Below are 57,671 nucleotides of genomic sequence, written 5' to 3'. Positions count from 1 at the left end.
TGCAATTAAGACTCAGTACCAAAATGCTAACCCAGGTGTCAACGTTGTTTATACATTTGGTGCTTCTGGTACCTTGCTCAAGCAAATACAAGCAGGAGCACGAGCAGATATTTTCATTTCTGCTGCCAACGACCAAATAAATGTTTTGCAGAATTCAACTCCAAGTAAATTGGTTGCAGGTAGTCGTAAAAACGTCGTCAAAAACAGTCTAGTTTTGATTGTTCCTACGACATTTCCGATTAGTGCTGGTAGTGCAGGTCTCACTAGCTTCAATGGGTTGACCAACGCCAACATTACTGGCATTGCTATAGGTGATTACAGAGGTACTCCCGCAGTTGTGCCAGCCGGAAATTATGCCAAACAAGTTCTGACTAAGCGAGGTCTTTTCACTACTCTAAGTCCTAAATTATACCTTGCTAGCAATGTGCGTAACGTTTTAACTGCTGTTGAAAATAAAACTCTTGTAGTTGGAGGTGTAGCTAAAACTATCAGCGCAGGTATTGTTTACAAAACCGATGCTGCCATTTCTAACAAGGTAAGAGTTGTAGACAGTGCGAGAGTAGCAGAGAGTGATACGATTATCTATCCACTGGGTATACTTACCAGAACTAAAGTTTTATCCACGGCACAAAGTTTTTCTAACTACTTAAGTGGTAGTACTGCCAAGAATATCTTCAAAAATAATTATGGCTTTGTCGTGCCTTAATGACTGCAAACTAAATCAATTAAGTACTCGTTGTCGTGAATTTTGAACTATTTGGAGTAATGTCTCGTGAAGTTCACTAAAAAACTCTCAATTATTGTTTGTAGTCTGAGCACTGCCTTGCTTCATACTGCTGTGATTACCAATACTTATAAGTCAGTAGCACAAGCGGAAGGAAAAGAGTTAGTTTATAACGGGGGATTTGAAATCGACCCTCTGGCAGATCCTAATAATCCTAACGGTGTAAATCCTAATGTTACTGGATGGCTTAAATCTGGCGCTCCAGGTACTACAATTAGCAACTTTCCTCACACTGGTAACCAAGGTTTATCGCTTGGTGCATTTTCAGGCATTAGCTACATATCACAGACTATCCCTACAGTTGTTGGTCGACACTACCAACTTACTTACTATTTTGCATCCATAGAGGAGCCACCTGACCTTGAGAATAAATTTCAGGTTTTTATAGGTGGAAAGAAGGTTTCTGTTAAAAAGGATACTGCTTTTCAACCTTATACGCGATACACCTTAGATTTTAGAGCAAAAAGAAGATCCACAGAGATAAAGTTTGGTTCCCTAGCAAAGTATGCGTTTTTATATTTGGATGATGTGAGTGTCAAATCTACACCTTAACAATCAAGGAGAAAACAATGGGGATAAATAAACCACAGATGACAAGCTAACCTTATTGTCTTAGAAGCCCAAGCAATGTCTGGCTCCATAGTGTCGAGAATACCACTGAAATTCATCTGATTAAAAAACTCCATTATGAGTTTATAGAGAGATTTACTTAAGTGGATGAATTATTATCCATATCAATAGCTAACTCTCAGAAACCAGAATAAAATGTTTAGTTTGATTGACACTACCTAGAGCCAGCATGGATATAACTATCAACTTGTTTTAATTGTCGGAATTTGGAATTATTTGGAGTCAAGTTTTATGAAGTTAACTAAAAAACTCTCAATTATTGCTTTTAGTTTTACTACTACCTTAATTAGCACTGCTGTGATTACTAATATTTATAATGCAGGAGCACAAGCAGCAGAACTTGTTAAAAACGGAAGCTTTGAACTCGACCAACTCGTAGATCCTAATGATCCTAACGTTACAAATCCTAATATTACAGACTGGACTAAGTCTGGTAATCCAATGGATATATCAGGGATAAGAATAAGCAATTTTCCTCAGCATGATAGTGGTAATCAGGGCTTATCACTTAGTGGATTTATAGACCTCAGCTACATATCACAGACTCTTTCTACACAACCTGGTCAGCAATACGAACTTAGTTACCATTTAGCATCTATAGATGAGGCCCCTAACCTTGATAATCAATTTCAGACATTTGTAGGTGGAAATAAGATTTTTGATCAAAAAGACATTTCTTTTCAACCATACACACAATATAATTTCAATTTCACAGCAGACACATCATCCACAGAGTTAAAGTTTGGAAATTGGGATAAAGATGGATTCTTATACTTGGATAATGTGAGTGTAAAACCTTTGACTGTGCCTGAGCCATCAACAATTGGAGGAGTAGCAGTTGCTGGTTTATTGGGAATATGGCTGAAGAAAAAGAAGGCAATTAGCTAGAAAGAATAGCCCTTTTTTGTTACTCTCGGAAAACAACAGAGCGAACTCTACACAACTTAACTGAAAAGGTGGATCACCGAATAGCCTGTCGTAGAGTTCGCCTTACTTTTTTGATAGCTGAATCAAGTTAAAATTTGATAATCTAACGCTAATATCGTCCTCCCACAGTTCGCCCATCTTCACCTGAGTTTTTTTGTCCCTGTGGATTTCTACGAATGCTCAAAACTTATCTCAGTCGGTGGTTTGGTGCCGATTGCCCCGATGCGCTCTGACTTTGGCATTTAAAGTCACCCGTTTCCCTCCGACGCTGAAACTATATATTGATAGTATTACGACTGATGTTGAAGAATTCACTGGCTTCGCAACGCTTCATCCCATTGAGTTTAATTGCCTCTCTCACTTTTCCTCACAGATCATAGCTGTAAGGGTTTGCCATAGAAATACGAAAATCAATTACTTCTTTATATGTCCTACATCTTAAGTTACGTAACAACTGATATAACTATAGAAATCCTATATTATTTATGAACAAAATTCCAAATTAATCCGTGATAATACGGGTTTTTCAGTCTTAGATTTTTGAAAAAAAAATAAAATCATAGTTCCATATAGCGGTTATCGATTGGATGAGAACATCAAAATCCCTGCTGTCAAATCATTTCAGCAAAGTTTTTGTATCTCACTCAACTGCACACTGCTATATCAACTTGTTTTAATTGTCGGAATTTGAAATTATTTGGAGTCAAGTTTTATGAAGTTAACTAAAAAACTCTCAATTATTGTTTTGAGTTTTACCACTACCTTAGCTAGCACTGCTGTGATTACTGGTTCTTATATTCCAGTAGCGCAAGCACAATATGATCCCAACTATGTTCTAGATCCTAGAGACCTTGTTTTTAACGGAGGATTTGAACTCGACCCTCTTGTAGATCCGAATGATCCTAGGACTACAAATCCTAATATTACAGGATGGACTAAGTTTGGCGATCCGTTCAATACATCAGGAACTAGAATTAGCAATTTTCCTCAAAGTGGTAATCAAGGCTTATCACTTGGCGGATTTTTAGACCTCAGCTATATATCGCAGACGCTTTCTACACAACCTGGTCAGCAATACGAACTTAGTTACTATTTAGCATCTATAGACGAGGCGCCTAACCTTGAGAATGAATTTTAGACATTTCTAGGTGGAAATAAGATTTTTGATCAAAAAAACATTTCTTTTCAACCATACACCCTATATAAGTTCAATTTCACGGCAGACGCATCATCTACAGAATTAAAGTTTGGGAATGTGGATAGATACGCATTTTTATACTTAGATAATGTGAGTGTAATACCTGTGCCTGAGCCATCAACTATTGGAGAAATAGCAATTGCTGGGTTGTTGGGAATATGGCTGAAGAAAAAGAAGGCAATTAGTTAGAAAGAATAACTCTCTCGGAAAATAACAGAGCGTAGACGCGCAGCAGCTTGTCGTTAGACATCACTATATAATCTCAATAGAAAAAGTGCGTCACTGATAGCGTAGCGTTAGCGTTAGCGAAGCGGTAGCGAGGAACGAGCGTCCGCAGGAGCGTCACAGCCTGTTGTAGACATCGGCTTACCCTTCTCATAGCTAAATTTTCAAATTTGATAGTCCAATGCAACTAGAACTTTGCCACAATGCTGATTTGCAGGTACAGCTTCCAGCATCTTTTTCGGTTGCGGTAAGTTGAGGTTCTTCATTAGTTCGATAAACTGGTTGCGGCTGCGTCCTGCAAACCGAGGATTCCAGCACTTTTCTTCACCAATGGTGGATACTGTCTGTCCTTGGTAGTCGTGACCAGGATATACCAAGGTGTCATCAGGTAATGTAAATAGCTTTTGAGTAATGGCATCATAGAGTGATCCAGCGTCGCCGCTTTGGAAGTCGGTACGACCGCAACCCCGGATGAACAGGGCATCTCCAGTTAATAGGTGAGTATTGTTGACTAAGTATGCCATGTGGCTATCAGTGTGACCAGGGGTAGCGATCGCCCGAATCTGCACGTTGCCTAATTCCAACATGTTTCCATCGGCAATGTAGTGGTCTGCACAGGTAGCCGCTGCATTCTCAGGTAGAATCCCCAAACAACCCGTAAGTGATCTGAGTCTGTCTGTCCCAGTAATATGGTCGGCGTGGATGTGGGTTTCCAGACAATAGCGTAGAGTCAGCCCCAATTGTCGCAATATCTGAAGATCACGTTCGACCTGCTCCAATACAGGATCAACTAAGATAGCTGTTTTACTTTCTGGGTCGGCAATTAGGTAAGTATAAGTACAAGATTCTTTATCGAATAGTTGACGAAATAACATAGCAGGTTTCTTTAACACGAAAGTAGTAGCATCAGGTTTTGGATTGAGGGATTTCAGTAATTCCTGTGCCAAACTTGCTGCTTGAACCCGAATTTCGGGAACAGCAGTGGTTTCCCAAAGATTGCCCTTGCGCGGTGTCCCCAAGGTGTACAGCATTTGAGATGCATTTCCATCTGCATCGATCAGCGCACCATTTCGGGTAGTATCAATTCCCATTGACAATCTGTTGGGACGGATTAATCGTTGTTCTTGGAGGCTAGCGACCAATGGGTGCTGCAATTTGAGGTAATCACAATTTGCGCCGGTGCAGTTGACAATCCGCTTAACTTGCAAAACGATATCCTTGTGCGTCTCCCGTTCGCAGATTTTCACATTCACTCCATTCTCAAACTCCTGACAACTTTGAATTCGACCTGCGTAATGGATCAGTTGACCAGACTCCATTGCAGCATCCAGTACTTCAGCAATTTCTTCAGCAATCCGATGCCGATGAACTTCCCAGTAAGCTTTGACATGGCGCAGAAATCGCTTCTGTTCCGGCAATGGCATTCCTTGCCAAAGTTCTGGAATAATTGGGCGGATGGCATCGATTACTGCCCGCCAATCTTGAGGCAGTTCGTTGCCGGGGTTCCCCCGGTTGTAGGAACTGGCGTGTCCTTGGGTAAGAGCCTCACGCAGTTCTTGACGTACCACATGCAGCAGTCCTCGCGCTGTTTTTGGCGCAGTTTCTACATCAATAAATGCTGGATAAGAAGTTGTTGATTTGTGGCTACAGGGCATCAATCCGTGCCGCGAGACGGTATGAATTTGTCCCTGGAACCCTTGGTGGTGCAAGGCAACAACCGCATCTACCATTGTTAACCCAGTGCCCACCAGCAGAATTGCATCCTCTGGATTTAGGTCAGCGATCGCATCAGCAGACCAGGCATCTTTAACATAGCGGTTGTCTAAAACGGCGAGCGGTGCAGGCAGAATTGCCGGGAAATTGCCCAACGCTAACACCGCCTTTTGCACATGCAAACACTGACCATTGCTCAGGTACACTATTGTGTTGTCAGATTTTGTTTCGATGGCGATCGCTTCATCCACAATCTTCTCTAGCTGCACATTAGCTGCTGCATTTACCTGTGCTGCTTTTAAAGTCGCCTGCACATAGTCCCCATAAACCCGACGCGAAACGAAGGTAGATGGAGTTACCTGTTCATGCCCGTTTTTGTGCAGCCAGTTCAGAAAGTGATTTGGTTGATCATCAAATGCGCTCATTTTATCCGCCGGCACATTCAGCAAGTGACAATCTACTGGTGTCCCGTAAGCAACTCCTCTACCCACTTCAGAATTACGTTCAATCAACTTGATGGACAGTGGTATAGTTGCGTTGCGTAAAAGATTAGCTGCAACCAGAGAACCGCTAAAGCCACCACCAATGATAGCGATCGCAACTGGAGAGACGGTTAGGTTAAAAATGCTGTTGTTCATAGGACGTGTGAGTTGCACTTGCTTTCTACTGATTAATTTACAGCCAATAAACTTAAATTTCCGCTTGTAGCAAGCTGTTAGGCGGATGAATTAACTCAAAAAACCACATAGGCACATGAATAAGTGGGAATTGCACTTGAGTGTCCAATTCCCCAAATTGAGAGAGTGGCGATCGTCAGATTACACAAACTCAAATCTAGACGAGACAAGGTTTTGGAACTATTTATCTAAAATTGATGTGTCTATTGCATCCAAATCCGATGCAAATAGTGTGGTTTTTAGTTAACATCAAAAAACCCTGCAAAAGCGAGAATTTTACCTCTACAATTGTCAATATTTTCTGACACTATTAGCATTCAACTTTCAGATAATGTTGGCTTAATGTCCTAACAGCAATATAGAAGTATTGACAAATACAGTAGCCCTAAATCGATTGTGAGAAAATAATAAAGTTGTGAATGTCACCAAGTATTTGGTGCAAAATGTGGAGGCGTTCGTTAACTGAATTGAACGAAGCCGATCAAAAACTTCGTGAAATCAAAAGCGCATTTACACACAAACTTATAAGGTAATTAAAATGACTTACGATTCTGAAGATGTGCAACAAATCCTTCAAATAGCACTCACTCGTAAACAGGAAGGTGAATTTTCACGAGAACAGCTTATAGAAATGGCATCTGAGTTAGGTATTTCTTCTAATACTTTAGAAACAACTGAACAAAAGTGGTTAGCTCAACAAGAAGAGGAACGTTTGCGACGCACATTTAATACTTTCCGCAACAGAGCCTTTTGGGGACACTTTATTTCCTTTCTAGCAGTGAATTTATTCCTCATTCTCATGAATTTAATAACTAGTCCTAGTTACTTTTGGGCTATCTTCCCAGTATTGGGATGGGGATTAGGATTATTTTTTCATTGGTGGAGTGTTTCTCAGACTAAAACAGAGGATTACGAGATAGCCTTTCAGAAATGGCGTAGACAAATTTAACTTCCGGGTAATTGAAAGTTTGAAATATTTAAAAACCCTTCATTTGTATGAAGGGTTAATAGCATCAGGACAAGGGAATTATTTCACACAATTTCTTAAACAAAAGGTTTACTACTTTACTCATCAGCTTTAGAAAGGATGTTTATACGAAAAACAGCTATTATATAAGCGATGTTTACGACGGGTTACGCCTATGCAAATTCCAATTGCAAATCTTTTTGCAAAGTCTTGTATAGCCGTAAGCAAAACAAAAACAATCCCAGATTAATCCCTAAGCAATTTTATATTGCCAGTTGATACTCCCTTTGGATGTACGTAGGCGTAGCCCGCACTTCTTTACGAGACGCTCTTGCTAGCTTACTTCCCCGTAGGGGTACAACAAACTCAGTGACCATCATAGAAATCGCATTAACTATATATACTCAATTTATCTTGCAGCTCTCCAAAATTAAGAATGTTAGTAAGGAAAGTTCATCCTCTTAATATCCAACACCAAAAACCAATGTTTTTTTATTCTCTAGCAATGACAATATCGTTAGACTTAATGACTGCATAAGCTTCTTTTCCCTCAGATAGTTCCAACTCTTCTGCAGAAGCTCTGGTGATAATTGAAGTTAACTCAACTTTGTGAATAATCTCCAGAGTAACCTCACTATTAACAGCTCCATAAACAACTCGTTTAACGATACCTTTAAGAATATTGCGAGAGCTAACTTTTAGTGATTTCTTTTGAATACTACTTTCTATTTCAGGCTTTTGAGTGTAGGTATATTCCTGTTTTTCCTGCTGAGTTGGTGGTAAAGAGTGCTGATTGAGACTACGCACGAGTTCCCGCAGAATCTCAGTCTTGGTGCGTTGAGACTGTTCGCAGAACTCCTCTAGAATCTTCCGCTCCTCCTCGGAAGTTTGAAATGTGACCCATCCTTGTTCTTTCCTTGGCATAATAATATTATCAATTTTGGTTATCTTGGTACGATTCTACCAAGTATCATTTCGATGTGTCGTTTTAGTAATAACATTTTTTTCTCAGAATTTTCGGCATTTTTAGCGAAAATTAATCAACTAATCTGTATTAGATAAGTACATAAATATTTTTTTGTAGGTGCAAAATATTTTGTTACTTGAAAATGTCTAACCTTACTCCATTTAATACCAACAAGGATGGTATAACATTGGACTATGGTATTTGTTGAGATAGCGATGACTAGGTTGGGCTACGCCTATGCAGGGGTAATCTGGCAGAAAAAACCGAAAGCAGCGATCGTGTGAGTGCTGTAGAATTATTTAACATGAGTTCACAGTAGGAGGATGAAACACCTAAAATCGCGTTCTCAAGACCTGCGGAGTTTATTTGAGAACAATATCACCATTGAATACGTGGCAGAACCCCTCAAAGCTATGCCAGCTGATGCGGAGTTGAAAAAAGTGCTGCATTGGATACAGGCACAAAATTTTGATGTTATCAGCGTTGAGATGGGAAATATTATTAGCGGTTATGTAGAACGCTCTAGTTTGATTCAAGGCAAAGAAGGCAAGTGTAGCGACTATCAACGGGTCTTTAATCCAAAACAACTAATATGCCATTTCCACTCCATTTATACTGTTAGTGCTCGTTGGCTTAGATTTATAGCGTACTTCTGAACCGAAGTCTGAAGATGCACCAAATAATTTTTACCAATCTGTTCCCGAAGACAACAGAGTTGAGGAGGATTTTGGTAACTTAGTTGTACCTAGCGTTTCCGACTGGCTAGATAAAAATCTGCTTCTCCAGTGGGGTGCGATCGCTGGTACATTAGCATTAGCGTTCTTAGCAGTTCAAGCATTCAAAAAGGAAGAATAAATAGACCTGCCCGAAAATTTGCAATCCAGTTTTTACAAGGATTTGAGAGAAATCCTTGTAGACTTTTTGGCAACGTAGTGATCAGGTTTTGAGATGGTTCTTAATAGTTTAGGGCAAAAAAATACATAACTATTGATTCAGGCGATGCCTTCTCTACGAGACGCTACCTGAACGGCGGGCTTCGCCTACGCTATTTTTTCTGAAATTGAATCAAGAAATACTCTAGGTAGTTTTTAAATGAGCAAATCGACATATGCAAGATACAGAAATCTGTTTGGATCATTTTTTCATCCTTTCTAATACTGGACTTATTGCTCTTTCATAGATGCTCCTTCCTTGATGTTGCAATCGCAGTTTGACAAGGAGTTCATATAGCCAGTGCTTCACACGACTTTTGATTGTATGGGGCTAATTACGCTCTTTTGAAAGAGTCAGATAATAATAGTATTTTTCAATACTTTATATTGTCATAATCTCAGTATATTTATACTAAATGTCATAGCAAAAATCTTGTAGAGCAGTAACTGATTTATGAAGTTATTTTTGAGGATGATTAATTGAGTAAATCTTAGCAGTCAAATTGTCTGACCCAGGAGCATTCCAGCCAATGAGAGACTATCAACGCACCCTACCACCTGTATGGATTGGGGAGGCGATCGCCTTCTATGCCTTTATTGCCATTGGCATTGCTGAAGCAGGATTAGGAGTTCTTCTGCCCTCGATTCTGTCTACCTATAACCTGACTCCAGCAACTGTCACTCTGCTGTTTGTCAGTCAAATTAGCGGCTACATTCTAGCAGCATTCACCAGCAGTCTTGTGAGTAGTCGGCTGGGGTTAGCCCGAATGCTGTTGATTGCTGCGGGTGCGCTGACGATGGCACTGATGATCTATGCCACCTCACCCTTCTGGTTTCTCATGGTTGCCGCTGGATCAGTGTTGGGATTGGGCATTGGGCTGATTGATGCAGGGATCAACACCTACATTGTGCAAGATTCCCGCAGTGCCAGTCTGATTGGTTTGCTCCATGCTTTCTATGGTATTGGCGCACTCTTAGGTCCGGCGATCGCTACTACTTTATTAGCAATTGGCATGAACTGGCGACAGGTTTATGGGGTATTAGCCGGGATTGTCAGCCTATTAATTGTGAGCGTGCTGGGCGTAATCATCTTCAACTACACACCAATGACACTACGGATATTGCCATCAAATACAACTGCGTTAGAAAATCTGGGTAGAGCGCTCCAAACTCCGATAGTACTGCTAACTGGGCTACTTTTGCTGGTTTATGTTGGCACTGAAGCTTGCATCGGTAACTGGGCATACACTGTGCAATCTGTCGCTCGTCACACTCCCACGCTCATTGCTGGTTATAGCGTTAGTGCCTACTGGCTGGGATTAACATTGGGACGTTTCATCTTAGGTTATTTCTTACAATGGCTTGGGGCAGTCCGCACAATCAGTATGTCGCTTAGTCTGGTGATCATTGGATTACTTGCTTGGTGGCAACTGCCAGATCAATGGATTAGCTTACCGTTGATTGGCTTTGGATTGGCAGCCATCTTTCCTGCGACCATTTGGTTAATCCCTCAACGATTGCCTGATCCCCATGTTCCTGCGGCTGTTAGCATCGCCACTAGTGCCGCTAGTTTGGGGGCAGCGATCATACCTACTGGAGCAGGCTGGGTTGCAAGTTGGACAAATTTAGAAATCATCCCAATGTTGATGCTGCCATTGGCGCTCTTAATGGTGGGCTTACATTGCTGGCTGGTGCAACATTCGGTAACAGGCAAGTAAGTTTTTGTACTGAATTGTACTAATGAAAGCTGAAACACTTGTGGTTTTTGCAATTGCTTGCTCCCATTCATGCCGGGGTTTATCATTAAGGGGTAAGCTTTTGGGCGGTGTTTTTGGACTCGTGCTTCACTTCTGGCAGGGTGATCGGTAGGGCGGCAGATCAAGCATTCAAAAAGGAAGGATAAATAGACCTGTCCGAAGATTTGCAATCAAGTTTTTACAAGGGTTTGAGAGAAATCCTTGTAGATTTTTTGGCAATATTTTTACAAGAGGTTCATCTAGCCAGTGCTTCATACGAATTTTGACCGTTTGGGGCTAATTACGCTCTTTTGAAAGAGTAAAATAATAATAGTATTTTAAAATACTTGATTTATCATAATCTCAGTAGATTTCTACTAAATATCATAGCAAAAATCTTGTAGAGCAGTAACTGGTTGTGGTAGTCCCTGCCTTAAAAGCGATTCCAAGTACTCTTCAGATGTCTTAGGGGGATTCTTAAGACTACTTCTGTGCCTCTTTACCACTTTGCAAATTTCTGTTGGGTTAAGGTTAATCAGATGCAGAATGAAATCATCTGGATGCTGGGACTCAACACCATATAGTGAAAGAGCTTGATCTGGAAAATCTTTAAGGTCAAAAGTGACTATAATACTTGCATTACAAGGAATCGCTGCTGCGAGGACATGGCGATCATCTGGATCTGGAAGTTGTAAACCTGCGATCAGTGCTTCATAACCTGTAACGAGACAATCTCGGACATGGCTATTCATCAGATTTTTAGTTCTGGTAAGCTTCTCAAGCGTGAGATTAGGACGATTCTTTAAAAGGTTTCTAATCCATTCTAAGTGAATTGCGTCCGTCCACCGTGCCCTAAATAGGTCGGTGACTGCAAGTCGCATAAGAAAATCTCTTAATGGTGCTGGATATAACACACATGCATCATAAATAACTGTAAAATTAGACACTGTAATTGCTCTATTAGTTTGAAATTATTACCCTTAACAGTAGTAACAAATTTTCTTTATAAATGTCCTTTATACTAAGTAAATTTTTGCTCTTAACTTATAGTTTCAATTGCATTAAAGTTAAAACTAAGTCAATTGGTTACTAGAGGGCTTCCTGACTTAGTTTACTTGATTGTTAGATGTACTTTTATTCCTAGAGTTGCCTTTAGCAGAGCATCTGGCTAATCATGCGAAACTGTTATGTATCACGATTCTTATTCGTACCCCATATCTAGTTCTTGAGCTTGAGCAGTAAGCTCATCAAGAGCTTGCATTCATAAAGTATCAATTTGATTTTTGTAACTGGCAGTAGCAAAAGGCTTGGGATCGGTGCAGATCCTGTAATCTGGTGATGTGCGCTCAGGCGATCGCTAGGTTTAAAAGCGTGACGATTTTATGCAAAGTTGTACTTAATGACACAATTGTGCTTTCACATGGTCTGCCAGTCGAATTGCCAAGGCAACAATGGTAAGCGTAGGATTAGCATAGCCTCCTGTAGGGAAAACAGAGCTGCCTGCCATGAATAAATTAGAGATGCCGTGAACTTGACAATTTGCATCTACTACTCCCTGTTTTGGGTCATGATGCATACGCGTTGTTCCCATATTGTGATGGGTACTCAGCGAAGCAACCGGACGATCTCCATCCAATTCAATCTGTAACTCACCCAATCCTGCACTAGCAAACTCTTCTGCAAATACTAGCTGCGATCGCTTCACACTGCAAATATCTATTTCGCTCCAATGATTAGTTAATTTTGCTTGAGGACAACCAAGCTTATCTAGTTGATTACTGAGTGTCACCCGATTATCTGGATTTGGGGTTTGTTCAGTTTGGCTGAGAACTTCAAACTTTGTATATTTCTGTTCATTACCTTCATGGTCAGACCATCCACCATGACTTAAATCAGGGAACAAATATTCTTTTTTGACATTATACTTATACCAATCAGCTACTAAATCATCAAGGTTTGTAATCACATTTTGTAAATGTTGAAAAACATTCTTGGGTAACTGCCCTTGTCTAACTGAAGATAACAAAATTTTCGCAGAAGCTTTTGCTGCCGATCTAAACTTTTCATCTCTGGGATATAACAACGCAGTCATATTTAGTAATTTATCGCGGTGCATCACTTGTTCTGTCAGAGCAAATTTTCCCATGATTGTTACATTATTCACCCGGCGTAAGTCATACAAAGCCATCGAATTGAAGATTTTGCGATTTTGCGGAACAAGCATACCACAACGGATAAAAGGATGATCCATAAAGAACCTACCCACTAAATCGTTTTGATTCCCTAATCCATTCTTGTGAATCCGGTTCGATAGCAAAAGTAAACGTGCGTTTTCGATACCACCTGTGGCTAAAATAAATATTTTTGCAACAACCCAAAATTTCTTACCTGATAAACAAGCTACTTGTACGCGTTTCACTGTTTGGGCTGTTTCATCTACCTCAATTTCTACCACGTTGGCGTTGAGGAATGTGTTGATATTAGGAGATTGATTAATTTGATGACGATATTCATTGGTGAAAATATCGCGTGGGCCAAACTGAAACATACTGGTAGTAACTCGGTCACTTGTAAAATGTGTCCGAGGAGATTGAGCATTTTCCCAAGCCTCAGCTTCATAAGCAAAAGAACCGAGTTTACAGACTGCTTGAGCACGCTGATAAAATGGATTCAGGTGAGATTTACTAAAAGGCCAGCCGCTGTATGGCACCCAATCTCGTTTTTCAAAATCTATTTCGTCTAATGGGACATGCCTCAGACCAAGTTGATTTTTATCGATTTCTATATTCCAGACATTAGCCATTCCACCAAATTGACGATGACGCATATCTTGCAGTGGTGGAAATGGATCTCCAACAGTTTCACCCTGACTAAGAGATGCAGTCTCTTGATTAAATTTAATGTCACCACTTTCTAGTAAGCAAACTCGAAAGTCTTGACCAATTAATTCTCGTGCAAGTGTAATTCCTGCTGGCCCAGCACCAACTATACAAACTTCAGTATTGATAACTTCATTTATTGGCAATTTCCGGCTATCAATCAACATTTATTTAATTCCTTTTGATTTAATTTATTGTTTTTAGCTATAGATGCACAGATAGCAATCCTATTTAATTTATGAAAATTATTGAACCACCTTCTCTACGAAAGACTTTGCCAACGCGTAGCGTCTTGCAGAGAAGAGAAACAGAAAAATTCATAAATAATTGAGGATTGCTATAGATAATTAATCGATGTAAATCTGTGGTTTAATTTTCAGAAAATTGACTTTTGTAATACCAAGTGTTTCATTTAGCCTATGAAACGCTTGGCATGGCAGAACGAATTGCACTAATAAAGTTTTGGGCATAATTCTGTGTTGAAAAATCGAGGGCGCGTTGCCTGGCAGCTATTCCCGCACTTCGGGCAAATTCTTGCTCGTCAAGATAGCGGAGGATTGCGATCGCTAATTTATCCGCATTGCCGTAAGGTGTTAATAGTCCATTCATCCCATCGGTAATAATCTCTGTTGGCCCGCCTGCATTACCAGCAATTACAGGTTTACCTAGCGCCATTGCCTCAATAATCACTATCCCAAACGGCTCTTTATCTGATGCATGAACAAATACATCCATCGCCTGCACCCACTCCGGGATATTACGCTGTAACCCAGCCATAATTACCTGCTCTTTCAAGCCTAAGGTTGCAATTTCTGCTTTTAAGAAGTCTTCATAATCCGGTTCCAAATCGTGTTTACCGCCAACTACTACACAATGAGCATCGGGATACTTCTGTAAAATTTTGGGCATTGCTTGCACCAGTACGTGCATTCCCTTCCATCGTTGCAATCGTCCAACAATTCCAATCAACGGCCCGTGTAAAGGTAAATTTAACTTTCGCCGTGCTTCTTCGGAAGAAGGCAAAGCATTAGGCTCAAATCGGTCTAGTGCGACACCAGGATAAACCAAGGATGTTGGTCTGTGGGGCCAAATCTCTGCCTGTGCTTGCTTACCATCTTGTGAGAGGGTGATAATTGCCTGGGCTGGGATTAAAGTGGCGATTCGCACCAACCAAGTCTTGTCACTAGGTACTTCTAGTTGATACCACACAGCAGGCAACCCCGCCAGCATTGCTGCCAAACCTCCAGATATATGCGTGATCCACATCCAATTGACAATTATATCTGCACGTTCGCGGCGAGCGATCGCAGCTATCCGAAAAACAGCGCCAATAAAACGGTGAATTTGGCGTAAACGTCCACTTTCTACAACTTGCGTATCGATACCGAGGGACTTTACTTGTTCTACCATCGGGCCGTCTTCTAAAAATATCACTAGCCACTCAACACCAGCATTACGTCCTTGCTGCACCAAATCCCAAAGCATCATTTCACCGCCACCTCGTTGCTCGGCCAGTGGCATTACAATAATTACTTTCATAATCTATAGTAGTCCTATTTAAGTTGTAAGATTTATCAGATCCCGGACTTCTTAGAGAAGTCTGGAATCTTGGGATTGCTATAGTATTTATGTCCTGCCATAGCCATAGCTAAAAATCCCCAAAGAATCATCCCTGCCACACTCAACATGCCACTACCGATAACTAGCTGTCCAGCAGAACTAATCCCAATGGCGCGGGCAGCACTGATAAAACTATCGAAACGACCTTCACCATAACTGCTAACACTAATAATTAACAAGATTAATCCACCCATATAAAAGATGCCTCCAAACCAACCAAGGGTGAAAAACATATCTAAAATGCCACTATCAATTACCACTACTTCAATTTGACCAGTTTTTTCGTTGACCTTCCAAATATTTCCTAAGCCGTTACCTAAACCATTAGAAAGGGCTAAACCAAGGTTTTTGTCGTAAGTTCCCGATCTATCTTTAAAGCTGCCATCTTCTTGAAGATTAGAAAAAGTTTCCAAACGGGCTGCGACAACCCCAGAAATTGGCTCGATAGTTGTTAATGGCACAACACAAATTGCCATGACCACAATTATGGTAATTAAGCGCATTTGAATCCGGGCTTTGACTGAACCCATAATCATAATTACTCCAAATAACCAGCCTCCCCAATTAGTACGTGCTTGTGTCAATAAAAAGGATAAATAACCAACAGCTGAAGCAGGAAAAATTAAATTTCCTGAACTTGTAAATAACAACAGTAAACCAGCTTGCATGACTGAACCAAAGGGGCCAACTGAGTGCAATGTACTCCAGACCCGCATCCCAAAAGGTACAGGATTTCCAGCACTCATGAATAGTTTTGATTCGATCAGCCAATACCTGTCCCACTCAGGAGCTACCACAAATTGATATACGCCATAAGTTCCTAAAATCAACACACACCAGAGGAATGTTCGCTGAATGTTCTGGCGATAGCTAGGATAATCTCGCCAGTTTATAAATAAGTGAAAAGCGAAAATGACCGGACTGAGCCAATCCAGCAGACCGCGTGCTACAGGGATTGGCTGGTTATAAATAAGACCTACCAAAAAACCGTAGAATACTCCAATAAAAGCCAAAACAAACGGCAAGCCCCCTTGGCGAGAAGCGCGAGGAAAGTGTCTGAAGAAAGTTGCTATGGTGACAAACACCACTAAGTAGGGTGCTATCAGCATTTGACGGGTAGCGTCCCAGCCCACCCGATAGTCAACTAAGCGAGTAGCTAAAGGTGTGAGAAACCAAATCCACCAGGTAAAGCTGATGTAGAGAATGGGATGTCGCAAGTATAAAAACACGGCTACTACTAAAGCTGTCACCGGGAAAATTAGGCGCAATGCGGCAGTAGCACCAGCAAAATAGCAAACTACAGTCAGTAATACAAAGCCTGCGATCGCCATCCAACCCTGTAGCGATCGCTCCTCAGGAGAATAATTTTCTTGTAAAAAACTATTGAAAAGTATCTGCTTAGAATTCATTCAATTTTAGATGTACATATAAATAAATTTGGTGGCTTGAAAGGAATTCAATATTAAAGAATAGGTCTCAAGAAAGTTCAGTTAAGGCTAAAAACTAAAACTGACGTAGAAACCCAACATTATCAAGACTTTGTTGGGTTGCACTGCACTTAACCCAATCTACGATTATTCTTAAGTGAACAGGATTGAAATAGGTCTTTAATTTTGGATTTTGAATTGTTTATATCCTTGCCAACGTCCACGCCAGGATGCCAACAATTTTTTACCTGCCAATTGCCCTTGGCTAGGTAAAAATCTTAGCCATTGTACGAAACCCAAACTATCGCATGTACCCACAAATACTGCCCAGAACAAAAATACAATCCGGTGCATAAATGACAGATGCTCTAGTAAAACTAAAGTTTCATTATGGACTAAATTAATAAAGGCAATTTCATTAAAGTTGTTTCGCTGATCTTCATCAAAACGTTGTGCCGGATAGTGGTCTACAGCAACGTTAGGATCATAAATTATCTTCCAACCAGCCCGCTTTAATGCTAGAGTGAATGCCATTTCAAAATGTACCTGCGCTCCTGTCCCGCGCATCCGCTGATCAAAGCGCAATTGCCCGATTGCTTGGGTACGAAAACTCATGTTTACGCCCTTGAGAATATCGACTTCGCGGGGTTCTCCCACTCCCAAATGATGGTTGCCAATTACTCGCCCAAACCACTGCAACTGTCCAACGACTAAGCGGGATTCATCTTCTAATTTGCTGCCGTGGTGTATCCAATCACGCCCTCCCAAACCGCCGAGGCGACTATCACAGGAAAAGTAAGCGGCGATGCGCTCTAACCAATCGGGGTGGGGTGCAGCATCATCATCAGTAATGGAAACAATATCGCCCTCCACTGCTGCTAGTCCGGCGTTGAGAGCTGCTACTACCCCCGGTTGTGTCACTTTCACGGTATGCAGTGGCAAATTGTGCAGGTGAAATTGAGTGAGAAATTGCCAGGTTTCTGCATCCGTATCGCGAACAACCACTATCACCTGATCAACTGGTTTAGTTTGCTCCTGTAGCGCCAAAAGGCAGCGTGAGAGGTCTTGTGGACGGCGATAAGTCGGTATGAGAACGGTGTTCCGCATTCTTGCTTAACTCCTCGAATAGATCCACATAAGTTTGTGCCATACTAGTCCAGCTATGTTGTTCTGCTACAGAGCGAGCCGCTTGGCCCATGTATTGCATCAACGAGACATCGCTCACCAAGGACATCAACGCCACAGCCAAAGCATCGATATCATCTGAGTCGGGTAAGACGATGCCACATTCTGGTGTCACCAACTCTGCACCTCCGGTAGCTGTGGCAGTAATTACCGGCAGTCCTGAAGAAAGTGCTTCTAACAATACGAGGGTGCAAGCTTCGTATCGGGAAGGAAAAACAAATAAATCTACTGATCGCATAATTTCGGGGATATCACGGCGATATCCGACAAAATGCACGCGTTCGTTTAACCCCAAAGAGGTAGCTAGTTGTGGAAAGGGGCTACCTTCGATATGTCCCACCACCGCCAGATGTAAATTGGGAACTTTCACCAAGGCGTGCAATACGGTATCTAAGTTCTTTCTGGGTGTGCGGATATCTCCGGCGAATAGTGCTAGGGTAACGTTCTCTGGTAAACCTAACTTTTGGCGATTGCTTTGGCCGGGGGCAAATTCTTCTAAGTCAACGCCATTGACAATTATGCGAATCTGAGAACGCGGCACACCAATATTGACTAATTCCTGGGCTACCTTTTCTGATACTGCTACAACAACCTGCGCTTTTTGGAAAGCCTGTTTTTCCCAACGGGCATTGAAAGCCGTAAACAGCCATTGGTAAAAACCATATAAATCTCGGCGATTGCGAGAAATATGAACAGGCGATCGCAACCATGAACTGTGGACAAAATGTACAGCATTCACATCAGCGACAGCCATATTAATTGCTCCATTGACTTTAACTAAATCAATGTTAAAGCGATTTTGACACAACCAATCTGCACTTTTTTTAGCAAATATGAAATTACGCACAAATTCGGTGGGATAGCCTTTGACTGGAATTTTAATCCAATTAACTTGGCTATTCTCTTCTAGTTCTGGTGCAACTTCACTAGCTAATAATATCAGTTGATGACCACGAGAAATTGCTTCATTAGCAACCTCATAGTTTACCCGCCCCTGACCATCACCTTTTTTTATTTTATGAGTAACAATACAAAGTTTCATCCCCTACCTTCCTTAATGATAAAATTTCACACAGAGGAAGAATTTACAATAATCTTCTTTTCTTCCCTTTGCACTCTTCTCTACGTTCGCACAGCGTGTCGCAGACAGACGCTACGCAAATGCGTACTTTGCGGTTCGTTAAAAAAATAAATTATCCAACGTAGATAATACTTTGATATTATTTTGAGATTTCTATTAACTTATTTGCTAAAAATTGCGGAGTAAAACTAAGACTGAGTGCCGCTAGAGTTCGCATGTTAAATTTTTGTTTTTTCAATGCCTGCCAAAAATAAGGACGTGCTGCTGCTATCTGTTCACTTCGTAGCAGACCAATTCCCAAAGTTGTATTAGCTTCTAACCATTTCTGTTGAAAGTACGTCCTAAATTGCTGTAGACGAGTATCTTCCATAAAGACTTGATAACAAAATATTTCGCTTTTAGCTTTACAGATTTTTGCCTGCACATCTCGACTACCACTGAGCATGGTATCAGTTTGCTCATGGGCACGATATCGCGTCAGCCTTTCTGGATAGTAGTAAGCCCCACAACCAGATACACAACAAAGGTAAGTTAAATATAAATCCCACATGCCGCCAACTTCTGGGGGAATACTATCCCAATCCACAAAATTATTGCGAATTACACAAGCTGCCGCAGTAGGTATACTTTTATCTATTAACCCAATTTTATAGAAAGGTTGATGAATCCCTTGTGTTAACTTATCTCGCTTGTAACCACGCGTGTTTTCTTCAGTTCCAACATCATTAATTATGCCATTAGCATCCATGATATATTGGTCACAAAAAGCGATAATTAACTCGGAATTTGCTTCTAGTATTGGTACAAGCTTTGCTAAAAAGTCTTCATTCCAGATGTCATCATCATGGAGACTAGCAACATATTTACCTCGCGCCATCTTGAAACCATGCTGCTGATTAGCTAACATACCGACATTTTGCTGATGCCGCCAAAATCTGATGCGTGAATCACCAAAAGACGCAACAATTGCTTGGGGATTTTCTGAACTACAATTATCACAAATAATGATTTCGATATTTTGATAAGTCTGTTTAATAGCACTAGTGATCGCTTGCTTGAGATACTCTGGTCGATTATAGGTGGGGATAATAACGCTGACTAAATTTTGTTGATATTCTTGATGCAATGACATATTTTTATCCCTTTATATTTCATAGGTAAAAGATGCACCATCTGATGTTTTTACTAAACTAAACTTATTTAGTTTGAGGGATGCTATATCTATATAAACTTTTCACTCTAGAAGGAAATTCTGCTATTGTTTTTGCATAAATTGTCCGCAGGTTTTTTAGATGAGTATCCATTGTGAATTCCTTCATCAATAAAGCATGACCTTGTTCGCCCATATATTGGCTTTTTTGATGATCTATATATAACTCGTTAATGGCATCAGCCAGCTTTTTAATATTATTGGCTGGAACAAGAATACCCGTTTCTCCATCTCGTAAATGTTCTGGAATCCCTCCAACTGCACTACCAATTACAGGTCGATAACGAGCATAGGCTTCCAGAGTTACAAGACCGGCAGGTTCAGGCCAGACACTGGGAAAGATGACTGCAAAACATTGTTGATAAAGTTTATTTAGTTTATCGCGATCGCACCAGCCATGCCAAGTAATCCGGTTATTCAATCTGAGGGTGTTTGCTAACTTTTCTAACTGGAGTCGTTCCCAGCCTTCACCTGCGATATCAAGTTGAATTTGTGGGTCTGTATGTATTAAGGTTTTGAGTAACCATTCTAGACCTTTATCAGAAACAATCCGTCCCACAAACAAAATTCTATGATTTTGGTGGACTTTTAAACTTAGAGGTGCAGTTGCTGTTTGCGGTACAGAGATCCCACAGTGTAGGGTTACAGTTTGCTCTGGGGGTACACCATTTTTAATCAATTGTTGCCGGACATATTCACTATTAGCAATGAAAGTAATTTTTATCTTTTTTAATACATCTAAAAACTGATGAGTGGTTTGAAATTCTTGAAAACTTCTTAAAGGTCTACGGCTACCACACTTATCTATTAGTTTGCCCCAGGTACATCCTAAATAAGAAAAGTTACGATCGCAGATTGTCTGCTGCCCTGCTAAATATTTTGTGCCACTAGGACAGTAGAATGAGTGATTATGAACACTGAAGATGGTAGGGCATTCGCCTGTAAGCTGTAATAGTAAATCTGGGCTGTGGATATGCAGCAGTTTAAACTGGCTTTGGTCAACATTCTTAAGCGATCTTATCACGTGATCACTAATATCGGGTGGTCGATGTTCAAACAGAAACGCTAAATAAGTTTCAACACCTCCGCCCCCACCTACTTCAAAATTGGAGCATTGATAAATCAGGTCTTTGTCAAATATATTCTGGTACATGTTTTCCGTTTTTGTTCAGTATATAGCACTAATTTTAATAATTAATAACAACTTGTTTATAGAAATAATCAGCATTAAAATACTATTTTTTGGCAATTTAATCAAATTATTGGTCAAGATATATAGTAATCATAAATGAGTCGTGAAAATTTCTGATTCCTCTCTCTGTGCTCTCTGCGCCTCTGTGGTTAATTTATTTTTATAAATGATTTATGACTGCTATACAAGGGTGTACGGCTGTAAGGATATACAGCCGATTCCTCTGTTGCAAGTATTTTGGTAAATTGATTTCAACTTGACGAACTTTTAGATATTTTTTCTAATCGGATTGCCTTACTTCATATTGCATTTGATGATATTTCCAAAGCTTACCTTTGAGTTCCAATAGTTCTTGATACTTACCTTGCTCTACTATCCGTCCCTGTTCTAATACCACGACTTTATCTGCTTTAGAAATAGTAGAAAGACGGTGAGCGATCGCAATCACTGTTTTTCCAACAGATAGCTTTTCTAATGAATCTTGAATTAAGCGCTCAGATACAGAATCTAAGGCGCTAGTTGCCTCATCCAAAATCAAAATTTCTGGGTTCCGCAGTAAAGCTCGCGCAATAGCAATTCGCTGTCTTTGTCCTCCAGATAACCTAACACCCCGATCTCCCAATTGGGTATCAAAACCTTCCGGCATTTCCAAAATAAATTCTAGTGCATTTGCTAGTTTAGCAGCTTCTTGAATTTCATCATTACTCGCTTCTGGAGTCCCGTAAGAAATATTTTGCCAAACATTAGTATTGAAGATAAAAGTGTCCTGACTGACGACAGCTATTTTGCGACGTAGGGAGTTAATTTCAAACTGCCGTACATCAATTTCATCAATGTAAAGATATCCATCTGTAGCATTATAAAATCGGGGAATTAAATCAGCAAGTGTTGTTTTACCAGCACCAGATGCCCCGACTAATGCTGTCATTTTTCCCTTTTCAATAGTAAGGGTAATATTATGTAGCACTAGATTTTTATCATCGTAGCCAAAATCCACAGATACTAAATCTATTGACCTTTTTAAACCCTTAAACTCAATTCTGCCATTTTGAAAATAAAATTTGTCATCAGTTTTTAACAAATTTTTAATGTTGTCTGCTGAACCATGTAAAGTGCTGAGATATGCTCTCGTACCATTAATATCTTGAACAAATGGTATGAAGCGAAATAGTACAAAGAAAAAGGTTAGCAAAGAAGCAACTTGTAGTGTTCCATTGGTAACAAGGCTAGTGAACGCCAAAATAATCATTCCGATCAATACCGTAGTCGCTACCCCTTCGGCAATTGGCTTCACAAGTGTCCAGGTGAAGACAACTTTTGTTGTAGTACTTATTACCTTGTCGCTAGCTTTGTAGTAACGCTGACGCTCAAATTCTTGAGTACCACAGGAGTGAACAGTGCGAATGCCATTAATAAATTCTATGGCTGTTGATGTAAAATTAGCATTAGCAGTTGTCATGCCAAAACTCGATTCTCTGACTCTAGCATTCAGATTTGACAACCCCACACCTAAAAGTGTAAATAGTAATGCTGATATCAGCGTCAGTTGCCATGATATCAAAAACATTGAGATTAAGTAGACAAAGGTTGTTAGTCCTCTAGTTACTAAAAAAGCTGCACCACTAAAACCCTGTCTGATCCTTTCAATTTCTGTAGTAATTGTGTTAATTAGTTCACCAGAACGAGTTTTGGCAAAGTAACTTAGTGACAAGGCTTGTAACTGTTCAAAAATTTGCTTACGTAAGCGATCAGCAAGATGTAGTTGAGATAATTCAGTGTAGACTTGGGAAAAGTAATTAAAGGTTGCACGTAACCAAGTACTCAATAAAATCAGTAAAGATACGCGGTACAGACGATTAATTGCCGATGTCTTAGCTCCCAAAATCCAGATATCAAACCAGTGTATTCCTGTCTGAACAGGTTGAGCGTTGGGACTAGTTAAACTTTGCAAAAAGGAGAGTAAAAAACCAATACTCACACCTTCAAAAGTTGCTGCTAAAACCGAAAACATCAAAGCTAAAGTTGCAATTTTCCGAAAGTGTTTAAATTCTCGCAATATTAAATAGTTGTCCTGCCAGAAGCTGCTAGCTTTGAGCAGACTACGGAGTTGTTGAGGAAGTTGGAAATGCATAGATTTTTCTAACAATAATTTGGCATGTAATACCGATTACCTGTGAGATTGTATAGAACAAGGGGCTTAAGCCCCAAGTCTGGCTAAACCTGATTTTGTACAGTTTCCCAAAGAATTGGTATAAGAATTCAGGAGTTAGGAGTTAGAATTCAAAATTATGACTTTTGAATTTTGAATTCTCAAAGTGTTTGGCTATCCAGATGTAACAGGTGAGACTGCGCCTCTACTTCCCATGAAGCCGTAATTTCTGGTAGTTGATTTAGCTGTACTGCATCTTCTAAAGTCCAACAACAAGATCCAGTCAAACTCATGTCACCCCGCAGCACGTTAAATAACTGGGGCAAATTATCAAGACTGTATTTATGCATCCAACGCCCTAGCGGTGTGATGTTGTGCTTTGTAGTTGTGCAAAACCTCATCGCCCGAAAGAGTTTACCCCGTTCTCCAACCTGCCACTCACGACAAAAAAGTGACCCTGGCGAATAAACCTGCATTAATACAATCAATCCCAACATGACTGGACTTACTAATAGCAGCAACACTAAAGCAGCAATCCAATCAATTAGTCGCTGCAATTGTCTCAAGGGTCGGTTAGGCAGTTTCTTACCAGCGGGTATGCTTAGGAATATTGGTTTTCGAGCTTCTTCACATGCATCTGCCCAAAACCTGAGCAAATTCTCACCCAGTTTTGGATCTATGCTTACCAAACTTACAGGAGAATGTTGTAAGCATTCTACTAGCGATCGCTTACTATCTAATGAAGGCAGATATGGTTGTTTAACTCGTCCAGGCGGCTTCACCAACAGCTTACCCCGTCGCCACTGGAGTGTGCAGTGCCCACGATTCTCTTGGTGTTGCTGGGTTAGATCATATAAATTCTCTAGAGTTGGAATTATTGAAGTTGTCATATGTCTTTGGGTTTATACAGGAGTGAATTGCTGAGGCGTTATCAAAGGCTATCAATGCCAAAGACCCAAATCCGAATCTTGTTGTAAGTCCAAAAAGTTGGAGATAATTGAGGGCAAAAATATGTTATTACTATTTGCCACTCAGCCAAGCACATATCATACAGAATTCCGTTGCTGTAGAGATATACAAATTAGAGAGATACTAATTACATAGGTAGCGAGCAACGTTACTATCAATATTCATGGGCAATCGGTATTTTCCGGTAACTACTGACAGTAGAGAAGTGTAGAGGCAAATTACCCATGAATCTATATCTACGTTAAATTGCACTGAGGTGTTTGTTGTGTCGATATTAACAAAACCAGTCCACTCTTGTCTTCTAGCCTTTATGAAGGTGCTTTAATCTCTAGAATATAAGACTATGTAGAAATAACGAGCGCTCAAATAAATTCTTTATTTACTCTTTAAAAAGCTAGTGATTTCTCTGGAAACTTATAAAAATAGCATAAATATACTAAATTTTTCCTGATAGCAACAAAATTAAATTTTGGTTATATAATGCCAAACGCAAGATCCCCGACTTCTCTAAGAAGTCGGGGATCTATCATCTAGCGGTACTAGCTACTTTTCTACAGCTTGTCGCAGAGCTAATTGCTGTTGTTTGATATTGGGTACATAATTAATGCTAGAGTTTGATACCCCATTAGCTACAACTCCAATCAGGTTTAACTTACTTAACATGGCTGTAGCTTGAGTCAGCTGACTTCGCGTCACAATCCCAATGCTTGCCACCATGACCACGCTCCGACAAGATGATGCGGTAAGCATGGCATCCACCAAGCCGAGAACCGGGGGAGCATCTATGAGTACCAAATCATAGTTTTCCTCAAATGCTGCCATTAATTGCATCATCCGAGGGGAGCTCAACAGATTAGCTGGGTCAGCAGGTTTGGGACCGGCGGTCAAAATATCGATATAAGCGGAGCCTGAATATTGAAGACTAATCTGGTTGGGTAGAGTTGCATCACTAGCCAGTAGAGTAGAAAGCCCCTGTTCATTAGGAAGATTCAGTTGTTGGTGCAAACTGGGTTCACGTAAGTTGGCATCAATCAGTAACACCCTTTTGTGTAAACGGGCAGCACTCATTGCCAGACCCAACGCCAAAGCTGACTTACCCTCGTCAGCTAAAGCCGAGGTAATCATCAAAGATTTTAAGCTAGTAACAGTATTTAAAAGTTCAATGTTTTTGTAAATCAGATCCAGCGATTCCCAACGCGGTGGAGATTGCAATACCTGAATTGTCCAGGGGGCGAGAACTTCTGGCTTCCCAAAAGGCAACTTGATCATTGATTCTCTGGGTTTAGCTGGCGGTAACTTGGGAGTTGTTCCCAACAACGGCATGGCCATTTGCTTTTCTAACTCAGCAGTGGTGTGAACTGCATCATCAGCCGATTCCCGAATAAAGGCAGCAATGCCTCCTAACATAAACCCAACCACAGCACCTAAGAGCAAGTTCTGCTGGAGATTGGGGCCTAATTGTGCACCTTTTTGGGGATCTTCTACTACTTCCCAATTAAATCCACCCTTGGAAAGTTCTTGTCGCAATTGCTGCTCTGCTCTTAAAAGCTGCTCTAATCTTTCACGACTAAATTGCAACTGTGGTAGCATCCGATTGTAATAAGCCAATAGAGGCGGGAAGCGTTTGATTTCCAAACGCAGCTCGTTTTCTTTCTGGGCCAAAGTTTGATCGCGAGCAGTTAAAGCAACTAGATTTGTCTGCGTTTCCACTAGCTGACCGGCAAGGCTGAGATCAATTTGACCGAGCTGTCCTTTTTCGAGGAGAGAATCTCCAGAAGTGAATCCACCAGGAGACTTTGGCCCTAAAGTTCTTCCTACCTCTTGTTGCAATAATTCCTTCTGACCCTGAAGCTGTTGTTTGAGATTTTGCACACTCGGAGTCTGATCTGTAAAGCGTAAGCGTTCTTGTGCTAGTGCCAGTTCTGTTTTTTGGATTTCGTTTAGTAAGCTTTGGTAGCGAACAGACTGACTCAGGCGAGAAGCAACTAGAGCATTCTGGGGAGAACGGTTAAGTTGTTCTTCCAAAGATTTTTGGCGTGCCAAAGCTTCCCCATACTGAGAGCGAGTTGTCTGTCGTTCTTGGGCAATATTGTTCAAGGCTGTCTCAATAGCTTTGGCCTGTGACTCTGGATCAATTAAGTTCTGATTTCTCCGAAACCTTTGTAAATTTGTCTCAGCTGCGTTTACTTCTTCACTGGCTTTACTTAACTGTTCCCTAATAATTTGCAGACCTTTTTGTAAACGCGAATTCTGTTGTTCTTTGTTATATTCCACATAAACTTGTCGAATTGCACCCAGAACTTTTTTTGTCTTCTCTGGATCTCCTGCGGTGTATTCAACTTGAAAGATTTTAGTAGCGACATTATCTTCTTTGCTCCTTAATTGAGTTAAGACCAAAGAAGCTTTAATTTCAGCTGAAGTTATGTCGGGATAATCAGATTGAAGTTTATCAACTGCTTTTTGGATGAGTCCCGAACTCTGCATCAAGTTAAGCTGGGTTGCAGTATCTATAACAACATTAGAGTCGGTAAACTGGTTGTCTAACCCAGCACCTTCTGTCTTACCTTGATAGTTAGGTTCTACTAGCAGTTGCATCGAACTTTTATATGTTGGTTTTGTTTTAAAAGTTACTAAGCCTGCAATCGCAAGAGAACTAATTAATACTGCTAAGAACCAAGGAAATCTTCGTACAAATACGGCAAACATTTGTCCGTAACTTGGTTCAGTTTCAGAAGCTGGAGTTATATGAGGATTTAGACTAGTTTGAACCACTTTTATTATCCTTATCTTGGAGACTTACGCTAAGAGATACTCTGAAGAATACCTATTTTTTTAACAAACCGCCAAGGAGGAGAGAGAAAATAAATAGGTAATCTTGTTGTGTAAAGAGATTAAGAAATCAAATGAATAATTGATGTACACCACAAGCTTGGTGAATAATTTGCTCAACTTTCCCAAAGAATGCATTCTCTGAAAAGTTTGCTACTGCATGATTACGGATGCGATCGTAATCCCAAGAGATACCATTAGCTTCTAGTAATGCAATTTGTAGAGATTCGGGTGTTTGTCTTTTAAAAAAGACTCCAGTTTCACCTGGGATTTGAGTATCTAATACTCCACCTGCTCCATAGGCAATCACTGGTGTGCCACTAGCATTAGCCTCTACTGGAACTAATCCGTAGTCTTCTAGGGCTGCAACAATAATAGACTTGGCTTTGGAAAACAAGTCTTTGCGGGTTTTATCACTTACGTGTCCCAAGAACACAATATTTTGTAATGCTTTGGATTTTAACCGTGCTTGTTCTGGGCCATCACCTGATATTAATAACCGCCATCCTAACCAATTAAAAGCTTCGACTATTATATCAAGACGCTTATAGCTGATCATCCGGGCTGAGGCCAGATAATATTCATCTTTTATATCTGAAAAAATAAATTTACTAGTATCAATTGGATAGTTCACCATCATTGCCTTTTTGCCATAAACGTTTTCAATTCGGCGGGCAACAACACTAGAATTAGCAATGTAAAGGTCAGGTTCCTGTGCATATTTTAGGTCTACCTTTCTCATTACTTGGAATACTTGTTCAATTAAAGGAGCAAAATATCTATAGTCTCCATACTCCCTTAAATAAGTTGCTGTATCCCATAAGAAACGGGTGACATTATGGCAAAAACAAATGTGGCGGGCATTAGGATTTTTTCGCACTGCTTTGGCGAAGCTGGTGCTACTGCTAATAATTAGATCGTAGTCTTGCAGATCCAAGGCACGAAAGGCAGGAAAATATAGAGGAGCCATCGACCTGAAATATTTTGCTGCATAAGGAATCTTTTGTAAGAAAGTTGTATTAACTATGCGATCGCCTAGATCAATAGTTTTTTGTGGATCATACAAAGATGTGAAAATATCTGCTTCGGGATAGTGCTTACAAAGCAGTTCAAACACACGCTCTGCCCCACCTCGCTGGGTTAAATAATCATGGACTAGAGCAATTTTCATGAATTTGACCTAAAGTTTCGATCAGGTTTGCTTGAAGGCTCCCCAGCAAGTTACTATCAACAACTTTAGTGTTCAGCAGTATAACTTCCTATCCTCTTCACGAAATTCTTGCTACAAATACGTTGGTAGGGGCCTCGGAGATCCCCCCAACCCCCTTTAAAAAGGGGGGCTTTTTTTGATCTTTACCCCTTTTTTAAGGGGGTCGCCACAGGCGGGGGGATCTTATCCGAAACGTATTAAGAGCGTACAGCTGTACGCCCCTACAGCCAATTCATTTGTTGCAAATATTTTTGGAACCGATATTACCCAACTGCTACCAAGATTTTTTCTGAGGCGAAATAAGTGTTTTGCTCAGTTCGTAATTGGTCGCAGAGTCTGCCTTCAGGTAATTCTACATCCTCATATGTGAGGACTTGATCCTTAGTAATATCTCGTTTTAGGCGACACCCTTCAGCTAAACCAATTGGTAGGAGATTTTGCTGTTGAACGATATCGGAATTTTCACATTGTCCGTAGGTCATGTAGTAGCCGATGCCATCTAAGGTTTCTCCTGCTTTCAGGTCAATTTTGGCGGTAGTGATCACATCTACTAGCGGGCCTGCGAGTGGAGACATAACGGCATCACCGAATAGGACAGCACGCGCTACGGACAGGGGAACTTCAAAATGACAGAGGTGATAAGGAGTATAGAAGCTGTAAAGAGGGCCTTCGCCTAATTTGTATAAGTTGAGATAGTGGCGTTGCTTGGGGTCGTCGTGAGTGGCAAATACATATACGCCTGGCCCAGGTTTTGCTCCAACTACATAATCGACAATACCACCCAGTTCTTTGAGTTGTTCAACATCATATATATGGGCCATTTCATCGACATAACCGTTGAAGTCATATCCCAGCATTCCCCGTTTGGCGACTTTCATCCCTGTGGCATTGGCAACGATCGCTTGCTCAAAGGAAATTTTGGTTCCATCTGCAAAGCTAGCCACCATGTGAGGCTTTTGACCCCAACGTTTAGCAAATCCTTCCTGGGTGGTGGGATTGCGATAGGGGTCTTGGAGTCCTTTAATGTTACCGCACAATAACGGAGTTAAACCAATACTTTTTACAAAACGGTAGAGGTTCATTTGTACCCCTGGCTGATCGCCATCACAGGCGCTAAGGATGACGCCTGCTTTGTCAGCATACACTTTCAGGATGGGACCAATGGTGCCGTCGAGTTCAGCATTCATCATAATCACATGTTTGCAATGGGCGATCGCTTCCATGACGATGTGAGCGCCAAATTCCACTGCACCTGTGACTTCGATTAATGCATCGATGCCCTCAGCCCGACACAGTAACTTAGCGTCTTCTGTGACTGCATATTTCCCGTTAGCGATCGCATCTTCTAATTCGCTGACAGTTGCAACAACTTGAATATCTTCAATTCCTGCTTCCGAATAAGCTTGTTTAGCTGCATCAATCTGACGATTGGAGATAGCAACTAACTCCATTCCTGGCACTGAATTGACAATTTGGTTGGCAATTCCTCGACCCATAAAACCAGCACCAATCATTCCCACTTTGATGGGATTGCCTGCTGCTGCACGGGCTTGTAAGGCGCGATCGATAATAATCATGAACTAAACTCCTTTTTGGAACTGTTTATTGTGATACAAATTCTCTATAATCTTGCACTTAATAATTGATGACAACTAAATATTAAGTACATTTTCATGGTGAATTGCGATTAGCTTGCACCAAGCGACTATAAGTCACGGGGCTATACAGGCAAAACCCGCCTGCGCGGGTTAAAAACCCTTAATTCCCATCAGTCCGCGCAGGCGGACGAAAGTTTGTATAGCCAAGCCAGTGCAGTCTTCTCCCAAAAGAAGAGGCTAGCGCCTGCCGTAGGATGCCCGTACCACTTCGTGGAAGCAAGCTACGCAAAGCGTCTCGTAGAGAAGGGCTATAGGGGGTTTCCCCCATGAGCAACTGGCGTGCGATTTCTAATCGCCAGGGCTAAGTGCTAACCAGTTGTTTGCTAGATGCTATCAAACCAGTCTGTTTTTTCTGGCTGTGATTTTCGATAATTTGCTCCACAGCATTTTTGTAGGCTTGGGCAAACTTTTCTTTGGTATGATTTGCTCTTGCATATTCCCATGCCTTATGAGACATAAGCTTTAGGTCTTCTACAGGCAAATTGGAAATACTTCTAACTTTCGCCTTAATTTCTTCAAGGGAAAGATTCTCGAAAATCACACCAAAATCATGAACATCCACACCAGATTCGTAGCTTAAAATCGGAATTAATCCGGCTTGCAAGCTAGTTATTACTGCTCCTGCCTGTCCCTCAGAAACGGAAGGATAAACAAGCCCCAAACAATTCTTTGTAACCTTTAAAAAGTCAGGGCTGCTAACATCAATCCAACCATAGGTGTGAATGTTAGGTGTTTCATACAGTTCTTTATGGAAAGCTTGCTCAAATTCTTTGTCATTACTTACCGGGCCACAAACTGTTAAATGGTATTCCGGCATTTGGGCAAAGGCATCTAAAACTAAGTCTAATCCTTTGAGAACTAGAGCATTACCACCAAACCACAGAAAACGCTTTCTTACCGCTTCAAAGTCTTTCTCGTCAGGAGAGGGATAAACGAGTGACGAAGAAATTGGAATACGATACATTGGTTTGTTCGCATATTTGAATGTATCAACTGTGAAATTATTGCCCAATACAGTAGCGTAATCGGCATATTCAATTCCTAAGTTGGGCGTCTCAAATCGCTGTGGTCGTAAGGTAATTCCTCGACGTTGTTGGAGTTCTAGAAGTCTGTTGCATTCAGCTGCATTGCGAAACACCATATTAGCAATGTCAACGTGGAAAATCTTGATGCAATCTTTATTCAGTTTTGGTGCAAGTGCTTCTAGACGATGACGGATATCGATGAAAAATGCGTAGTCTTTTTGAGGAACGAATTTATTATTGTGGAATTGGATAACATCAACGTTATAACCCAAGTCTAAAAAAGTTTGGGCGATTAGTAGACACTCCCAGTTCCAACTCTGGTCATTGGGGATAGGCTGACCTGATTTTATCAAAAATGGTTCAATCCGATAAGAAAGAAGTACATTTCCTTTGGAAGGCTGTTTCGGCTTCAGGGAAACAACTTGTAAAGTCTTAGCGTAATTGATGCGTGCTTGGACTTTTTTGGATACAAAAGAAATAGTATTACCGACACGAGATAGAATTGTATTTGGCATTTATTTCTACCTAAATTAATTATTTGACCCTCACATAGAGGCGCAAAGAAAAAGCCTATAGTTATCTGGAAGCTGTACCGCCAACAGTCATCATTCTCAACAAAGGCCAACTTAAATCTTTCTCAGAAATTTCAGTCACATCTAGAGGCCAGTCAATATTAAAGAATGAGTCGTCATAGCGTAAACCTCTCTCATACCCTGGCGTGTAAAATTCACCCACTTGATATATGACTTCAGTCTCATCTGTGAGTGCTTGATAGCCATGAGCAAACATTTCTGGAACATACAAAGCACGACGGTTTTCTGGGGTTAGTTCTACACCGATGTGTGATAAAAAGCTGGGAGATTCAGGACGCATATCAATAATTACGTCATAGATAGCACCTTTAGTACAACGAATTAATTTCGTTTCTGCTGCTGGGAGAATTTGATAGTGCATTCCTCGGATAGTACCTTTTTTGTAGTTAAAAGATAGGTTACATTGGGCAACTGTTGGCTTTAATCCGTGTGCTTCAAATTCTTGAGCGCAGAAAGACCGAGCAAAAAAACCACGGTGGTCTGGTTTTTCTTCTAAGTCAATAATGAATGCGTCTTGGAGTGCGGTTTCGGTGAAAATCATATGATTCCTTAAAGATGAATATTGAGTCCAGAAAATACTTGATAACTGCTTAATGTTGGCGCCAGAAAATAAACGAACCACAGAGGCGCAGAGGGCGCAAATATATGAGAGTTTCAGAGATATTTTGATGTCAGTCCTAAACCTATAAATTTCATATGGTGCAACCTGTGTTCTCTGCACCTCAGCAGTTAATTAAATTAGATATTCTTCTGGTGAGAAGGGAGTAATTTACGTTTTTAAGTTGGAACTTTAACTGCATCTAATGAAGAACGTAACTCTGCTCTGGGATAAGTATCATCCCAGTATTGGGTGCAGAGATCTGGTCGTTCCGGGGGGTTGGCGGTGTAACAAAAGAATAGTGCTGACCGGTCTTCTGTGCGGACTGTGCCGTGATGCAAAGCATTTTTCGTATCTACAAAAATGACTGTACCTGCTGGGCCTGGGCAGGATTTCCAAGCTGATTTGGGGATGACTGGTTTTACTTGTTCATCGTTGATACCCATATAGCCTGACTTCCAAAGTTTGTAGTAAAGTCGAAAATAATTCCAACTAAATAAGGAAGTTAAAGAGCGGGGAATGTATTCAAAAGGTCCAGTTTTTTCTTCGACATCATTCAAGTAAATAAAGATTTTGATAATACGGCGGTCTTCTGCATCACTGTGCCATAGCAGCGTCCCAAACTGATGTTTACTCTTGAAATCTTTGCGTAAATGTACACCGTGAAAAGCGATGGGAAGACCGATATAATTTTCAATTATATTGAGCAGCCTTTTCTCGATTGCCCAGGCATAAAATTCTGGTAACGCTGTAACTGTGGAAATTTGTGGCAACTTTTGCTCTAGATGATCGTTGTTTAAATTTTCCATCTGAGACAATTGATGGTAAGCAGCTTTGAGCAGTTCTGAGCTAGAGTTGAACCCTAAATCTGCCAGGGTTGTGACACAAACGCCATCTTTTTTAAGAGCATTAAAGATGTGGCGATCGCGTCCTTCCAATGCTGGTAGATTTTTGCTATGCTTTAAACGGGCTACGTAGTATTCAAAGTCAGAGGACAGTGTAGCTATTTTTCTTTTAATTGCATTAAACATGACATTAATACCTCCTACTTTTGATGTATATTTATCAAAAATTTAGTAGCTTATGGCTTATAGCTTTGCACTTCTTGAGTAGATATTTCACTTGATTCTGCTAATCTGAACTCTTTAGCAACCATTACGTCAAAAGCACATAAGCTGACTAAAGCCAAAAATGGAACTACTGTTTTGATGGCGGACATAGGCCATCTTCTTAAAGCACCCAAAAAAACTTTCAAGTTAACTTCTTTGCCGTTCTGCAAAAGCATCCGCCTGCAAAACTGCTTAGAATATCCACTTTTCTCCAACTTTAAAATCACTTCGGGTATGTGTTTGTATTGCATTAATAGTGCAGACTTTGGTTCTTTCTGCCAATAACTCACACCAACAATACATTCTAAATAAGTCTCTTTAGTGACAATTACACTACCATTAGTAGCACAATATCCGGCTAAATATGCTAAAGATATCCAGTTATTCTCAGCATCTGGCCAACTTTGCAGAGCGCGTTTTACTAGGTCAGTGCAGTAGACTGTAGCAGTCAGAAAAATAACTGCACCGACACTTTTTGAGAAACAATGCTCAAATATAGCTTTCCCATCACCATCACCATTTTCACTATCAACATCAAACCAGCGATTACCAACAATGCTTGGTGGATGAACTGGTTCACCAGTAATTTGGTTACGACCAGAAAAGTTGAGGAACAATAATGATAAATCTTCATGTTGCTTGAGTTTGCTAATCACATAAGCAATGGTTCTATCTTGAATTGGGTCATCATCACCAATTGTCCAAACATATTTTGTTGTTGCAGAATTTAGGCAATACATAATATTTTTGACTACGCCTAAATTTTTTAAATTTTTATTTGATTTGAATGTGATATTGCTAAGTGTTAATTGCCATTTTTGGATCACCTCCTGAGTATTATCTATTGAACAATTATCAGAAACTAAAATTTCACAGTCATCTTCAAAACCTTTAATAGCTTGAGCCAGCCATGCTAACTGTTTATTAAGTAACTCAGCACGATTATAAGTTGGTATGGCAATGGTCAGTAATTTATGCATGGGAATAAATAGTAGTTAAATTTGTATATGAGTGCTTATCGCCAAGAACTAGTGTTAACAGTAACTTGGCAATTAATACAATAAATTACAGGATAGTCTCTAGCTGCTTGGGTGGAAAAAGAATTGCCCAAGCTGATATGCTTAACAAACGTAGGTAAGGAATAAATATTTTTATTGTCAAGAAAGGCCAACGTTTTAAAGCACCTAATAAGATTTTCAAGTCAGTTTTTTGTTGGAAATTCTGCCAAATCATCTCCTGACAAAATTTTTGAGGATATCCTACTTTTAGTAGTTTTATATAAACTTCAGGTATATATGCATATCGCATTTTCAAATTCCATGTTGGATCAAGATCCAAAAGACTAGCGCCCATAGTACATTCTAAATAAGTGTCTTTAGTGATGATCACACTTCCGTGAGCAGCACAAAACGCAGTCCAATATGCTTGAGATGCCCAATTACTAGTAGCAGATGGCCATTTTTGTAGAGCTTGTTTTACTATATTTGTGCGATAAATTGCTGCTGATATAAAAAGTACACCACCAAAATTTTCATTCAGATAACCTTGAAATACAGCTTTACCATCAACTCTTAGCTCGTCGTTATCGCTATTCAACCAACGTTCTACAACAAGTTGACCTGTTTGTTTTTGGCGACCAGAGAAGTTTAAAAACATTAGTGCTAAATCTGAATGTTTTTTTAATGTTGTTAACACATAATCTAGAGTTCTTTCCTGAATTGGATCATCATCACCAATTGTCCAAACATATTTACTGGTTGGGGCTTTTAAGCAACAAGCAATATTACCCATTACACCGATATTTTTGCTATTTAGGTTTGATGTAAATCTGACATTACTAAGAATTATTTGCCACTTTTTAATTACTTCTTGAGTATTATCTGTAGAGCAATTATCAGAAATAAAGATTTCGCAGTCAGACTCAAACCCTTTAATAGCTTTAGCTAACCAAGTAAGTTGTTGTTCTAAAAGCTGGGCACGATTGAATGTAGGAATGGCGATGGTCAGCAATTTATTCATATTAAGCTCAAATCTGTAGTTAAGAAAGTACTAACAGCAGCTTAGTAATTAACAAGCTGCTTTTCAGTCTAATTCCTTGTGGTTTGGTGACAAACAATCTATACGAGGTACGCCTTTTAATTACTCTTTGACTATTACCTCTGCTCATAGTGACGATAAAAAATAGTAACAAAAGGCGCTTTTTTGGTTATATTTAGTAATTACGACGCTATTAAAAGCCTATCCGGAATAGGACATGGATAAATTTTTACTTCAGGAATTGGCACAACAAACTGTCCACCCCACTCACCAATAAATGCCATTTGTTCCATAATTTCTTCCTTGAGATTCCAAGGCAAAATTAAGACATAATCTGGTTGAGTCTCGCGGATTTTATCTGGTTCAAAGATAGGAATATGAGTTCCAGGTAAAAATAAGTCTTGCTTATAGGGATTGCAATCTACTGTGTAATCGATAAAATCTTTCCCAATCCCACAGTAATTGAGCAATGTGTTACCTTTAGCTGGTGCGCCATAACCAGCGATTGATTTACCTTCTGCTTTAGCCGTCAAGAGAAAATTTAATAGCTTGTGCTTTGTTTTTTTGACTTTTTCTGCAAATGTGATGTAAGTCTCTATCTGATGCAGTCCAGCAGTGATTTCTTTTACTTTCAGATGGTTAACTCGGTCACTGATGCTAGGATTATCAACGTGGTCATGTTTGGCATAAATTCTTAGTGAACCGCCATGAGTTGATAATTCCTCTACATCAAAAAGTTGCAAGTTGTGGGCTGCAAAAACTTTTTCGATAGTCAGAAATGAGAAGTAAGAAAAATGCTCATGATAAATCGTATCAAACTGATTTTGTTGAAGGAGTTGCAAAATATGAGGAAACTCCATTGTCAAAATGCCATTGGGTTTGAGGATGAGTTTCATCCCAGCAATGAAATCATTTAGATCTGGTACATGAGCTAAAACATTATTGCCTATTAAAAGGTCAGCCAGTTTTTCTTGTATCACGAGTTCTTTGGCAGTTTCAACTCCAAAAAACTTGTTGATACTAGGAATACCTCTGTCTTCAGCAACTTTGGCGATATTTGCTGCTGGTTCTATTCCTAAAACTGGGATTCCCTTTTCTAAAAAATATTGCAGTAAGTAGCCGTCGTTGCTGGCAATTTCAATAACTTGAGTATGATGATTAAAGTTAAACTTTTCTACCATCATATCGGTGTAAGCCTTCGCATGTTCTAGCCAACTTACCGAGTAAGAAGAAAAGTAAGCATAGTCGCTAAAAATGTGATCTGGAGTTTCAAATTGTTCTAATTGAACTAAGAGAATGTCTTCAGAGACATAAGCGTGGAGAGGATAAAATTTTTCTGCATTATTTAGCTGTTCTGCCCTAAGATAAGCATTGGCTAAAGGTGACATTCCTAAATCAATAAAGGTTTGGTGCAGAGGTTGACCACTGAAACGACATTTTGCGATCGCCATAAATTTCAACTCACTGATTGCAAATAATTTGATGGGTGAAAGAAGTCTGAATCAAATATTATTAATTTTGGAAATCTTGAGATTATTAATATGTAAATCTTAATTGAGTCATTTCAGAGTTTACATTTTAGTCTGAAAGCGTAAACTCTGAATAAATCTGATGATTCAATTATTTATTTACACACTAAGAGCTAACTCTAGCTACTTTTTATTCCAGAAGAAATCTTTGTCAATTTGCTCGGTACGAATTAAATACTCTAGCTGTTTTAAGCGAGTGAATCCTCTAAATAAGAACGTATCTTCAGCCATATGTATTTGACTAAATAAATCAAATAGCTGCTGGGCACCAAGTTGGGCATTCCAATCACACTTAAATCCGGGTAGGATTGTGTTGATTTTCTGGAAGGATACCCGATAGCTGCGGTTATCTGAACCGTTGTCACCAAAGGACAATTTACAATCTGGGAAAATATCAGCAATAATTTCAGCGATTTCTTTGACGCGATAGTTGTTTGCTGTATCTCCCACGTTAAAGATTTGGTTATGTACAATGTCCCGTGGTGCTTCCAAGGCGCAGACTATTGCTTTGCAAATATCCAGTGCATGGACTAATGGACGCCAAGGTGTACCATCACTGGTCATTTTGATTTCTTTGCTAGTCCATGCCAACCCTGCTAAGTTGTTTAAAACAATATCAAAGCGCATCCTGGGAGAAGCACCAAAGGCTGTAGCATTCCGCATAAAGGTGGGAGAGAAGTCATCGTCAGCGAGTGGTCTGACATCTTTTTCTACCAGAGTTTTGCATTCTGCATAGGCTGTTTGGGGATTAATTGGGGATTCTTCTGTGACATCACCTGCGGTAGCAACACCGTAGACACTGCACGAAGACATATATACAAAACGACGTACACCCATAGCCTTAGCCAGACTAGCTAGACGAACTGAACCTACATGATTAATTTCGTAGGTAATATTGGGTGCTAATTGTCCGGCTGGGTCGTTGGAGAGTTCCGCCATATGAACTATTGCTTCGACACCTTCCAAATCTTCAGGGTTGATGTTGCGGATATCTTTGTTGAGGGTTTTGGGTGTCACCCCATTAGCGTTGTACAGCCAACCAACTTTATAAAAACCGGTATCTAAACCAATAACTTCATGTCCCCGTTCAATTAACAGAGGCGGTAATAACGAACCAAGATAACCTTCTGTTCCAGTTACTAATATTTTCATTGTGCTTAATGCCTTTGTATTGATGAGTTAAATTCTTCGTTTAGTAGGGGCGCACAGATGTATACCCTACAGCGTGTTGCATCAAAAAGGGAACCGCTATATTTTTCGTTTGTATGCAATACGACCTCACTTCCATTCCTCTCTTAAGAGGAGAGAGGCTTTGAATTTTACTCCCTAACGCTAGTAGGGAAAGGATTGGGGGTTAGGTCATTGCGCTATATATGATTCGGCTAACAATCATTATGTAGTTACTAGAATCTTTTGCAGGCTTCCCATTGGGTAGCAGCACTCTATAGCGGTTCTTAATTGATGCACTAGACTTTTTTCTTGTGGATGGGTATCTTGCCCGTCTTTTGTATTTCCAGGTAAAGATGCCCACCATACAAGATTCATCCCTTAATTCAGCAGCTCCGGAAGTAATAACTATGCTATCTATGCAGTTACTACACTGTCTAGATACGAGAGTTGGGGAATTTGAGTAGCTAGCGCTTTGCCAATTTCTAGAGAAGATGTGGCAGCAGGAGAAGGAGCATTGCAAACATGGATGGAGTTTTGACCGGAAACAATCAAAAAGTCGTCTACAAGCTTGCCATCGTTCATTAAGGCTTGAGCACGGACTCCTGCATGGGTGGGAACTAAGTCTTCTGCTTGGACTTCTGGAATTAGTTTTTGCAAACTTCTTGTGAAGGCTGCTTTACTAAAAGAACGAATGATTTCTTGGATGCCTTCATCAGCGTGTTTTGCCGCTAACTTCCAGAAACCGGGATAGGTGATGACTTCAACAAAATCCCGCAGGTCAAAGTCGGTTTTTTTGTAACCTTCACGTTTGAGACTGAGAACTGCGTTTGGCCCTGCATGGATGCTACCATCAATCATCCGGGTAAAGTGGACACCCAGGAAGGGGAAATCTGGATTGGGAACTGGGTAAATTAGTGTCTTGACCAGATAGCGTTTTTCTGGAGTGAGTTCGTAGTATTCTCCCCGGAAGGGGACAATTTTTGCTTGGGGTTCAACTTGACCTAATTTGGCAGTGCGATCGCTATGCAATCCAGTACAATTAATTACAAAGCGTGTTTCAAAGCTACCGTTGTTTGTTTCTAGTACCTGATTTTTACCACTTGGGGAGATTTTCAGAACTTTTGTATTGAGGTGTAAATCCCCACCCTGCTGTTGAATTAGCTGGGCATATTTCAAACAAACTTGCTTGTAATTAACAATACCAGTTGATAATACCCGAATTCCACTTACACATCTTACATGAGGTTCAATTTCCTTGACTTCTTCAGGGCTGATTCTCTGGACTTCTATGCCATTGTCTAAGCCGCGTTTGTAGAGATTTTCTAAGCGTGGTAGCTCTTGTTCTTCAGTTGCAACAATTACCTTACCACAAACTTCATGGTCAATTCCATGCTCTTGACAGAATTCTACCATTGAGCGAGAACCGTCACGACAAAATTTAGCTTTGAAACTCCCTGGCTTGTAGTAAATACCAGAATGAATTACCCCACTATTATTGCCGGTTTGGTGAAATGCCCATTGGCTCTCTTTTTCGAGTACTAAAATTTGGGCATTGGGATAGCGTTTTCCTAAAGCCAACGCTGTCGAGAGTCCAACTATTCCCCCACCTATAATTGCGAAATCATACATTAGTATTATTGTACTTGAAATTACAGTAAATCTATAAAGTCAGGAGTTAGTAGTTAGGAGTGAGGAGTTATGAGTTTCAACTCCTAACTCTGCCAATTTTAGATTTTTAATTTTGGATTTTGGATTAAAAAAAAATCTAAAATCTAAAATCCAAAATTGAATTACTCATAACTCATAACTTTCTTTCTACCAAACTTTCCAAGGAGCCTGACTGTTATTCCATAGCCCCTCTAGATAGTTTTTATCGCGTAAAGTATCCATTGGTTGCCAAAAACCATTATGTTTGAAAGCAGATAGCTGTTCCATATCAGCTAGCTTTTCTAATGGCTCTTGCTCCCACACCGTAGAGTCATCAGCGATTAAGTTGATTACTTCTGGTTCTAACACAAAATAACCGCCATTAATCCAAGCTCCATCACCTTCAGGTTTTTCTCGAAAGCTGGTGATTTTAGTTTGCTCATATCCTAAGGAAATAGCTCCAAAACGTCCGGCTGGTTGAACAGCTGTGAGTGTTCCTAAGGAATTTTGTTGTTTATGAAAGTTAACTAGCTCTGTGATATTAATATCACTTACACCATCACCATAAGTGAAGCAAAAAGTTTCATTACCAAGATGTTCACTGATTCGCTTTAAGCGTCCGCCTGTCATTGTATTGTCACCCGTATTTACTAAGGTGACACGCCAGGGTTCAGCATAACCAGAATGCACGTTCATCTGGTTAAATCGCATGTCAAAGGTAACATCTGACATGTGTAAAAAGTAATTAGCAAAATACTCTTTAATTATGTAACCTTTGTAACCACAACAAATGATGAAATCATTTATGCCGTGGGCAGAGTAAGTTTTCATTATGTGCCAGAGAATTGGCTTACCACCAATCTCAACCATCGGTTTAGGTCTGATACTAGTTTCTTCACTCAGGCGTGTACCAAGTCCTCCAGCCAAAATCACCGCTTTCATGCAATTACCTCGGAGATTTGTAGGGATATTATTATTTGACCGTGCCAATTTTAGATTTTAGACTTTAGATTTTGGATTAAAAGAGTTTTTTGATACATGCCCTGCTCCGAAAGTGGGCGGAACAAATCTACTCATACGCTCGTGATGTTCGATGACTAATCCCAAAGATGCTTGTGACGCTCCATAACTCGCTAACGCTGCTTTATGTGCGGCATCGTCTCCCTAACTCTTCTCTACGAGAGGCTACGCCAAGGAGACGCTCGTTCGCGTTGGGAGAAGACTCGCTAACACTACGCTATCACAAATCTAAAATCCAAAATTAGTTGACTTTTTCAACATGAAGAGGATGCACTTAGGTAGAGAAAAATTTATTTCTGATTTCTTTTTCTCCGTCAATAATCTAACTATAATTTTTGGCAAAATTATGAAGGAAATATAAATTAAAATCTTTTCTATATAAAAGCTCTATGAATATCTAGAAATAGGAAAACAAATGACTCAATTTAATAAAAATGTCATCCATAAAATAACTAGGATTAGCACCAGCTAACCCTAGTCAGGTTTGATTTCTGAAATCAAAACCAATAATATGCCAGTAACAAAACTTACTTTCTTTTAGTTGGTTTTTTGTGGATTACTTGGACCTTGGAATAAAGGGTCACATTTGTTTTCTATCACTACACACATGTTACTGAGTGCTTGCTGATAATTATCCATATCATCTTGCTCAAGAAAGATTTTGGCAGATGCCTGTATATCTTCGATAGCTTTCGTCTGGTTTTTGTTAGATTCACTACCACCATATTGTGCCAGTTCATAGCGAACCATACCTCGTTTGAGGTACGCTTTTGCTAGTCTGGGGCTAATAGTTAGTGCTTGGTTAAAGTCAGTAATCGCTTGATTATATTCTTGCTGATAATTGCTGCTATATTGGGCAATTTGATAATAGACAAAACCCCGCTGAAAGTAAGCTTCTGCTTTGGATACATTAAGTTTTATCGCTTGAGTAAAATCTGCGATCGCTCTTTTGTAAGCTTGTTGAGATTCACCGCTATATTTAGCCATTTGGGTGCGGACAATCCCCCGTCTGATATAAGCTTCAACTTCATTATTATCCAGACCGATGGCCCGATTATAGTCAGCGATCGCTAGATTATACTCTGTATCAGGATCGTTGCTATATTCGGCAAGCATATAGCGGGCATTGCCCCGATTTACAAGAGCTTTGATTTGATTGGGGTTGATTTTGAGAGCTTGGCTATAATCTATAACTGCTCCTTCGTAGTCTTTCAAGTTATAGCGGGCATTGCCACGATTGACAATAGCTCTGGCATGTATAGGTTGTTGTTCAATTGCTTGGCTGAAGTTGACAATTGCTTTTTCATAGTCTCGCTGTTTGTAAGCAGCCTCACCCTGTTGATAGTAATCAGCGAAGCTGAGTTTGTTATTTGGCTGGCGAGAATTCAATGCTTGTTGGGTGTAAGCATTTTGAGAAACCAACGGCTGAGTAAATTTAATCATTACGTCTGCATATCCCAATAAACCAAAACCCAGCAAGCAAAAAATAATTGGGTATAATTTTGACTTTTTGGAAGGTTTATAATATGAACCGCTTGGGGTAATTACTGGCTGCCAATAATTAGCTAAGTGCGGTGACATGACTCGCTGTGGCAAACGTGGTGTCTGGGTGTAGTGCTTTTTCGGTTTGATTCGCGGTTGTAGATGTTCTTTAGCTTCTATAGCCCGATGTGATGGGAAGGGGTCGCGTCCGCCTAATCGCACAGTCCGTTCACACCACGGACAGCTACGCATATGGTTGTTATAGCGATGCTGGGGATTTGTAGTACAGGTAATCAAGGAATCTTCGGCTTCAGCTATTGCTGAGAGCCAAGTCTGGGCACTGGGGCGCAGCAGTGGGTTGTTGTGACCCTCTTCAAAACAACGAACAAATAGTTCCTGTAAGCTGGGATGGAGAATTTCCCAAGCGGGTGCAATAGGTGTAGGCAGGTAGGGTACGTGCCGCTTTTGGCTGTAAGTGAAATGACCGGATGCAATGCGTGCTTCGTAGGGTGGTGGCTCAATAGCACCTTGAAAGATCCCAGAAAATGGGTGGGTGCCTTCCATTAAGAGTTGAAATACCAGCACCGCTAACCCAAATAAGTCGTGAGAGATTTCGCGATCGTGCTGGGCAAAAGTTTTATTCTGTAGTTCTGGTGGGGTAAACTCTGGTTTACCTACTGGGCACCGATAAACAACATTGTTGTTGGGGTCGAGTACTTGGAAAGAGTCTGTGTCTATCAAAGTCACCAGCGCTGTGTCGCTGACGAGGATATTAGACTCGTTCACATCACCAATGCAATATCCACTAGCGTGCAAAGCTGCAAAAGCCGCCGCCAGATTACGAGCCGTGCGGAGCAGGTACTGATAGTTGAATAGGGGGCAGTGCTGGCGACGGGTTCTGGGGTTGTAAAAGTCGATGATTGGACGCATCCCCTGAATACGTGGCATCAAAAAGCCAAGGATGCTATTTTTGCCATCTGCCGCCCGTAATAAATCCTCTGGCCAAGCGATAGAGATATGCCCTAAACTAGCCGTAGGGTTTTCTGGCGGGTTGGCAAGCATCGCCTGGAGTTTATCAGCATGAGCAGTCGTTGGCTTGTGGTAAATCTTCGCCACCAAGTTGTTATCAGATGGCACTGCATAAACACAAGCTTCGCCGCCACGCCCCAAACTGACATTGAGGCTGAGGATTTCTTTTCTAGGGGAACAACGTAGTACCTGCATAATGAAATTACCGCTAACGGGAGTTATTTAAGATGTGAAACCTGTAGATTTATTGCTTATGAGTCGTTGAATGCAGCTATAATGAGTGTCAAATCATCATCAGTGCGTTGTGTAATCCGCTCTGAGCGTAAAAATTTTACCAACTGCTCCTTTGCTTGTGTCTTATTCTCAGTATTGGCTACGAATTCAAACAGTGGAAAAAAGAATGGTTTGTGAGGTTCGCCAACAACCATATTCAAAGCCAGCATTTGGAGTCCGTCAGTAATTATACCAACGTTTACTATGTCTGTGCGCCATAATCTCATTTGCACTGTATCTAAGGCATTAGGCGAAGTCAAAAAAGTGGTTTCATTGATGTATTCGCCGCTATCAGGCATAGTCAGTGCCAGAAGGTTGCCCATCCCATCTTTTGCCACTGCCAAACCATCACCTATCTGTGCCACAGCTACAACTTCTGGCGTGGCGACCATCATAATTAAAGTTGTTGCTAAATCTTGAGGCTGTTTGTCACAAGTAGCCGCCTCATCCTCCACAGCTTTTTTAGCAACTAGTATGGCATCATTTAAAAGCGATCGCACATAGGCATCATCAGTCAAAATTTTTCGAGTGAGTCCAATGCTTGAAATGTTTTCTATTGCTGTCTCCACAGCAACCATCGCTCCAACTTTCCCAAGGCTAGCAGAACCCGCCCCATCTGCTGCGGCCGCCACTAAAACATTATCTGACAATATCTGCCAATGATGAGCATCCTGACATAACTGGTTGTTTTTTAAGTGACTTGTACCACATACAGACGCAGCCACAATCCGCCATTGAGCAATCTGTTTTGATATGTTCATAGATTTTTTTCTAACAGCTAGCTGTGTAAACATCAAGCTGTGATCTTTAATTAAACAGTCCCCCAACCAATCGGCGGTAGTGCTACCTGTTCGTCCACCTGCGAATGGGAAACAGCTGACATACTAGTTGACAGCCAGACAAACATCTCGATAAAATTTAATCCTTTGAGCTTCAAGGGGGTACGCACAGTTATTTGATTTAAACGCGTCATATTCGCATTTTCTACACCCACTGTAAAAAATGCTACACGCTTACTTGCCTCATCTCCCTGTAAGCGCTGGGCTGCTTGCTCTACCACATGATCTAACTCGCCTTGCGGTTCTCCATCGGTAATCATGAATACCCAAGGACGATAGTAAGCAATACCATTGGCACGATACTGAGATTTACGCTCTTGAATTATGTCTAAAGCTTTATGAATTCCTGCACCCATCGTAGTCAAGCCCTGTGCTGTCAAAATGGGCGGATTGAATTGATCGGCAGTCACAAAGTCTTGTACTACATTGATATTACTATCAAAAGTTATGATCGCCACTTCCACCCGTCTTGCAGCTAAGGTATTTTTGACTAATTCATCCTTTAAACTTAGTAAACCCTGATTTAAAGCCTCAATCGGATCTCCTTGCATTGAGCCAGAGGTGTCTAGCAAGAGCACACAAGGACAACGTGGTTCTGGGTTCTCAGCAAATTCTACTACTTCATCAAGTCTTAATGTATCATGCATAACTTTTTGTGTTATGTTAAAGTCCAATGCCTTATTTCCTTTTTCTCTGAGTATATAATTTCAGTCACCGAGGCGTCTACAGGCTATAGTATCTAGTGGTAGATGCTCTAATCTTTATTAAACAAATTATTTTCATGAAGTTCACTATATATTTAATAATAACTTGAGTACAGCTTAGTTTAGCAAAAAGGAGTTTATCAAAACCTAGTATTACCTGTTTTAATGTATCTACCAAAAATTTATATCCCTTAAACCTACAGTACAATAAATACGTAAACTTTCCTAGATAATTTTTTAAAGATTTTATGTAGGAAAATTGTTCCTTTATAGGAAAGTGATTAACCATAATTAAGATTGTTAGTTTTAGAAGTATAGCAGTGTAACTGTGGGAACTTTGAATCAAATTTGCCTCCTTAAGTGAGTGGGCATAAATAAACGTGATTATTAAGGTCTTCAGGCAAGAATTGTCAATAGTGAGTAAAGCCCAGAAGTAACCAACATCTATTGATAATCGAGCTATGATAAGTATTTACCTTTATTCATACCCACCTATTTGTTTTTTCAGATGTAAAACGTACAAAATTTAACAAATAGATTAAAAAAATTATAATTTTTAATAATATCTATACAGATTTTAAAAGAAATAATTTGTACGTAGAGAAATCTTACAAAGAAGAGAATACTTCATAGCTGATATTTTCAATCTACAAATGTTCAGTTGTTAATTCCGCAAAAAAAGTTGAAAAATATGAATAATTCAGGTGCATTCACCAAACTACGTCCTTTAAGTTTGTTAAGACAGTTATCCAATTGTTCCGACAGTACTTGTTTACAAGCATTGAGTAACTCAGTTTCTTGGTCAATTTACTTAGAACAGGGCAAAATAACCTATGCTACCCATTCAGTGGAACCCTTTGATCGATTAGAACGTCATTTGCGTCGCCTTAGCCACCAAATTCCACTACTTACCAGTGAGGTTCATGTTCAATTACGTCTGATGTTTGAACCTGACTCACACAGTCAGTTAATCAAACATGATAGCAATTCAAGAAGCCACCCTCCTGAGTATCAGGCTATATCCTGGCTTGTTAGTCAACAACATCTACATTCTACACAAGCAGGAGTGCTGATTCAAGAATTAGTTAAAGAGGTGGTTGAATCATTTTTACTAATTAAAGAAGGTACTTATGAATTAACAGAGCCACTTAATAAAATGACAAAAATTTGCAGGCTAGATGTAGAAAAAATTCTCGAATCTTGCCAAGTAAGATTACAGAATTGGCAGGCTTTTGTTCCCCAAATTTCTTCTCCATATCAACGTCCATATCTGTTGATTAATAGCAAACTTGAGGAAAAAGATTTACCAAATCTCCAGCCAGATTTAATTAATTGGATGAAGGGTTTCAGCCTGTGTCATCTAGCTGCAATTTTGAATCAAGATGAAATCCAACTGGCTCGCAATTTATACCCTTACGTAGTTAAGGGCGGGATTATTTTGCACGAACCTGATCCACCATTTGATAAATTACCAAAGATATTTGAAGAGCGATGTTTACAACGGGCTACGCCTACGCTTTTCTCAAAATTAATTACAGAATTAGTTGATACCAAAGAAAAACCAAGTAGCACCGTCAACTTTTACCTAGATATTTCTGAAGAGAATATAGTTCCTGTTGAACGATTACCACAGATTTTTACTCCTCCTAAAGAAAACTTTCAGGAACCAACAATATCAAATAACATAAATCTTGCTTCCCAAAGAGTAACGGCTGCTACTGTAACGGCACAAAAAGTCCACAAAATTGTTTCTGTAGATGATAGCCCTACAATTCTCAAAGAAATTAGCTATTTCTTAGAAGATGAAAATTTTTCTGTAGTCACTATCAACGATCCACTAAAAGCTGTTTTGTCAATTATAAGGCACAAACCGGACTTAATTTTGCTGGATTTAAACATGGTAGGAATCGATGGTTACGAGTTGTGTCGGATTATACGAAATAATTCAATTTTTAAGAATACTCCCATCATTTTTGTCACTGGGAGTAAAGGAATTGTAGATAAAGTAAAAGCGAAACTGGTAGGAGCATCTGGATATCTCACCAAACCATTTACTCGTGCCGAATTACTAAAAATAGTCTTTATGCATTTGACTTAAATCAGCCACAAAATCTAACGACTTTGAGTTAGTGAGGATAAATTAATGTGGCTACAGTTTTAGTTGTTGAAGATGCTCCTTCTCAGTTGGAGTTAATCAATAGTTTTTTAAGAGACAGTGGACACACGGTAATTAAAGCTTATAATGCCAAAGATGGGATGAGTAATGATCGCCAAGTTGCTTTGCTGGGTGCTGTCCGGCAAAAGATACTCTCAGGGATTCGTGACGCTAACCAATACAATCGGCTAAAAAATTATCTCCATGCATTTCCCAATCTGGAGTTAAATATGGAAGACTATAAACGTTGGTTCTGAGTTTTATAACACTTGCCAAAGCAATGGTATTCAAGGTACAAACACAGATTTCCTCATTTGTTCTACAGCCGTTTGGGGAAATTACAAAATAATAGCCACAGATAACGATTTTAAGAATTCCAGTCAGCATCTTCCCATAACATTGTTTCAATACTAGGTCTACGCTACTTAACCCTGCACTCAAGTTAGAGATTAAAATCTCAGGCGATCGCAAAAGATGTAAAGATAAAGATAAAAAAGTGATATTGTTCCGCCAGTCTAACGTAGTAGGATTGTTCAAGTGAAAGGGTAAGCCTTACGGGACGAGTAGCCATCGATCGCTAGTAAGCACCCTAAAATGAGAACAAAAGACGATTCCTAAAATAATCACACTCCATGCGTATTTCTCTAAATTGGCTGCGCGAACTAGTAGAGATAAAACTTAGTCCAGAAGAATTAGCCGAAACCCTGACAATGGCAGGGTTTGAGGTAGAAGAGATTGAAGACCGCCGCACTTGGGCAAATGGCGTGGTTATCGGGAAAGTGCTTGAGCGTCAACCCCATCCCAACGCTGATAAATTGAGTGTTTGCCAAGTCGATATCGGTGCAGATGAGATTTTAAATATTGTCTGTGGTGCTGCCAATGTCAAGGCAGATATCTATGTGCCAGTGGCAACTACAGGTACTTACTTACCCAACATCGATTTAAAAATTAAACCTGCAAAACTGCGTGGTGTCGCATCTCAGGGCATGATTTGTTCTTTAAAGGAACTCGGTTTGCCCACTGATGTTGACGGAATTCATATTTTTACCCAAGAAAATTTACCATTGGGTAGTGATGTGCGTCCGTTGTTGGGTCTAAATGATGTAATTTTAGACCTCACCGCAACTGCAAATCGCGCTGATGCTCTGAGTATGGTAGGTGTGGCAAGGGAAGTAGCAGCTTTGACGGGTGGAAAGTTGAGCATTCCTGAACCTGGTGAAGTATCTATTAACAAAAGTACAGAAAACTTAGCTTTAAAAATCGCCGACACCCAAGCTTGTCCTGCATACATTGGTACGGTAATTGAACAGGTCAAAATTGCTCTATCTCCCGAATGGTTGCAACAGCGTTTACGGGCTGCTGGGGTACGTCCCATAAGTAATGTCGTGGATATTACTAACTATGTTTTGTTGGAATGGGGACAACCACTGCACGCCTTTGACTGCGAACGCCTACAATCTTTTGCAGGTGACAAAAATTTAACAATTGGCGTTCGCTTTGCCACTGCTGGAGAATCCCTCAAAACCCTGGATGGACAAACTCGCACCCTATCAACCCAAAATTTGTTAATTACTGCTAACGAAAAACCCGTTGCATTGGCGGGAGTCATGGGCGGTGGAGAAACGGAAGTTTATGAAGGGACTCAAAGTTTAGTTTTAGAAGCAGCTTTATTTGATTCTGTGGCAATTCGCCGTTCTTCTCGGAGTGCAGGGTTAAGAAGTGAGGCTTCTGGGAGATATGAACGGGGAGTTAACCGGGCTGAGTTAGAAGTAGCTAATCGCCGCGCCTTATCCTTAATTAGCGAATTAGCTAGTGGAATTCTTGTCCACCAAGAAATTGCCGACACCCGCCCTGAACCCTCTACCTGGCGTCGTTCCATCGCACTGCGTTTAGACCGAGTTAATCAGATACTGGGGCCAATCGAATTGGGAGAGGACACAGGAGAACTCCAAAAACAAGATGTTGAGCGCATCTTGACTGCATTGGGATGTCAGTTGACTCCTTTAGACGATGTCCCAAGAGAAGATAGTACGCATCAACCTACATGGTCAGTTTCTGTCCCACCCTATCGTTACCGCGACTTAGAGCGGGAAATAGATTTAATTGAAGAAATTGCCCGTCTCTATGGCTACAACAAATTTTGTGATACCCTACCAGAAAAAGCGGAAGCTGGTTATCTGCCTTTAGATCAGGAACTGATTCGCAAGTTACGAGCTTTCCTGCGGGCTGAAGGGTTGACAGAATTAATCCACTATTCTTTAGTAAAACCAGGAGAAGACAGAAAGATAGTCCTGTCAAACCCTTTATTTGTCGAATATTCAGCGCTGCGAACCGATTTGATATCTGGGTTAATTGATGCCTTTCAATACAATTTAGAGCAGGGTAATGGTGCCCTTAACGGCTTTGAAATCGGGCAAGTTTTCTGGCGAGAAGAAGACGGTTTGCAAGAAACAGAAGCCCTTGGGGGGATTGTAGGAGGCGATATTTCTGTTGGCAAATGGTCAAAAAGTGGACGCGAACAACCCATCACCTGGTTTGAAGCCAAAGGCATTTTAGAAAGTGTATTTTGGCAACTTGCCTTGCAAATCGAATTTCAACCCGATCGCCAGGACGATCGCTTACATCCAGGACGCACCGCTTCCCTGTGGATTCGGGGTAACAGGCTAGGTATTTTTGGGCAACTCCATCCCCAATTGCGACGAGAAAAAGGCTTACCAGATTCCGTTTACGTTTTCCAGTTGGATCTAGATGTGCTTTTAGATTCTCTACAACAAGATGAAATGCTCGTTCCAACATTCCAGCCCTATTCTACCTATCCAGCTAGCGATCGCGATATCGCCTTTTTCGCACCCATGAAAATCTCAGTTGCCGAAATTCAAAAAGTAATTACCAAAGCAGGTAAAGATTTACTTGAATCGGTGGAATTATTTGATGAATATCGGGGCGAAAATGTCAGCGAAGGACAGCGAAGTTTAGCATTTCGCTTAGTTTATCGAGCTAGCGATCGCACTCTTACTGAGGCTGAAGTTGAACCAGTACACAATAAAGTCCGTGAAGCCTTGGTGGAAAAATTCGGCGTCAACCTGAGAAGTTAGGAGTAGAGACGTGATTAATCGCGTCTGTACAGGAGTTAGGAGTAGGGACGCGATTAATCGCGTCTGTACAGGAGTTAGGAGTTTTTTGGTCTAGTTCCCAGGTTCAACCTGGGAATACTCTACTTGAGGCTCTGCCTCAAATTCTTCTGTAAAGACTAGCCAAAAATTTTCAACTCTAGATCGGGGCAGATTATGAACACGCTGGAAATAACTCAACAAATTCAGCAGACGCAATCACAGATGTCTCTCACACTTGATAGTCCTAAATCAGTCAAACTCCAGGTTAAGCAAATTTCTCTATTACAAAAGCAACTTAGAGCGATCAAAAAGGAGGTTAATGGAAATATACGTAATATTAATCAGGAAGCAAGTCAATCTGGTATAGATAGTGTTGTGTCGGTTGGCTTGGACATTTTTGGGAAATACAAGTGGGCTGGAAGGTTGAGGGCAGAAACTCGACGTGCAATTGAACGAGAAAAGAAATTCTCTTGTCAGCTATACCTTGAAATCAAAGAAGCAATTGACAATCTCATTTTAGAAGGAGATCGACTCAAGCTCTTGGCAGAGCAATATCTTATTAACCAGTAGGAGTAACAAGGAATTATGCCTAAATATGTAGTCTGGGGAAGTTACTGCGAAGATGTTATCGAAAAACGTGCCCCCCACCGTCAAGCTCATTTAGACGGATTAGCAAAACAGAAAGAATCCGGTGTGCTGATTACTATTGGCCCCACCAAAGATGTTACGAAAGTTTTTGGAATTTACGAAGCTGAAGATGAAACCACCGTGCACCAGTTGATTGAAAATGACCCCTACTGGAAAAATGGCATTTGGACTGAATATTCTGTCAAAGAGTGGATTCAGGCTTTTTGAATTGGGCATTGGGCATGGGGGATGAGTCTTTGATACTCGTGAATGAGTCTTTTATACTCGCTTACGAGTCTTTTATACTCGCTTACGAGTCTTTGATACTCGCCGACGAGTCTTTGATACTCGTGAACGAGTCTTTGATACTCGTGAATGAGTCTTTGATACTCGTGAATGAGTCTTTGATACTTGCTGACGAGTCTTTTACACTCGCCGATGAGTCTTTTATACTCGCTGACGAGTCTTTTATACTCGTGAATGAGTCTTTTATACTCGCCGATGAGTCTTTGAACTCCACTTCTTTGCCCCCTTGCTCGCTCTGCTTTGCTACTTTTCCCCCACTCCCCACTCCCAGCGTATGAAAATTTGGCAGGCTGATTTTTATCGTCGTCCCTTACAAGATGCATCTGGACAAATTTTATGGGAGTTGTTGATTTGTGACGCAACTCGCAGCTTTAAGTATGAAGCCACCTGTCTCCAATCAGCAGCAAATTCTAATTGGGTTGCTGCTCAACTTGAATTGGCCGCTGGTGAAAAATTGCCAGATGCGATTCAGGTGTTTCGTCCTCAGTCTCTGAGTTTAATTGAGGCGGCGGGACGCAATTTAAGTATAAATATCGAACCTACCCGCCACACTTTGGCACTGAAGCAGTGGTTAGAAGAAAAGCAATATCCCTCAGTGCTGGATAAACCACCTCCAGCCCCATTACCAGAAAACCTCTGGGGAGAACAATGGCGTTTTGCGACTCTAGCTGCTAGTGATGTAGAAACCAGATTTAGCGATCGCCCCATTCCCATTTTGCACATCCCAGAATTTCTCAAACCGATCAATTTGGGTTTAGCGTCAACAGTCCCTGTTCCTGGGGTGGTAATTTATGGTGGACGGCAATCAATGCACCTAGCACGGTGGTTGCAGCAAGCCTGTTCTGTAGCATTGAACTACATATCTGGCGCACCGGATGGCTTAATATTAGAAGCTGGCTTGGTGGATAGGTGGATTGTTGCCACTTTTGAAGATCCAGAAGTTACAACAGCAGCCCAAGCATTTGAACAACGCAAACAGCAAAGCCGAGGATTGCATTTTTTGTTAGTGCAACCAGATGATTCCGGGATGACTTTTAGCGGCTTTTGGTTATTACGGACAGAAGATTGATATTGATTGCCAAAAATATTTGTCCGCTTGATTTCTATAGCTAAAAAAATAGACAAATTTAATATATTACGTATGCTTACTTATCTTTACAAAAAATATCTCTTTAAAAAACTACGAGGCTAACTTACGCAGTTCCTCAACAGTTCTCTGATAATTTGGATTCAGTATAGTAACCTGCATTCCGCACGTGCGATAGCGTATCCGCCCTTTCCGGTGGCGATCGCAGTTTCACTAAGGTTCCTTCTCAATACCTACACTCAAACAACCGACACGCGGTTTTGGTTTAGACTCCCCTGAAGCTTCCATGTTCTATCACCTTACAGCAGCGCCCAACTAACTGTAATGGAGCTCAAATAGAACTTAACTAACAATTCTCGCACGCGCAAGTCCATTAATCGAGTACGCCACGGCGTAAATAGAGCAACCATTTAAAATCCCTAAAAAACCCATTCCATAATACTTTTGACTTTTGACCCTTCTCTACCAGAGGCTGCACCTTAAGCGTTGGCGCAGCCTCTGGTAGAGAAGCTATGCCGCAGGCTTTACGACTGCGCTCAGGGTCAAGGCTGAGCGAAGCCTTGACTTTTGACTTCTGCTTTGCGGTGCTAGTCTGGGCTATGGGTTTTTTGTCATTGCTATTTTGGCAGGTATGGGATTAGGTGTGTCAGGTCAATATAATAGAAGGCAGTGCGATCGCCTACAGTGGGCGGGTACGCCATTGCACTACTACATGCACCCTATACAAAAAGAGTTTGATTCTCAGTTTACCTAACTAGATAATTTAAATTCTATAGTTTGCTCACTGATAGCCCTATCTTTTAGATAGCGATATGCTTTTTTATGAGTCAAGTAGCCAAAAGCCAAAATAAACTTAAAGATTTTGTGGAGTCACCACTAATGCAATCAACAAACAAATTGCCGCGATGGTTAACTATAGGATTGGCATTTCCTATTGCCATTCTTAATGGTTGGCTATTGCTCCAGGTTGTGCAGTATTTTCAACCCTTGGTCAGCATTATTGCTGCCGCCATCCTACTGGCTTTTGTATTGAACTATCCAATCCAGTTTCTCCAGGAACAAGGGGTAAAACGCAACCTAGCGATCGCAGGAGTGTTACTTTTGACTGTGGTGGTTTTAGTGGGTTTAGGCATCACTTTGGTTCCCCTGATTATCCAACAGATCAACGAGCTAGCTAATATTTTGCCCAGTTGGATTGATTCTGGGACTCAGCAGCTGCAAGCTTTCCAGGATTGGGCGTTAAGTCAACAACAGCTTCCGATTAATTTAAGTGGTTTATTTACCCAAGTTCTCGACCGATTATCTAACCAACTTCAGTCCTTCACTGGTAGAATTCTCGGTTTTGCTGTCGATACCATTGGTATTGTCCTCAACGTGCTGCTGGCAGTAGTGCTAACTATTTACCTAATATTGAACGGCGAACGTCTTTGGGACGGAATTTTTCAGTGGTTTTCCCCTAACATTGGGTCAAAAGTACGGGAATTACTGCGAGAGGATTTTCACAATTACTTCATTGGTCAAGCAACATTGGGGGCTGTGTTAGGGGTGACAATTACACTGGCGTTTTTGACGCTGCAAGTTCCCTTGGCTCTACTTTTTGGCATCGGTATTGGTTTGTTTTCTCTCTTCCCCTTTGGTACAGGGGTAGGTATCGCCATAGTAAGTTTGTTGGTGGCGTTGCAAAACTTTTGGCTAGGAGTTGAAGTCTTAGGTGTAGCTGTTGCGATCGACCAAGTTAATTCTAATTTTGTTGCACCTCGAATTCTTGGTAATTTGACTGGCTTAAATCCTGTGTGGGTGGTGATTTCTTTGTTGTTGGGGGCAAAGTTGGGAGGAGTGCTAGGTTTGTTAATTGCGATCCCTATTGCCAGTTTTATCAAGGATATAACAGATAGCTGGCGGGCTGGAGAGTTTAAAAAGCTAGATGATATCGTGTCAGAACCTGTAAAAGTCATTACTGAGAGAGCAGGAACTTATAGTTAAAATTCAATCTATAAGTGAAGGAAAACTGACAAAGTTGACTATTTATAAAAATGTCTATCCTTGACTTATTGCTTGTTTTTTCACTAAAATTTTACAGCTTTTTTTCTGAACTTGTTAAGAATTAAGTTGAACTGGAATTTTAATAATAAACTCAGTCCCTTCGCCAAAAGTCGATATGCATTGCAACTGACCGCCGTGTTTTTCCACAACAATTTGATAGCTGATAGATAGACCTAATCCAGTTCCTTTCCCAACGGGTTTAGTGGTGAAAAAGGGATCGAACAATCGCTTTTGTAAACTCTCTGGAACTCCTGGGCCATTATCGGAAATGCGAATAATTACTTGCTTGTCATCAGTGAGATTAGTCCGAATGCAAATTTTTCCTTTATCCCTTACCAATGACGGATGACTAATGACTAATGACTCTTCTATAGCATCAATAGCATTCGCCAAAATATTCATAAATACCTGATTGAGTAATCCAGCATAGCACTCAACTTTAGGAAAATCACTGTATTCTTTAATTATATTTATGCTTTCACCGATTTGATGATTTTGGAGACGACTTTGTAAAATTACCAGGGTGCTATCAATACCTTCATGGATATCAACTAATTTTTTCTCAGATTCATCGAGACGAGAAAAATTTCGTAAGGAAAGAATGATTTGCTCGATTCGCTTAGTGCCAACCTCCATAGAGGTGAGAAGACAGGGGAGATCCACAGTTAAAAAATCCAGTTCAATTTGTGCGATCGCAGTTTTAATTTCAGCTTTTGGTTCGGGATAACATTGTTGGTACAATCTAATAAGATTAAGTAGATTTTGACTATATTCGATGGCGTGGACAAGGTTCCCAGCAATAAAGTTGACAGGGTTATTGATTTCGTGTGCAATACCAGCAACAAGTTGTCCTAAGGCAGCCATTTTTTCATTCTGGATTAATCGCGTATAGTTCTGTTGAAGATCACGAAAGCCTGCTTTAGCGACTCTAGATTGCTCCTCTACCTGTTGTAGTTCAACAAGTGTTAAGACATGAATTTGGGAGTAGGCTAAGAGTAATTGATGAAAATCAACGAGCTTATATTTTCCAGACGTAGTTTTAACTAAAATCGGCTCATAAGCAATTTCAGGTGGTTGTTGCAAAGTTGCCTGAGTGGCATTTATAATGCGCGTATCCTCAGAAAATGTTAATATATCTGGCTGGAAAAACTTGTAAAGAATTTTAATCGGTCTTATAGCAAATAGTGCCAAACTATAGGTCTGGCTCATATGCTCAAAAAATTTCCGCCGCGAAATCATCCCCACATATTGTTGATTATTATTGAGGATAATTCCTGGCAATAAAGGCTCTTGTTTAAAAAGCATAGCTAAATCATTGCCTGGACGCTCTACTTCGATGTGAACTTGCCAAAAGGGTAATTCTTGCAAAGTTGACTCTAATCGCAAGTTCAACTCATTAGCCTTTGTTATGCCACCCATAGTTAGCATACTCTCAAGGCTTGACTGCTGAGGTAATATTTCTGGTAACATCATGAATACCTGTCTCTATAATTTCAAAGTTCATCAATTGTTACAAACTTATCTTTCCCAGATTGTTACCGAAAGTTCACAGTATAGATGTGGGAATATAGAGTACTTCAGCGAATTCAATGCTTTTCTGACTGCGTAGACGTTTAGCGGCTTGTCGTTAGACATCGCTTCTTCACGATCATGTTTTAAACATAGAATAAAAAAACTCTGAGCGAGCAGCAAATAAAGAATGAAGTATGATTTTGAATCAATTATTTATTGTTTTTAATGGGTTACTATAAACTATATTAGCTGTGCTCAAAACAAAGATTAAACTTTAACTTTTTTCAAGGAAATAAGTTATCAAATACTTAATTGTTTTGAGGTCATGAGTTTAAGCAGAGTTTAATCAGAGGTAAAGCTCAGATGGTAATTAAATTATATTAATTAAAATTACAAAATAATTATAGAGATTTTATTAACCCTTAGATAACTCAATCTTTAATTGTTGCGATAACAGAATGTGCTAAACACTTATCCTGTAATCCTTCTTCAGCTTGCCATTATTTAGCATGGAATCTAATCACTCATTGAAGCTAAACCGCCGCCAGTTTTTGCTCCGTTCAACTATCACAGCAGGTGGAATTATTGCCACAAATTTTTTATCAAAATCTCAAGTTTTTGCCCAAGCACCTGCTATTATCACCTCAGATAAAATGCGTCCTGCTATACCTTATGGGGTAGCAAGCGGAATATCGTGGCAACTATATTTACAATTTGCTGGATGAAAACATCAAGCGTTTCAACGCCGAAGTTCCGATATTGGCACAGTGGGACGACCACGAAACAAGGAACAATTGGTATCCTGGGCAAATTATCCTGAACGATGACCGTTATACAGTTAAGGATGTTAACTTGCTATCCCAAAGAGCAAGGCAAGCATTTTTGGAATATCTGCCTATTGGATATACAACCAATGAGCCAGACAAAGCGAAAATTTATCGCTCCTTCAAGCATGGCCCATTATTAGATATTTTCATGATGGATGAGCGCACCTATCGGGGGCCAAATAGCCCTAATAATCAGCCAGTACTAAGTAAAGACACAGCATTTGCGGGCACAACACAAATACAATGGTTAAAAAGGCAATTGCTGTTATCAAAAGCAACATGGAAAGTGATTGCTAGTGATATGCCTTTGGGACTGATAGTTAGAGATGGTACCACAGACTTTGAAGCTTGGGCTAACGGAGACGGACCGGCTTTAGGAAGAGAACTAGAACTCGCCGATTTACTACGATTTATCAAAAACAAGAATATCCAGAATGTTGTTTGGTTAACTGCTGATGTACATTATGCAGCAGCCCACTATTACAACCCCGCCAAAGCGCAGTTTACAGACTTCAAGCCTTTTTGGGAGTTTGTCGCCGGGCCTCTTAACTCTGGCACATTTGGCCCTAACCAATTGGAAAATACCTTTGGCCCGCAATTGATATTTCAAAGCCTTCCTCCAGGGACGAAAGCAAATCGACCTCCAAGTGAAGGTTTGCAATTCTTTGGAGGAGTGAAAATTGATGCTTATAGAACCCATTTGATATCTTTTAGGCGAACAAGTAGAATCGACACGAACAGGTGAATTCAAACAGGTAAGGAGTGAAAATGGGGTATTCAA

The 57,671-nt window shown here is 40.4% G+C and carries 44 protein-coding genes and 1 pseudogene (1 of these 45 running past the window's edge); 17 read left to right on the top strand and 28 right to left on the bottom strand.

What is annotated here, in order from left to right:
• The 5 genes from modA to V7K48_RS35270 form a co-directional block, all read left to right on the top strand.
• Positions 1 to 706, top strand: the 3' portion of a protein-coding gene (modA, locus tag V7K48_RS31065) for a molybdate ABC transporter substrate-binding protein (RefSeq protein ID WP_335078580.1). It extends 149 nt beyond the left edge of the window; only the last 706 of its 855 coding nucleotides appear in the window; its start codon lies off the left edge, out of view; its stop codon occupies positions 704 to 706.
• Between the two features lie 66 nt (positions 707 to 772).
• Entirely contained in the window at positions 773 to 1,336 is a 564-nt protein-coding gene (locus V7K48_RS31060; RefSeq protein WP_335078578.1) for a hypothetical protein, read from the top strand.
• 309 nt (positions 1,337 to 1,645) lie between these two features.
• Positions 1,646 to 2,302, top strand: a complete 657-nt coding sequence (locus V7K48_RS31055) for a PEP-CTERM sorting domain-containing protein (RefSeq protein WP_335078576.1) — start codon at positions 1,646 to 1,648, stop codon at positions 2,300 to 2,302.
• A gap of 751 nt (positions 2,303 to 3,053) precedes the next feature.
• Positions 3,054 to 3,479, top strand: coding sequence for a hypothetical protein (locus V7K48_RS31050; protein ID WP_335078574.1), 426 nt, complete (start codon positions 3,054 to 3,056; stop codon positions 3,477 to 3,479).
• Between the two features lie 117 nt (positions 3,480 to 3,596).
• On the top strand, positions 3,597 to 3,728 hold the full coding sequence (locus tag V7K48_RS35270; RefSeq protein ID WP_442949497.1) for a PEP-CTERM sorting domain-containing protein: 132 nt from the start codon (positions 3,597 to 3,599) through the stop codon (positions 3,726 to 3,728).
• Between the two features lie 200 nt (positions 3,729 to 3,928).
• Here V7K48_RS35270 and V7K48_RS31045 read toward each other — a convergent pair whose 3' ends face one another.
• Entirely contained in the window at positions 3,929 to 6,115 is a 2,187-nt protein-coding gene (locus tag V7K48_RS31045) for an FAD/NAD(P)-binding protein (RefSeq protein WP_335078573.1), read from the bottom strand.
• A gap of 577 nt (positions 6,116 to 6,692) precedes the next feature.
• Here V7K48_RS31045 and V7K48_RS31040 point away from each other — a divergent pair.
• Entirely contained in the window at positions 6,693 to 7,103 is a 411-nt protein-coding gene (locus tag V7K48_RS31040; RefSeq protein ID WP_335078570.1) for a 2TM domain-containing protein, read from the top strand.
• A 510-nt stretch (positions 7,104 to 7,613) separates the two neighbouring features.
• On the opposite strand, the gene V7K48_RS31035 is transcribed toward V7K48_RS31040, so the two are convergent.
• Entirely contained in the window at positions 7,614 to 8,045 is a 432-nt protein-coding gene (locus V7K48_RS31035) for a TOBE domain-containing protein (protein WP_335078568.1), read from the bottom strand.
• A 366-nt stretch (positions 8,046 to 8,411) separates the two neighbouring features.
• Between V7K48_RS31035 and V7K48_RS31030 the strand changes: the two are divergent.
• A pseudogene (locus tag V7K48_RS31030) lies at positions 8,412 to 8,712 on the top strand (hypothetical protein); the annotation flags it as partial.
• An 838-nt stretch (positions 8,713 to 9,550) separates the two neighbouring features.
• Positions 9,551 to 10,738: an MFS transporter gene (locus tag V7K48_RS31025; RefSeq protein ID WP_335078566.1), complete on the top strand. Its 1,188-nt coding sequence runs from the start codon at positions 9,551 to 9,553 to the stop codon at positions 10,736 to 10,738.
• Between the two features lie 395 nt (positions 10,739 to 11,133).
• On the opposite strand, the gene V7K48_RS31020 is transcribed toward V7K48_RS31025, so the two are convergent.
• From V7K48_RS31020 to V7K48_RS30900, 25 genes are all read right to left on the bottom strand, one after another.
• Positions 11,134 to 11,703 carry a PIN domain-containing protein gene (locus V7K48_RS31020; RefSeq protein ID WP_335078564.1) on the bottom strand — a complete coding sequence of 190 codons (570 nt, stop codon included), beginning with the start codon at positions 11,701 to 11,703 and terminating at the stop codon, positions 11,134 to 11,136.
• Positions 11,704 to 12,152: 449 nt separating this feature from the next.
• Positions 12,153 to 13,802 (bottom strand): GMC family oxidoreductase, encoded by a 1,650-nt coding sequence (locus V7K48_RS31015; RefSeq protein ID WP_335078562.1) that lies wholly within the window; start codon positions 13,800 to 13,802, stop codon positions 12,153 to 12,155.
• A 250-nt stretch (positions 13,803 to 14,052) separates the two neighbouring features.
• A complete protein-coding gene (locus V7K48_RS31010; protein WP_335078560.1) occupies positions 14,053 to 15,174 on the bottom strand; it encodes a glycosyltransferase family 4 protein in 1,122 nt (373 codons plus the stop codon).
• Between the two features lie 35 nt (positions 15,175 to 15,209).
• A complete protein-coding gene (locus V7K48_RS31005; protein ID WP_335078557.1) occupies positions 15,210 to 16,664 on the bottom strand; it encodes an O-antigen ligase domain-containing protein in 1,455 nt (484 codons plus the stop codon).
• A gap of 198 nt (positions 16,665 to 16,862) precedes the next feature.
• Positions 16,863 to 17,789, bottom strand: a complete 927-nt coding sequence (locus tag V7K48_RS31000; protein ID WP_335078556.1) for a glycosyltransferase family 2 protein — start codon at positions 17,787 to 17,789, stop codon at positions 16,863 to 16,865.
• The gene (locus tag V7K48_RS30995) at positions 17,707 to 18,909 is read right to left on the bottom strand and encodes a glycosyltransferase family 4 protein (protein WP_335078554.1); all 1,203 of its coding nucleotides are present in this window, start codon (positions 18,907 to 18,909) and stop codon (positions 17,707 to 17,709) included. The genes V7K48_RS31000 and V7K48_RS30995 overlap by 83 nt, the downstream gene beginning before the upstream one ends.
• A gap of 178 nt (positions 18,910 to 19,087) precedes the next feature.
• Positions 19,088 to 20,080 carry a glycosyltransferase family 2 protein gene (locus tag V7K48_RS30990; RefSeq protein ID WP_335078552.1) on the bottom strand — a complete coding sequence of 331 codons (993 nt, stop codon included), beginning with the start codon at positions 20,078 to 20,080 and terminating at the stop codon, positions 19,088 to 19,090.
• Between the two features lie 64 nt (positions 20,081 to 20,144).
• Positions 20,145 to 21,311: a glycosyltransferase family 4 protein gene (locus tag V7K48_RS30985; protein WP_335078549.1), complete on the bottom strand. Its 1,167-nt coding sequence runs from the start codon at positions 21,309 to 21,311 to the stop codon at positions 20,145 to 20,147.
• Between the two features lie 319 nt (positions 21,312 to 21,630).
• Complete coding sequence (gene hepA / locus V7K48_RS30980) at positions 21,631 to 23,481, bottom strand: heterocyst formation ABC transporter subunit HepA (protein ID WP_335078547.1); 1,851 nt, start codon at positions 23,479 to 23,481, stop codon at positions 21,631 to 21,633.
• 179 nt (positions 23,482 to 23,660) lie between these two features.
• Complete coding sequence (hepC, locus tag V7K48_RS30975; RefSeq protein ID WP_335078545.1) at positions 23,661 to 24,389, bottom strand: heterocyst development glycosyltransferase HepC; 729 nt, start codon at positions 24,387 to 24,389, stop codon at positions 23,661 to 23,663.
• Positions 24,390 to 25,011: 622 nt separating this feature from the next.
• Positions 25,012 to 27,240, bottom strand: a complete 2,229-nt coding sequence (locus V7K48_RS30970) for a GumC family protein (RefSeq protein WP_335078543.1) — start codon at positions 27,238 to 27,240, stop codon at positions 25,012 to 25,014.
• A 127-nt stretch (positions 27,241 to 27,367) separates the two neighbouring features.
• The gene (locus V7K48_RS30965; protein WP_335078540.1) at positions 27,368 to 28,468 is read right to left on the bottom strand and encodes a glycosyltransferase; all 1,101 of its coding nucleotides are present in this window, start codon (positions 28,466 to 28,468) and stop codon (positions 27,368 to 27,370) included.
• Between the two features lie 302 nt (positions 28,469 to 28,770).
• On the bottom strand, positions 28,771 to 30,084 hold the full coding sequence (locus V7K48_RS30960; protein ID WP_335078538.1) for an NAD(P)H-dependent oxidoreductase: 1,314 nt from the start codon (positions 30,082 to 30,084) through the stop codon (positions 28,771 to 28,773).
• Positions 30,085 to 30,466: 382 nt separating this feature from the next.
• On the bottom strand, positions 30,467 to 31,705 hold the full coding sequence (locus V7K48_RS30955) for a glycosyltransferase (RefSeq protein WP_335078535.1): 1,239 nt from the start codon (positions 31,703 to 31,705) through the stop codon (positions 30,467 to 30,469).
• Between the two features lie 61 nt (positions 31,706 to 31,766).
• A complete protein-coding gene (rfbC, locus tag V7K48_RS30950; protein WP_335078533.1) occupies positions 31,767 to 32,324 on the bottom strand; it encodes a dTDP-4-dehydrorhamnose 3,5-epimerase in 558 nt (185 codons plus the stop codon).
• A gap of 236 nt (positions 32,325 to 32,560) precedes the next feature.
• Positions 32,561 to 33,412: a phytanoyl-CoA dioxygenase gene (locus tag V7K48_RS30945; protein WP_335078531.1), complete on the bottom strand. Its 852-nt coding sequence runs from the start codon at positions 33,410 to 33,412 to the stop codon at positions 32,561 to 32,563.
• Between the two features lie 50 nt (positions 33,413 to 33,462).
• Positions 33,463 to 34,470, bottom strand: coding sequence for a glycosyltransferase family 2 protein (locus V7K48_RS30940; RefSeq protein WP_335078529.1), 1,008 nt, complete (start codon positions 34,468 to 34,470; stop codon positions 33,463 to 33,465).
• An 85-nt stretch (positions 34,471 to 34,555) separates the two neighbouring features.
• Positions 34,556 to 35,509: a glycosyltransferase family 2 protein gene (locus V7K48_RS30935; protein WP_335078526.1), complete on the bottom strand. Its 954-nt coding sequence runs from the start codon at positions 35,507 to 35,509 to the stop codon at positions 34,556 to 34,558.
• Positions 35,510 to 35,709: 200 nt separating this feature from the next.
• Positions 35,710 to 36,978, bottom strand: a complete 1,269-nt coding sequence (locus tag V7K48_RS30930; RefSeq protein WP_335078524.1) for a class I SAM-dependent methyltransferase — start codon at positions 36,976 to 36,978, stop codon at positions 35,710 to 35,712.
• A gap of 201 nt (positions 36,979 to 37,179) precedes the next feature.
• Entirely contained in the window at positions 37,180 to 38,208 is a 1,029-nt protein-coding gene (locus tag V7K48_RS30925) for an NAD-dependent epimerase/dehydratase family protein (RefSeq protein ID WP_335078522.1), read from the bottom strand.
• A gap of 432 nt (positions 38,209 to 38,640) precedes the next feature.
• Complete coding sequence (gene lhgO / locus V7K48_RS30920) at positions 38,641 to 39,855, bottom strand: L-2-hydroxyglutarate oxidase (protein ID WP_335078520.1); 1,215 nt, start codon at positions 39,853 to 39,855, stop codon at positions 38,641 to 38,643.
• Between the two features lie 186 nt (positions 39,856 to 40,041).
• Positions 40,042 to 40,815 (bottom strand): glucose-1-phosphate cytidylyltransferase, encoded by a 774-nt coding sequence (gene rfbF / locus V7K48_RS30915; protein WP_335078717.1) that lies wholly within the window; start codon positions 40,813 to 40,815, stop codon positions 40,042 to 40,044.
• A gap of 615 nt (positions 40,816 to 41,430) precedes the next feature.
• Positions 41,431 to 43,599 carry a tetratricopeptide repeat protein gene (locus V7K48_RS30910; RefSeq protein ID WP_335078518.1) on the bottom strand — a complete coding sequence of 723 codons (2,169 nt, stop codon included), beginning with the start codon at positions 43,597 to 43,599 and terminating at the stop codon, positions 41,431 to 41,433.
• Positions 43,600 to 43,655: 56 nt separating this feature from the next.
• Positions 43,656 to 44,438, bottom strand: a complete 783-nt coding sequence (locus V7K48_RS30905; protein ID WP_335078515.1) for a PP2C family serine/threonine-protein phosphatase — start codon at positions 44,436 to 44,438, stop codon at positions 43,656 to 43,658.
• Between the two features lie 50 nt (positions 44,439 to 44,488).
• Positions 44,489 to 45,163 carry a vWA domain-containing protein gene (locus V7K48_RS30900; RefSeq protein ID WP_334974220.1) on the bottom strand — a complete coding sequence of 225 codons (675 nt, stop codon included), beginning with the start codon at positions 45,161 to 45,163 and terminating at the stop codon, positions 44,489 to 44,491.
• 748 nt (positions 45,164 to 45,911) lie between these two features.
• Here V7K48_RS30900 and V7K48_RS30895 point away from each other — a divergent pair.
• From V7K48_RS30895 to V7K48_RS30865, 7 genes are all read left to right on the top strand, one after another.
• Positions 45,912 to 47,318, top strand: coding sequence for a response regulator (locus tag V7K48_RS30895; RefSeq protein ID WP_335078513.1), 1,407 nt, complete (start codon positions 45,912 to 45,914; stop codon positions 47,316 to 47,318).
• Positions 47,319 to 47,365: 47 nt separating this feature from the next.
• Complete coding sequence (locus tag V7K48_RS30890; RefSeq protein WP_335078511.1) at positions 47,366 to 47,632, top strand: hypothetical protein; 267 nt, start codon at positions 47,366 to 47,368, stop codon at positions 47,630 to 47,632.
• Between the two features lie 375 nt (positions 47,633 to 48,007).
• Positions 48,008 to 50,470, top strand: coding sequence for a phenylalanine--tRNA ligase subunit beta (pheT, locus tag V7K48_RS30885; RefSeq protein ID WP_335078509.1), 2,463 nt, complete (start codon positions 48,008 to 48,010; stop codon positions 50,468 to 50,470).
• 192 nt (positions 50,471 to 50,662) lie between these two features.
• Positions 50,663 to 51,058 (top strand): hypothetical protein, encoded by a 396-nt coding sequence (locus tag V7K48_RS30880; RefSeq protein WP_335078507.1) that lies wholly within the window; start codon positions 50,663 to 50,665, stop codon positions 51,056 to 51,058.
• A 15-nt stretch (positions 51,059 to 51,073) separates the two neighbouring features.
• Positions 51,074 to 51,343, top strand: coding sequence for a YciI family protein (locus V7K48_RS30875; protein WP_335078505.1), 270 nt, complete (start codon positions 51,074 to 51,076; stop codon positions 51,341 to 51,343).
• Positions 51,344 to 51,695: 352 nt separating this feature from the next.
• Positions 51,696 to 52,490, top strand: a complete 795-nt coding sequence (locus V7K48_RS30870) for a Tab2/Atab2 family RNA-binding protein (protein WP_335078503.1) — start codon at positions 51,696 to 51,698, stop codon at positions 52,488 to 52,490.
• Positions 52,491 to 53,387: 897 nt separating this feature from the next.
• The gene (locus tag V7K48_RS30865) at positions 53,388 to 54,491 is read left to right on the top strand and encodes an AI-2E family transporter (RefSeq protein WP_335078501.1); all 1,104 of its coding nucleotides are present in this window, start codon (positions 53,388 to 53,390) and stop codon (positions 54,489 to 54,491) included.
• 114 nt (positions 54,492 to 54,605) lie between these two features.
• On the opposite strand, the gene V7K48_RS30860 is transcribed toward V7K48_RS30865, so the two are convergent.
• Positions 54,606 to 55,979, bottom strand: coding sequence for a sensor histidine kinase (locus V7K48_RS30860; RefSeq protein ID WP_442949498.1), 1,374 nt, complete (start codon positions 55,977 to 55,979; stop codon positions 54,606 to 54,608).
• Between the two features lie 593 nt (positions 55,980 to 56,572).
• Between V7K48_RS30860 and V7K48_RS35265 the strand changes: the two genes are divergently transcribed.
• Complete coding sequence (locus tag V7K48_RS35265; RefSeq protein ID WP_442949496.1) at positions 56,573 to 56,788, top strand: hypothetical protein; 216 nt, start codon at positions 56,573 to 56,575, stop codon at positions 56,786 to 56,788.
• Positions 56,778 to 57,635, top strand: a complete 858-nt coding sequence (locus V7K48_RS30855) for an alkaline phosphatase D family protein (protein ID WP_442949495.1) — start codon at positions 56,778 to 56,780, stop codon at positions 57,633 to 57,635. The genes V7K48_RS35265 and V7K48_RS30855 overlap by 11 nt, the downstream gene beginning before the upstream one ends.
• The last annotated feature ends 36 nt before the right edge of the window (positions 57,636 to 57,671 follow it).

Source organism: Nostoc sp. (assembly GCF_036919615.1).
In the GTDB taxonomy this organism is placed as follows: Bacteria; Cyanobacteriota; Cyanobacteriia; order Cyanobacteriales; family Nostocaceae; genus Nostoc.
The sequence above is the reverse complement of the archived record's forward strand: the minus strand, read 5'-3'. Positions and strand labels throughout refer to the sequence as shown.

What these genes read in the sequence shown, in the direction of transcription:
- V7K48_RS30945 (WP_335078531.1), bottom strand. Translation starts at nt 33,412, where the DNA reads ATGTTTAATGCAATTAAAAGAAAAATAGCTACACTGTCCTCTGACTTT.
- V7K48_RS30865 (WP_335078501.1), top strand. Translation starts at nt 53,388, where the DNA reads ATGCAATCAACAAACAAATTGCCGCGATGGTTAACTATAGGATTGGCA.
- V7K48_RS31010 (WP_335078560.1), bottom strand. Translation starts at nt 15,174, where the DNA reads ATGAAAGTAATTATTGTAATGCCACTGGCCGAGCAACGAGGTGGCGGT.
- V7K48_RS30935 (WP_335078526.1), bottom strand. Translation starts at nt 35,509, where the DNA reads ATGAATAAATTGCTGACCATCGCCATTCCTACATTCAATCGTGCCCAG.
- V7K48_RS30940 (WP_335078529.1), bottom strand. Translation starts at nt 34,470, where the DNA reads ATGCATAAATTACTGACCATTGCCATACCAACTTATAATCGTGCTGAG.
- V7K48_RS30930 (WP_335078524.1), bottom strand. Translation starts at nt 36,978, where the DNA reads ATGGCGATCGCAAAATGTCGTTTCAGTGGTCAACCTCTGCACCAAACC.
- V7K48_RS31050 (WP_335078574.1), top strand. Translation starts at nt 3,054, where the DNA reads ATGAAGTTAACTAAAAAACTCTCAATTATTGTTTTGAGTTTTACCACT.
- V7K48_RS30925 (WP_335078522.1), bottom strand. Translation starts at nt 38,208, where the DNA reads ATGAAAATATTAGTAACTGGAACAGAAGGTTATCTTGGTTCGTTATTA.
- lhgO (WP_335078520.1), bottom strand. Translation starts at nt 39,855, where the DNA reads ATGTATGATTTCGCAATTATAGGTGGGGGAATAGTTGGACTCTCGACA.
- V7K48_RS31045 (WP_335078573.1), bottom strand. Translation starts at nt 6,115, where the DNA reads ATGAACAACAGCATTTTTAACCTAACCGTCTCTCCAGTTGCGATCGCT.
- V7K48_RS31040 (WP_335078570.1), top strand. Translation starts at nt 6,693, where the DNA reads ATGACTTACGATTCTGAAGATGTGCAACAAATCCTTCAAATAGCACTC.
- hepA (WP_335078547.1), bottom strand. Translation starts at nt 23,481, where the DNA reads ATGCATTTCCAACTTCCTCAACAACTCCGTAGTCTGCTCAAAGCTAGC.
- V7K48_RS30910 (WP_335078518.1), bottom strand. Translation starts at nt 43,599, where the DNA reads ATGCAGGTACTACGTTGTTCCCCTAGAAAAGAAATCCTCAGCCTCAAT.
- V7K48_RS31025 (WP_335078566.1), top strand. Translation starts at nt 9,551, where the DNA reads ATGAGAGACTATCAACGCACCCTACCACCTGTATGGATTGGGGAGGCG.
- V7K48_RS30955 (WP_335078535.1), bottom strand. Translation starts at nt 31,705, where the DNA reads ATGCCAAATACAATTCTATCTCGTGTCGGTAATACTATTTCTTTTGTA.
- V7K48_RS30960 (WP_335078538.1), bottom strand. Translation starts at nt 30,084, where the DNA reads ATGATTATTATCGATCGCGCCTTACAAGCCCGTGCAGCAGCAGGCAAT.
- V7K48_RS31005 (WP_335078557.1), bottom strand. Translation starts at nt 16,664, where the DNA reads ATGAATTCTAAGCAGATACTTTTCAATAGTTTTTTACAAGAAAATTAT.
- V7K48_RS31035 (WP_335078568.1), bottom strand. Translation starts at nt 8,045, where the DNA reads ATGCCAAGGAAAGAACAAGGATGGGTCACATTTCAAACTTCCGAGGAG.
- V7K48_RS31015 (WP_335078562.1), bottom strand. Translation starts at nt 13,802, where the DNA reads ATGTTGATTGATAGCCGGAAATTGCCAATAAATGAAGTTATCAATACT.
- V7K48_RS30860 (WP_442949498.1), bottom strand. Translation starts at nt 55,979, where the DNA reads ATGCTAACTATGGGTGGCATAACAAAGGCTAATGAGTTGAACTTGCGA.
- V7K48_RS30995 (WP_335078554.1), bottom strand. Translation starts at nt 18,909, where the DNA reads ATGAAACTTTGTATTGTTACTCATAAAATAAAAAAAGGTGATGGTCAG.
- pheT (WP_335078509.1), top strand. Translation starts at nt 48,008, where the DNA reads ATGCGTATTTCTCTAAATTGGCTGCGCGAACTAGTAGAGATAAAACTT.
- V7K48_RS30900 (WP_334974220.1), bottom strand. Translation starts at nt 45,163, where the DNA reads ATGCATGATACATTAAGACTTGATGAAGTAGTAGAATTTGCTGAGAAC.
- V7K48_RS30990 (WP_335078552.1), bottom strand. Translation starts at nt 20,080, where the DNA reads ATGTCATTGCATCAAGAATATCAACAAAATTTAGTCAGCGTTATTATC.
- V7K48_RS30965 (WP_335078540.1), bottom strand. Translation starts at nt 28,468, where the DNA reads ATGAAAATTGCTCTAGTCCATGATTATTTAACCCAGCGAGGTGGGGCA.
- rfbC (WP_335078533.1), bottom strand. Translation starts at nt 32,324, where the DNA reads ATGATTTTCACCGAAACCGCACTCCAAGACGCATTCATTATTGACTTA.
- V7K48_RS31055 (WP_335078576.1), top strand. Translation starts at nt 1,646, where the DNA reads ATGAAGTTAACTAAAAAACTCTCAATTATTGCTTTTAGTTTTACTACT.
- V7K48_RS30895 (WP_335078513.1), top strand. Translation starts at nt 45,912, where the DNA reads ATGAATAATTCAGGTGCATTCACCAAACTACGTCCTTTAAGTTTGTTA.
- hepC (WP_335078545.1), bottom strand. Translation starts at nt 24,389, where the DNA reads ATGACAACTTCAATAATTCCAACTCTAGAGAATTTATATGATCTAACC.
- V7K48_RS30875 (WP_335078505.1), top strand. Translation starts at nt 51,074, where the DNA reads ATGCCTAAATATGTAGTCTGGGGAAGTTACTGCGAAGATGTTATCGAA.
- V7K48_RS30985 (WP_335078549.1), bottom strand. Translation starts at nt 21,311, where the DNA reads ATGTACCAGAATATATTTGACAAAGACCTGATTTATCAATGCTCCAAT.
- rfbF (WP_335078717.1), bottom strand. Translation starts at nt 40,815, where the DNA reads ATGAAAGCGGTGATTTTGGCTGGAGGACTTGGTACACGCCTGAGTGAA.
- V7K48_RS30880 (WP_335078507.1), top strand. Translation starts at nt 50,663, where the DNA reads ATGAACACGCTGGAAATAACTCAACAAATTCAGCAGACGCAATCACAG.
- V7K48_RS30870 (WP_335078503.1), top strand. Translation starts at nt 51,696, where the DNA reads ATGAAAATTTGGCAGGCTGATTTTTATCGTCGTCCCTTACAAGATGCA.
- V7K48_RS30905 (WP_335078515.1), bottom strand. Translation starts at nt 44,438, where the DNA reads ATGAACATATCAAAACAGATTGCTCAATGGCGGATTGTGGCTGCGTCT.
- V7K48_RS35265 (WP_442949496.1), top strand. Translation starts at nt 56,573, where the DNA reads ATGGAATCTAATCACTCATTGAAGCTAAACCGCCGCCAGTTTTTGCTC.
- V7K48_RS31000 (WP_335078556.1), bottom strand. Translation starts at nt 17,789, where the DNA reads ATGCGGAACACCGTTCTCATACCGACTTATCGCCGTCCACAAGACCTC.